Raw genomic sequence first — 57,671 nt, 5'->3', positions numbered from 1 at the left:
GCTTTTCAGTACGGTCTGACCGAAGGCATCCCGGGGCTACGTGAAGAAATTAAGCTCATCTGTGAAGGCCGTGGGATCTCCTGCAAGGCCGATGACGTGGTCATTACGTCCGGTTCGCAACAATCTCTCGACGTGCTGGCGCGGGCGTTAATTAACCCGGGCGATACCGTCGTCGTCGAACGTCCAACGTATCTCGCGGCACTGCAGGTATTTGGTCTGGCACAGGCCAAATTTGAATCCGTGGGCACCGATGGCGACGGAATGAAAGTGGATGAACTTGAAGCACTGGTGGCGAATAAAACCATCAAGGCGGTTTATATTGTTCCGACATTTGGTAACCCGGGTGGGGTAACGCTTTCTGAGGTGCGTCGTAAACAGCTGGTGGAATTATCGAAGCGCTATGACTTCGTTATTATCGAAGACGATCCGTACAGTGAAATTAATTATACCGATGAAGTGTTCCGCCCGTTAATTGCCCATGCCAAAGATATCGGCAATGAAGAGAACGTCGTCTATACCTCGACCTTCTCCAAAATCCTCGCCCCGGGCACTCGTGTGGGCTGGGTGCTGGTACCGGAGTGGCTGAAACGCGCGGTGGTTAATCTCAAGCAAACCACCGATCTGCACACCAGCACGCTGTCACAGCTGATGACCTACGAGTACCTGAAAACCGGTCGTCTGGCCGATCAGATTAAAATGATCCGTGAAGCATACCGCCAGAAATACCAGACCTTTGCAAATGAACTGGAGGCGGAACTGGGTGATGTCATGTCGTTCCATAAGCCGAAGGGTGGAATGTTCCTGTGGGCCAAAATGAACAATGGCATCAACACCACGCGCTGGCTGGAAAAAACGTTAAGCACCGGCGTGGTTTTTGTGCCGGGTGAGTTCTTCTATTGCAATGAGCCAGACCATACGACGCTGCGCATGTCGTTTGTCACGCCAACCGATGAAGAGCTGAAAGAGGCGGTTCGTCGCCTGAAAAAATCGCTGTAACAGACCTGCGCATAATGGCCCCTGTGCTGTTATGCGCATTACTTGTGCAGTGCGGCCAGCGCCGCAAGCGTTCATGGTGAATCCCATGTTTGAATTTCTGATCGGTATCCTCACGCACACCCCCGTCTGGGTGTGGGTTCTGTTTATCTTTCTTATCTCACGCGGCCTCAATGCCCGTAAGCCTGCCACCGTTACGCTGGAAAGGCTGGCCATCATTCCTGCCATCTTTCTTATCTGGGATATCTACGATCTGGTGGTCTATCGCGATCTTACTCTCGCGACGGTGGCCCTTTGGGTTGCGGGGATTGTGGCGGGCGCGGCGCTGGGGTATGTGCTGATTAAGCAGACGGTCATCACCCGCACCGACGCGCCGCGCACCCTTTATCGCCAGCCTGACTACACGGCACTGCCGTTTATGATGCTGGCATTTGGGGTGAAATACGTGCAGGGGGTGATGAACGCCCTCTCTCCCCAGGCGTTGCAACAGCCCGCCATGAGCGCGCTGGCGATAGTCTCCGGCGGGGTATTTGCCGGGGTGTTTATCGGGAAGTTTACGCGCTATGTAGGGGTATATCTCAGCAGCGCACCGCAACCGGCTGAGTAACGTTAGCCCGTTGCATGGGCCAGCGCGCGAGCAGAAGCTTCACCGTTAGCAACTCGCGTGACTTCGTGGATCCGGCAGATTTTTCCTGCGCACAGCGTGGCAAACATATAAACCTCTATTTCAGCCTGATGGCCTTCGGGATACGTGACGGTCACGATATGCCGGTCAGCCAGCAGTGTGTCATGACACCCTATCTGTTCCACGCGGAAGGCGATATCGCGGATCTGCGAACGCACGTGCTCCAGGTGCTGAATAAAGCCAGAATAATCAAGAGAGTGACCGTCCGTGATCTGCTGATACGCTGGCGAAAAAACGTCTTTCGGATCAATCTCACCTTTAAACAGGCCGGTCAGCAAACGGGACATTTCCTCACGCAAAATAGCATTGTCAGACTGGGTAATCAGGCGGGTGATGATGTTCATGGTGACTCCTCGTTGCGTTGAGCCGCCATTATCCTTGACAGACAGAGACGTAGTTTCTGTAATAAGCCAATGAATAACGATTTTCGGCCAAATAACGTGGTCAGCTTCGAGACACTTTTGCATCCAGGTGGATACCATACGCCGTGGCACAGCCATCAGGCCGGTCAGCTCTGGCGGGTTACGACGGGCCTGCTGGTTGTCGAAACAGCGTCTGGGCGTTCGGTTGTACCGGCGCAACATATCGGCTGGATCCCGCCTGGTCAGGAGCATGCTGCCTTTTCCGGAAGTGCGATTGACGGTCATGCGATCTATCTGGATCCCGCATGGTGTGAAGCGCTGCCCGGTGAAACGACGCTTTTCGAACCCGACGAGCTCACCAGCGCGTTGTTTTCACGCTTAAACGCTGAAGGAAGCGGGTACGATACGCGAAAGCTCACCCTGCTGCTGGATGAACTGGCGCGGGGCCGTCAGGTGCGCTATCTGCTGCCCATGCCAGCCGATCCCCGATTAAAGAAGGTAGCCAGCCATCTGATGCTACGTGTGGACGACAACCAGACGGTTGAGCACTATGCCTCCCTTGCGGGAATGAGCGTGCGGACATTCCACCGTCGGTTTAGCGCGGAAACGGGAATGAACGTTGTTAACTGGCGGCAACTTGCCCGCGTAATGCGGGCAATGGAGTGGCTGGCAGCAGGTAAACCGGTTGGCTGGATCGCGCTGTCGTGCGGCTACAACAGTATCAGCGCGTTTATTGAGGTTTTCAGGGCCTTTACCGGCAAAACGCCCGGGCAGTGGGCGCTTAAAGAAGCCCCTTCTGTGCGAAGGTAATGCGCGTGGCTTCGTTCAGATCCAGTGCTTTAAGTGCTTCAGGGCGGACCCAGGCAACCTCCTGAAACTCGTCGTTAAACGTTACCTGCCGATTTGCGCTGATGCAGTCGAAAATCAGGTAAATCATATAAATCTCTTCCGTGGTGCCATCGGCATAGGTTTTCACCCGAATGTCGTCGCGAAACGCCCAGGGTTTGACCTCCGTGATCTCCAGCGCGTCGCCCAGCTCTTCGCGAATTTCACGGCGCAGCGCCTGCTCCATGGTTTCTCCCGGCTCCATCCCGCCGCCCGATAATGCCCACTGGCCGGGAAATACGCCGCGGTCATCGGCCATTTTGCACAGCAGATACGCCCCGTCGTTCTGAATGATGGGGCAGACAATAGTTCGTTGACGCATGGTTTCTTCCTGAAAAATGAGTTTGGGCTATTTTAACAGAAGGCGGAAAGGGAAAAGGTAAACGAGGTCAGACTTTCGCCGCTGGCTTAAGCGGTATTGTTGCGGGTTATGGATGCCATGACTCCGGCCCTCTTCCACGGGCAGAGGGCCGGACAAACAAACCGCCAGTGATTAGCGCTCTCGCAGCGCCTCTTTCGCCCGGTTGAACGGCTTGATCATGTAATCCAGCACCGTTTTCTCACCGGTTTTAATGTCCACCGTCGCAATCATCCCCGGCACGATTGAGAAGTGCCTGCCTGCTTTATTCACCAGGTAATCCTGGCTGGTGCGGATAAATACCCGGTAATAGAACACCTCCGGCTTGGCTTCGTCCTGAATAGTGTCCGGCGAAATGGTTTCAACCACGCCGTGCAGCCCGCCATAAATGGCGTAATCGTAGGCGGTGATTTTTACCAGCGCTTCCTGATTCGGATGGATAAAGGCGATATCGCGCGGGGAGAGGCGGGTTTCGATCAGCAGGTGATCGTCCACCGGTACAATCTCCATCAGCTCCCCGTTAGGCGGGATGACGCCACCGATGGTGGTGACTTTGATGTTTTTCACGATCCCGCGCACCGGAGATTTCACCGTTAAGCGGGTCACTGAATCCTCGCGGCCTTTGAGGATCGCCGAGACCATATCCACTTCAGCGTTGGCCTTGGATAACGCCTCGCGGGCCTGCACATAATACTGGGATCGCACGTCGGTGAGTTTCAGCTCCAGATCGCTTTTCTGCCGCTGCAGGCGCAGTACCTCCACGTGGCTGGCGGCGCCGGTTTTCACCAGACGCTGAGTGATCGCCAGCTCCTTATTCGCAAGATCCAATGCCGCACGCAGCTCCCGCTGGGTATCTTCCAGCTGCGCACGGCGTGAGTTATAGAGCCGGGTTTCGGCGGCGGTCAGATCGGTCCACTTCGCCAGCGAAGGGGGAAATTTCAGCGGCAGATCGTTTACCTCGGCGTACAGTCGCACGCTGGAGGCCAGCGAGGCACGGTAGCGCGCCGCGCTTTCACCAACGTTAGATTCTGAACGCGTGGGATCGAGCCGCGCCAGCACTTGTCCGGCCTGCACCTGGTCACCCTCATGGACGTTCAGCTCGGTAAGGATCCCCCCGTCGAGCGACTGTAAAACCTGCTCGCGCGAACTGGGGATCACTTTGCCCGTGCCGGTTGAGACTTCATCCAGCACGCCAAACCACGCCCAGACGCCAAGTACCACGAACATCAGTAAAGAGAAGATAACAATCCGCCGCGCACCGGTGTAGCTGCTTTCGGAGTCGAGCGCATTGTCCAGGTCGTCCATTGCGGCGACGTCACGCTGACTGATTTTCATTTTTCCACTCCCGTCCGGTTGCTGTCTGCTGCTGTTGCTGCATGCGGCTGTTGTTCAGCGCCTGCGCTTTCGGCGCGTCCATCACCAGCATTCCCTCTTTGAGCACCACGACCCGCTCCACCAGTTCCAGCACCGGCACGCGATGCGTGGCGACAATCAGGGTGCGGTTGCCAAGCCAGGCGCTCAGACGCTGGATAAATTCCCGCTCAGTGTGCTCATCGAGCGACGCAGTCGGTTCATCCATCAGCACAATATTGGGGTCGCGAAGCAGCATGCGCGCCAGCAGAATGGATTGCCGCTGGCCGCCGGATAACCCCACGCCGTTCTCCATAATCGGGTAGTCCAGACCCTTCGGCAGTTTCTGCACAAAGCCCGCAGCGCCGGTTAACTCCAGCACCTCGAAAATCTCCTCATCGGTGGCGCGCGGCATGCCGAGGGTGATGTTTTCGCGCAGGGTGCCGTAAAAGAGCCGGGCGTTCTGGGTCATAAAGCCGACGTTACGCCTGACATCGGCGACATCGAGGTGCGGCAGGCTGAAGTTATCGAGCCGCAATTCACCGCCGGCGAGATCCATTCCGCCCGCCATCGCCTGCAGCAGGGTCGATTTTCCGGCGCCGTTACGCCCGAGGATCGCCACTTTTTCACCTGGCTTAATCTCCAGACGGTTAATGCGCAGGGCCATGCGCGGATCTTCCGGGTGATAGCGGAACTGCGCCTGCTCGAAAAGATAGTGACCGCGCAGTACGTCCTGGCGGATCGGCGTCTCCTCACGCTGGTTTTCTGTGGGGAGCTGCATGATGCTGTCCAGTCCCTCTTTCGCCGCTTTGACCTGCTGCCAGCGCGCCAGCACGCCGCACAGGGTGGCCATCGGAGCGATCATGCGCGAGGCCAACATTGAGGCGGCGACCACCGAACCGGTCGTCAGCGTGCCGTCGATCACCATCGGCGCACCGACCACGATCACCCCGGCATAGACCAGGCTCTGAATCGTCATTCCCCAGCTGATCAGGTTCTGGGTCAGTTCACGGGTGCGCAGGCCAGATTCAGCGGTGATCTGGATGTAGCTGTTCCACTGCTGCAAAAAGCGGTTTTCCGCCTGCATCAGCTTTATGTCCTCCAGCCCCTGCACGCTCTCCACCAGCACGGCGTTGCGCAGGGTGGATTCGTGCGCCGACTGCTTCGCGAGCTCTGCCAGCTTTTTCTGCAGCAGCAGACCGGGCAGGACCATGATCACCGCGGCGACCGGTGCGATCCACGCCAGTTGGGGAGCGATGATCGCCAGCACCACCACGAACAGGAAAAAGAAGGGCAGATCGACAATTGTGGAGATGGTGGAGGAGGTGACCATCTCGCGGATCTGCTCCAGCTCGCGTAGCTGGGAGATAAAGCTGCCGGTCGAGCGAGGGATGGCGCTGTTGCGCAGCCGCAGGGCGTGACCGAAGACCCGATCCGATACGCGCAGATCGGAGCGTTTACCCAGCAGATCCATAATGTGCCCGCGTGCCACGCGCAGCACAAAGCCAAACAGGGTGGCGATCAGCACGCCGATGGTCAGGACATACAGCGTCGGGTAGGACTGCGCGGGGATCACCCGGTCATACACCTGCATGGAAAAGACAATCCCCGACAGGGACAGGACGTTAATGAACAGCGCGGCGAGCATCACCCAGCTGTAGGGGCGTAAGTCGCGCATTACCAGCCGGTAAAGCCAGTCCGGACGGTATTTCGAAATATAGGCATCCACGCGGCTGTCTTTCAGCGCGGCCAGTGGACGCAGGGCAATGACGTGGCGGATGGCGGGCAGCATGGCGGTCATCGAAAGCCGGTTGGTGTAGGTCTGATCGTCGAAAAAGCTGACCTCCAGCGTATCGTCGCCATCGAAATGTTCGATCACGCCGATCCTGCCGTCGTTCATTGCCGCCACGATCGGCAGACGCCAGCTGTTGATCGCCTGCTGATCCGCCGTCAGCAGCTGAAATGACAGCCCTGCTTCGCGGGCCAGTTGAGTCAGTGCAGGCACCATCGGTTTGCCTTTTAGCCACGGCGCGCCCGCGAGCAGCGCACCGGGGGAGCAGGCGACGCGGTAGCGCGTGGCGACAAAACCAAAGGCCTGCGCCCACTGCGCCAGGGCCTCATCCGTCATGGTCTCACCTTGCGGGATATCGCGTTGCTTCATGGCTGGATCTCCACGGTCTGGATGGTGCGGTTATCAAGATCGAACGCGTGACGCAATTGCCCGGTGTTATAGAGGCAGTTGAGCTGCAACTGGTGCAACTGTCCGAGGGTCTGCTGCTGGGTAAAACGCGCCTGATAGACCTCCTGCTCGGCGTTAAGCACATCGAGCAGCGGGCGCGAACCCAGATCGAGATATTGCTGCTGATAGAGTTCACGGGTGCGGGCGCTGAGCGCCTCCTGACGGCCCTGAATCTGCAGTGTGCTCAGCAGGCTTAATACCTGGCTGCGCGACTCCAGCAGCTTCTGGCGTACCTCGAGGCGGGTACGCTGAATGGTGGACTGTGCGGCTTCTACCGCGTGGCCTGCGGCGTTACGCCGGGCGGTGAGGCCGCCACCCTGATAGAGCGGCATCTGCACTTTCACCCATGCGGAGTATTGGGTGCGATCCCGCGTTTCATTACCCGCATAGCGTTCGTTCAGGTAGTGGCGCACCTCCGGCTCCAGCGAGACGGTCGGTGTCATCTGGGCGTCGGCGTAGTCGAGATTGGCCTGGGCGACGTTAGCCTGCGCCCAGGCGGCTAATACTGCCGGGACCAGACGATCGTCCGGCTCGGCAATGTCGCAGCTGCGGGCCAGCTTTTGTGGAAAATCGTTGCTGATCGTGTTGAGGGTGTTCCAGCCAAGAAAGCTCATCAACGTGGCACGGGCGCTGTCGAGGCTGGCCTGGTACTGCATCAGCTGGGCGCGCGCGCCTTCGATACGTGCATCGGTCTGCACCACGTCAGAGAGTGAGGTGGCCCCTTCGTCATTACGCTGGCGGGTGAGGGTACCAATCGAAGAGAGCGCCTCAAGCTGCTCTTTGGCGGTGTCGACCATTTGCTGCCAGGTTTGTACCTGCACCATCGCGATGGCGGTATCGTGAGCGATGGTGTCGATGCTGACCAGCACGTTGGCCTGCTGCTGGGCGACGCCGGCACTTTCTGCACGCACCTGGCTTGCCACCTTGCCAAAGTCGTACAGCATTTGTGAGAGGGAGAGTACCAGCGACGGGGTAAAGCCATTATCGTCGCCGTCATGGGTATAACCGTTATCCATGCCGGCATTAATTTGCGGATAGTATTTCGATTTGGCGACGTCCACCTCTTCGCTTTGTTGGTAGAGTTTCCCCACGGCTTCACTGATGGCCGGGTGCCAGGTGACGGCGCGGTTGACGGCTTCGCCAAGCTGCAGCGTGCCGGGGGCAGCCTTGCCGACGACAGGTGCCACGCGGCCATTCAGAGAGGGGAGTTCCTGCGTTTCACGGAGTTGTCCGGTATTGATCATCGCCGCCGGCGTCGCGGAGAGGGCGGGCACAGATATCAGGCAGCACGAGAGCCACCAGTAAGGCATCTTCATTCCCATGTCTTATCCCTAATAAAAATGTACTGCTTTATTGTTTATGCCCGGGCGCTGTGCGCCCGGGTCATTTGTGCAGGTGCTATCAGGTAACGATGTGTTGCTGGTTCACTAACTCGTCGTAGGTGGTCTGGACGTTATCCAGCGTCATGAGCGTCGTATTAGTGTAGGTGCTCCCTGAACCATCACGGTCGATGGAGATCACGGTATTGCCATTACTATTAGTAACATGCAGATAATTACCGAGCGTTGAACTGCTCCCGTTCCAGCCCACCAGCAGATCGCCGATATCGATTTTGTCCCCCTGCGTGAGCGAGAAGTTGGTCCAGTGATCGCCAGCAGTGCTGCTGACGTTGCCCGCGGTCGCGTTGCCTGCGGTGGCGTTCAGCACCTGGTAAATCAGGGTGTCGCCGTAGGCGGTGCCGGTAATGACGTCGTTATGTTCCGAACTGATGAACTGCGGTGCCATATTGATGGTCAGCGTGGCACTGTCTGTTTTCCCGTCGGCATCGGTCAGGGTGTAGTTGAAGGTCTCCTTCGAGGTGATGGTTGAGAGCGACACCCCGGTGTTGAGGGTGTAGGTGTAGTGGCCGTCCGCAGCAATTGCCAGCGTGCCGTAATGGCCGACGACGTTGACCGTTGCGCTGCCGGTGTACGGATCCAGCGTGGTGGTCACGCCGTTGTAGCCGGTCACGCTGAGGCGGGTATCCACCGAATGCAACTGATCCATCGCCCCGGCAGAGTCGGTGCCATCGAAGATGTTGCCGTCAACGGTGTGGCCGCTGGTAGAGTCGAACTGGGTCAGCGAGTAGGTGGTGCCGTTCACGCTTGGGGTAATGGTAATGTTCCCCACGCTGAGCCCCGGTACGCTACCGGTATAGCTCAGCGTATAGGTTCCGGCATTCAGGTCCAGCCCGGAGAGCGCGATGTCGATATTGCCACCCAACAGCGAACCGCCGCTGAAGGAGCCGCTGCGAACAACATTCGAACCGTCACTGATTGACCAGTTCACCGTCAGGCCGCCCAATGCCAGCAGCGATGCCACGTTAAAGTGCAGCGACACGTTATGCAGTGCGGTGTTCGGATCCACCACGAAGGTTCCGCTCCCGCTGCCCTGGGTTGATGACAGCAGGGCGGTTGTCCAGCTGGCCGTCCCGACGGTGGTATCCGAGTAGGTCGTCGTGTGATGTACCGAGGTGACGTCCATCGCGGTACTGACATCGTTGACCGCATCCATCGCCCGCGCGGTTGGGGTGATGTTGAGCGATGCCGTATCCTTCGCCCCGTTTGGTCCGGTGATGGTATAGACGAACGTATCCGGCGTACTGATCGCGTCAGCACCCACACCGGTTTTCAGGGTGTAGGTGTACTGTCCGGACGCATTGATGCTCAGCGTGCCGTATTCCCCCTGAATGTCGGTCAGGCCGCTGCTGTTCACCGCCACGCCGTTCACTTCTGATACCACCGCGCCGGTTGCGACATCGTTATCCAGCACATCTCCGGTGGTGGTCTCGCCCACGCTCGACACGCTGTAGACATGATCTTCCAGCACGTTCAGCGTGTAGGCGGTCAGGGCGGTGATCCCTGCAGCCGTATTCAGCAGGAAGAGGTACTCCCCGGCAGGCAGGTTCAGCGTCAGCTGAGACGAGGTACCGCCCAGCAACGGCGCACGCAGCCAGCCCGGTTCGACGCGCATCTGCTCGAAGGTCTGCGTCGCGTTATTGAACTTGTAGACATACAGGTCGAATACCGACGCCAGCGCCACACCGCCCACGGAAGCCTGAATGGTCATGGTGCGGGTGGTACCTTCCTCCACGTTGTAGATGATCGGATTGCTCAGATCGTCCAGCAGGTTCAGCCCCAGCGTGTTGCCGAGATTGATCCCCACCACGGTAAAGCCGCCCTGCGACGAGGTGCCGTTATTGATTTCATGGACCGAGGTGTCAAAGGTCAGCGAGGCCGTGTCATCTACCGCCACAATACCGTTAGCGGTAGTACCGGCACCCAGCGACAGAACCAGGTTCGCCGACGCGCTGACGCCGTTATGGGTAATGGTGTAGGTGAAGCTCTCTGTCCGGCCCACGACCGAGGCGCTGGTGTCGGTCAGGTTGTAGGTGTAGCTGCCATCGCGGTTAATGGTCAGCGTACCGTACTGGCCCTGAACAACCGTGCCGTCGGCGTTCACGCTGGTGGTGACACCCAGTGCGTTGGTGACAGCAGAGACAGTAGTGCCTGCCGGGGCGTTGTCGCTGCCCGCGGTCGGGTCGGCGTCGAGAATTACGTTACCGTTCAGGCTGGTGTCGCCCGTCACGGTACCGGCGCTGGTCTCTTTCACCGCCACATCGAGGCTGGTGTAGGAGCCGGTCGCCAGCAGGTTAGTGTTATAGCTCAGCACCCGGTAGTCGCCGTTCGCCAGCCCGGTCAGGTTCAGCGATACGCCGGTAGCCCCGAGGGTCAGCAGATCGGCAAACTGGGGTTGTCCGGTATCCACGACGGTAGTCCAGGTACCGTTGACGCTGTCCCAGCGCTGTACCACCAGCTCAAGGGTATTGAGCAGGGAAAGCACCGCACCCGTGGCATTGGCGTTCACCACAATATCCGCATTGCCGCCGCTGCCCACCGTGAAGTCCACCTGGGCAGTATCATTACCCAACAACGTGAGAACGTTGCCTACGGCACCCACCAGCAGGAAGCCATAATCACTGTACTGGCTGTTAGTGACGGTGGCCGTGGTGCTGATATCCAGCTCTTCGACGTTATTGCTGGCGGAGAGCGGGACGACCGGTGCGAGGGCTGAGCCTGGCTGCGACGTATTACCTGCGGCATCGGTGGCGGTGATCTGCAGCGTCTGACCTTCCGTCTGTTTATTGAGGAAGGTATAGCTGTAGGTGCCGTTGCTGCCCGCGATTGTGGTCACCGTGCTGCCATCGCCAAGACGGATAGAGACGGTGCTGCCTGCCTCCGCGTTACCGGTCAATACGCTACCGTCAGCGTTAAAGGTTCCGGTTGGGGCCGTTGGCGCCGTCAGATCGACAATCACGCTGGTGGCGGAAGAGACCGGGCTGGTGCCCGAACTGTTCGTCGCCGTGGCGGTAAAGGCGTGAGAGCCTTCGCTTAACGCCGGGGTGGTGAAGGTCCAGTTGCCTGAACTATCTGCCACTGCCGTTCCCATCGACACGCCGTTGTTATACAGCGTGACGGTGGTGCCTGGCAGGGCCGTACCACTCAGGGTTGGCGTGGTGTCGTCAGTGGTTTTACCGTTGGTCAGGTTACCGGTGACGGTGCCGACGTTATCGTTGATGGTGGTGATAAGCGGTGCGTTCGGCACCGGCGTCGCAGGGGCAATCACCGATGTGCTGACACCTGCGTTACCCGCCTTATCGGTGGCATAGACCAGCAGTGATTCACCGTTGGTTTGGGCCGGCGTGATTGTCGCGTTAAAGTTTCCGCTGCCGTCAGCCGTCGCGGTACCGAGCACTGTTCCGGTACTGGTGGTGATGGTAACGGTGCTACCCGCTTCGGCGGTCCCGGTGACGTGCGTACCGTTGGTGATCACGGCAAGGCTTGCCGGCACGTTCGGTGCAGTCAGATCCACGGTAATGGTGGTGGTGGCCGATGGCGTACTGGTGTTGCCCGCGGTATCGGTGGCGGTGGCGGTGAAGTTATGCGTGCCTTCCGTCAGTGTGGTGGTGGTTTGCGGTAGCGTCCAGTTGCCGTTCGCATCGGCGGTGACCGTGCCGACAAGCGTCGTGCCGTCATAGATGCGCACCGTCGCGTTGGCTTCGGCGGTCCCGTTCAGCGTTGGACGCGCGTCATTAGTCGGGTTATTGCCGGTTACCGGTCCGGTGATGCTGCCGACATCATCGACAACCGCACTGATGACCGGCGCAGCTGGCGCGGCGGCATCCACGTTGATCACATAGGCGGTGGTCGGGGCGCTGGTATTGCCCGCGGCATCGGTGGCGGTAAAGGTCAGGCTGTGTGACCCGTTGCTCAGCGCCGGAGAAGGGGTAAAGCTCCATGCCCCGCCGGTCGCGACCGCGCTACCAATCTGGACGCCGTTATCGAAAATTTTCACCGTGGCGCCCGCTTCCGCCGTACCCGTGAGGGTAGGCTGCGCGTCGTTAGTCAATCCGCCATTGGCAACCGGCGTAGCCGCATTGCCCACATCATCCACAATGCTGCTCAGCACCGGCAGGGCTGGCGGCGTCGTGTCGATAGTCAGGCTAAAGGCCGCTGACGAAACGCTGGTATTACCCGCTGCATCCGTGGCCTGCGCGGTGAAGCTGTGCGCGCCCGTGGCTAAGGTGGTCGTGAGCAAGATACTCCAGTTGCCACTGGCATCCGCGGTGCCCGTTCCGACAAGCGTTGTGCCTTCGTAGATATTCACAGTCGCAAACGGCTCACTGGTCCCGACAAGCCGCGGCACGGTGTCGTCGGTCGTCTGCCCTGAACTGAGCGGGCCGGTGATGCTGCCCGCATCGTCAACGGCCTGGCTGATAACCGGCGCATTGGGTGCGCTGGTATCAACAACCAGCGTAAAGCCAGGCGAAGCCGGGCTGACGTTCCCCGCCGCGTCGGTCGCGGTCGCGGTCCAGGTATGGCTGCCATTGCTCAGCGCTGATGACGGCGTAAAGCTCCATGCTCCGGTGCCATCCGCCAGCGCGGTGCCGACCGGCTGTCCGTTCTCATAGATGGTCACCGTGGCGTTGGCTGCCGCGGTGCCCGTCAACGTTGGCGTGGTGTCGTCGGTACTTTGCCCGGAAGTCAGCGGCGTCTGTACGCTGCCTGCGTTGTCTCCCGCGGTCGTGATGGCCGGTGCCGCCGGTGGTGCCGTATCCACTGTCAGGTTAAACGGTGCCGTCGTGCTGCCGGTGTTGCCAGCCGCATCGGTGGCATTGAAGGTGATGGCATGAGGCCCGTCACTCAGGGCGGTGTCAGGCGTGTAGGTCCAGTTCCCCTGGGCATTAACCACCGCGGTGCCAATCTCGTTGCCATCCACAATGATATGCACAGTGGCACCCACTTCGCCCGTACCGTTGAAGGTCGGACGCGCGTCGTTGGTGCTGTTGCCGGTAGTGAGCGTACCGGTGACCGGGCCGACGTCGTCAATCACACTGCTGACCAGTGGCGCAGCAGGGCCTGCTGCATCCACGGTAAAGGCAAAGACCGACGAGTTTGCTGACGCATTGCCTGTCGCATCGGTAGCGTAGGCGCGAAGGAGATAGTTGCCGTCGCCCAGCGGCGTGCTCGGGGTAAAGGTCCAGTTACCACTTCCGTCGACGGTCGCAAGGCCAATTTGCGTACCGTTATTCATGATGTGGATTGTACTACCCGGTTGTCCGGTGCCGCCGATCGTCGGGGTGGTGTCGTTGGTGACTTGCCCGCTGGTGAGGTTGCCGGTCACGCCGCCAGGGGCATTGTCGTTAACCGTATCCAGCGTTGGAACCGTTGGCGCCGTCAGGTCAACCACGACGTTCCAGCCGTTAGACACCTGGCTGACGTTGCCCTGTGGGTCGGTGGCGGTAACGGTGAAGGCGTGAGGTCCTTCGCCGAGCGCGGTGTCAGGGGTGAACGTCCAGGCACCGGTGCCGTCAGCCGTGACCACGGCAATCTGGGTACCGCCGTCGAAAATTTTCACCACGCTGTTCGCTTCCGCCGTCCCCGAAAGAGTTGGCGTGGCGTCATTAGTCGGATCGCCGCTCACAATCGTGGTGGCAGCATTGCCCACATTATCCGTTACGTTGGTGATCGCTGGCGTGGTGGAAACCGTATCAACGACGATGGTGAAGCCTGTCGACAGACCACTTTCATTGCCCGCGGGATCGGTCTCGCGGATGGTCAGAACGTTATTGCCCTCCGCCAGCGCAGGCGGTGTGAAGACCCAGGTCCCCGTATTGCCGACCAGTGCGGTGCCCAGCAGGGTTCCGTTGCTGTAAACGGAGATGGTATCGCCCACCGTGCCGGAGCCGGTAAGGGTAGGCTGGTTATCGTTGGTGGTCTGCCCGTTGGTGAGTTGACCAGTGCCAGGGCCGATATCATCAATCACTGAGCCAATGGTCGGCGTGTCCGGTGCGGTGAGGTCAACGGTGACGGTTGCAACCGGCGAGCGGCCGCTGGTCGAGAGCCCGACCGTCGCGGTTACTTCAAAGGTGTGCAGCCCTTCACCCAGCGCAATCAGTGGGGTATAGCTCCAGTTACCGTCCGCATCAGCAATCACGTTGATCAGCGGAACCGCGATACCGTCCTGGTAGATGGTGATAATGCTGCCCGCTTCGGCCGTACCCACGAGTGTCGGGGTGATGTCGTTGGTGGTTTTGTCTTTCACGTCGCCGGTGACAGGCGTTTCATCATCGTTAATCGCCGTAATGATGGGCACATCCGGAAGATTCGGCAGCGTACCGGTGACGGTGTAGGATGCCTCAGGACTGAGGTTGCCCGCGGCATCGGTCGCGGTCACCGTCAGCACAGCGCCATCCGTTTGGGCTGGGCTGAGCGCGATGGAGAAGGTGCCACCGGTGGCTACGCCTGTACCGAGAACATTACCATTGTTATCGGTTACAGTGATGGTAGCTCCCGCTTCGGCGGTGCCGGTCAATGGAGTACCTTGAGCGGCTATGCCAGTAACCGCGGGAGCAGCCGGATCCAGAGTATCGACGTTAACGCTAAGCGGTGCAGAGCTACCGGACGTATTGCCGGCCGGATCGACCGCGGAGACGGTGAAGGTATGCGGGCCTTCCGCCAGCGTGCTGTCGGCGGTCCAGCTCCAGTTGCCGTCCGGCTGTACCGTTACCGGCACCGTGGATGCTGTACCGTCCACAGAGACGATAACGGTGGTACCCGGTTCGCCGGTGCCCGTGAGGGTCGGCGTGCCATCACGGGTATAAAGCACATTGCTTGTGAGCTGGCTGTCAGACACCGTATTAATCAGCGGGATTTCTGGCGCAGTGGTATCAACGGTGACGGTGAAGACCGGGCTGAGGCCGCTGACGTTACCCGCAGCATCGACTGCCGCAACGGTGATGTTGAGTGGGCCATCAGTCTGGGTCGGAAGATCGAGAGACCACTCGCCATTGCTGCCGATTTCGACGCGTCCTAGTTCAACGCCATTGTTATAAACGATGACCGTTTCGCCCGCAGGGCCGGTACCGCCCACACCGGGGGTAGTATCCGTGGTAACACCACCGTCTGGCTTACCGCCAACGGCGCTAATGACAGGCGTATCAGGTGCCACGGTATCAACGGTAATAGTGATCCCCGGTGACGCCGCCGAAACGTTACCGGCTTCGTCGGTGGCGGTGGCGGTAAATTCGTGGCTTCCCTCATCAATGCTGGCGTCAGGGCGCCAGCTCCAGTTGCCGTTGCTGTCTACGGTGACGCGACCCACTTCGGTGGCAGGCTGACCATTAATGCTGTCATAAATAATAACCACATCGTTCGCCGTGCCGGTGCCGCTCAGGACCGGACGCGGATCGTTCGTGGTTTCCCCGTCGGCAACCGGTCCGGTTATCTGGCTGACGCTGTCCGTAATCACCGGTGCTGCTGGCGTAGCTGGCGGGTCGGTGTCAATGGTGATGGTCACCGGCTGGGACGGGGCGCTTTCGTTGCCCGCGCCGTCCTTGTTGGTGACGGTCAGGGTGATGTCGTAGGTACCGTTGGCCAGTGGGGTATCCGGTGTCCATGTCCAGTTACCGTTGCTGTCCACCTCGGCGTCACCAATTTTGTCGGTGCCGTTGTAGATAGTCACGGTATCGCCCGGATTGCCGGTGCCGCTCAGCGTCGGCGTGGTATCGCGGGTGGTCTCTCCCGGGTTCAGCGGGGTTTCTGTTGTGCCGCCGTCAGGGTTCACGGTGATTTCTGGCGTCTCCGGCGTGGCGGGTGCCACGGTATCGACCACCAGCACAAACGGGCTGGAGACGGTCGTATTCCCGGCGGTATCGGTCGCATGAACCGTCAGAGAGTGCGAGCCGTTGGTGAGCGGGGTGGTAGGGGTGAAGCTCCAGCCGCCGGTACCGTCGAGTGTGGCGGTACCGAGCAGGGTATTGCCATCATAAAGCGTAATAACCGTACCCGCTGGCGCGCTGCCCTGCAGCAACGGTTGCGTGTCATCCGTGGTGTCGCCGCTGGTGAGCGGGCCCTGAACGTCACCGACGTCGTCGGTGACGGTTGTGATGGTCGCCGCCGGTGGCGGGGTGATATCGACCGTAAAGGTGAAGCCGCCTGACGGCAGGCTGATGTTACCTGCCGCGTCGGTGGTGACGGCGGTCAGGGTATGCTCACCGTTACCAATCGGTGTGCCTGGCGTAAATGTCCACGCGCCGCCGCTACCGACCAGCGCGGTGCCGATATCAACACCGTCCAGACGAATGGTGACCGTTGAGCCCGGTTCGGCAGTGCCGTTGAGTGTCGGGGTTGGATCGTTCGTAATGGCACCTGCGGTGAGCGCACCTGTGCTTCCCTGAACATCGTCCACCACTTGCGAAATTACCGGTACTTCGGGTGCAGTACCGTCGACAGTGATACTCCAGGCATTTGATGGCCCGCTTGGGTTACCGGCGGCGTCAACTGCCGTTGCCGTCAGCACGTGGCCGCCATCAGCAAGCGGTGAGGATGGCGTGATGCTCCATACGCCAGATGCCGGAACGAGTACCGTGCCGATGACCGTGCCGCCGCTGGAGAGCGTGATGGTTGTGCCAGGTTCGCCCGTTCCGTTTATGGTTGGTGTCCGGTCATTAGTGAGCCCGTTCTGGGCGACAGGGCCCGTAGTGGCAGAGGCATCGTCGTCCACTGAAACGATAACCGGCGTTTGCGCGGCGGTAATATCCGGCGCAATGGCAGGGGTTGTTGGCCCGGTATTGCCGGCGGGATCGGTGGCATCTGCGGTCAGGGTTTCACCGTTGGCTTTTGGTGGAGTCAGCGTGACGGTGAAGCTGCCGTCGTCATTGGCTTTCGCCTCGCCAACCGTGACGCCATTTTCACGGATGGTCACGGTGCTGCCCGGCTCTGCGGTACCTGTCACTTTGGTACCGTCATCTGAGACAACAACGTTATCCGGAGCCAGTGGCGCCGTGGTATCTGGTGCATCGGCTGTAGCGGGCAGGCTGGCGTTACCGCTACCGTCGGTTGCCACGACCGTCAGCACTTCACCGTTGGTCTGTGCAGGACTAATAACCGCCGTAAAGGTGCCATCGCTGTTGGCGGTGGTTTCACCGATGACCGCGCCGTTAGGATCTTTAATGGTGACGGTGCTGCCTGGCTCCGCCGTGCCGCTGACGCTCTGGCCGTTATCTGCCACCTGAAGGTTTCCGGGGGCGACAGGAGGGGTTGTGTCCGTAGCCGTGACGGTCGCAGGTGTGCTCTGGTTACCAGCAGCATCAGACGCCACCACGGAGATCTGCTGGCCGTTAGTTTGCGCCGGCGTTAACGTGGCAACGAAGTTGCCGTTGCCGTCCGTTGTCGTCCGCCCAATTATGGTGCCGTCGCTGCTGGTGATGACAATGCTGCTGTTTGGCTCGGCAGTGCCGGTAATCTGCGTGCCTGCCGGATTAAGCGTGATGTCGGGCGTTTCCGGCGGCGTGGTATCGACAATGAAGTTGATTGGCTGCGACAACCCACTCTGGTTCCCGGCAGCGTCGGTGACCTGCACCGTTATTGAGTGAGCCCCCTCCGAAAGCGGTTTGTCCGGTGTGATGCTCCAGGTGCCGTTGGGCTGAACTTTAACGGTCGCAATGGGCACGCCGTTATCAAAAATCGTAATTGTCCCACCGGGCTCTCCTCTCCCTGCAAGAACAGGTTTAGCGGCATCAGTGAACAGGCCAGAGGTAATTGCGCCTTTGATGGCACCCGTTTCATCGTTCAGCACGATGGCGGTTGGCGCAGTTGGTGCGGTGAGATCGACGGTAACGGTGAACACCGGGGAAGCCGGCCCGGTGTTACCGGCGGCGTCGGTTGCCCGGACGGTGAGCTGATGCGTGCTTTCGCTGAGATTGATCGAAGGGGTAAACGTCCAGGTGCCGTTGCTGGCAACGACAGCGGTGCCAATCGCGATCCCGCCATCATAAATGGTGACCGTAGATCCGGCTTCCGCGGTGCCGGTAAGCTGTGGTCGCTGATCGTTGGTGCTACCACCGTTACTGACCGAGCCGGTGACCGGATTGGTATCGTCTGACACGAGCGTGATGGCTGGCGCTGTGGGGGCGACGGTATCCACCACAAAGGTCACGGCGCCGGAGGCTGGGCTGGTGTTACCTGCCGCGTCGGTCGCGGTGGTGGTAATGGAATGGCTTCCGTTAGCGAGATTTGTACCCGGGGTAAAGGTCCAGTTTCCGCTGGCATCAACCTTGGCCGTGCCAATCGGCTGACCATTATCGTACAGGGTGATGGTACTGCCTGCTTCGCCGATGCCGCTGAAGGTGGGGCGGGCATCATCGGTACGCTGACCGTTAGTCAGCGGTCCGGTTTCTCCGCCAACGTCGTCATTCACAATTACGATATCGGGCGCATCGGGTGCGGTGGTATCCGGTGCTGTAACATGCCCGGCCTGGCTGGTATTGCCTGATGAGTCGGTTGCTGTGGCGGTAAGTTGCTCGCCATTCGTCAGCGGCGTGCCCAGAACAATGGTGAATTTGCCGTCGCTACCGGTTTTACCCGTGCCGACCAGATTGCCGTCCGCGTCTTTCAGCGTAATCGTACTGCCGGGTTCGGCAGTACCTGTGACAGTTTTACCATCTGAGGAGAATTGAAGGTTGGAAGGCGCATTTGGCGGTGTGGTATCCGGATCGGAAGGATTGCCCGGCGTGCCGGGGTTCGTATTGTCATCATCATCGTCGCCACCCCCGCCGCCGCCGCTGCTTGCCGCGACAGCAATCCCGCCTGCGACAGCAAGACCACCGAGTACCCATGGCCAGATGGCTGCGCCACCGGTATCACCGCCTGAGGCCGCCAGTAATACGTCCGTGGAGGCGATAGATTCGTAGGTAGCAGCCCCGGTAGGATCTTCAATCCACCACAGCGCACCGTCACTCTCTTCCAGGACCAGCTGACTCACCCCCTCCGCGTCGGTGACGTAGAAATTCTTCAGGGTAATGACCTCGCCAGAGTGCAGCGTGACCACCAGATCGTTACCACTGCGGGCGAAGTGGGAGACATCGGCTCGCTCTACATGAAGCTCAACGATAGAGGAATGGCTCAGCGTAACCTGTGTGCCTTCCGTGGTAGTTTCCACGCCAGTGAGTTTCGATATAACAGAGATTTGGCTCATTTAGGTATTACTCCAGCAGAGTTGTCGTGAACGGCGTGCAAGATGCGCCATCTCTGCGGAAGGTAAAGCACGCCCCCGGCGGAGTTGCTGTTATTCACGCAGCACTCACCGTTATTTTTTTAGAGCGAACGATGCCCGCCATAATCCAGAGTGGCAACATCAGAGCGAATCTAATTACTCATGAGAGAGAATGTCGTTTATTTGTATTTTTGTGTTGTATAAAACCCTGTAATTAATAGAGGTATTGGTTTTGACGATATAAAAATGATATAGCCAGAAAAGTCTGAATGTGCAAATTAAGCATCTGTAAACACTGTATGAAGCGTTGAAGGGGGCATTAATTCATAGCTGGCTATTATAATTTTAAAAATATAACATGTTGTATTTATTGTTTTTTTATTTGTTTGTAAAATGCGGTGTTTTATCATTTGCCATGAATAAATATTTAGCAGGGGACTTTTTTTAGGATGGCGTTAAACGCTATTGTTTATGCCGGCTTAATGTGCGTTTAAGTTAGGGTAACGTTTTTGATATAACATATATTATGTTAGTAATTAATTAAAAATATATTCTTGTGCGGTGCCGGGATTCTGCTACTGAGAGAAAAATAATAACTAACAGGGAGTAAAGATAAAATATCCCGGTCAACATTTAATGGGGATACGACGTCAACATGATTCTGAGAAAAAAAGAGGGGCCCGGGAATGAATAAAATGCATCGCTCACGCGTTTACTGACGTCATTCCCATTTCACCCTGGAGCCTTTTATGAACACGACCTCTGTGCGTTTGATCCCGGCGCTGATTTTTTCCCTGTTGTCTCCTCTCGCGCTGGCGATGGGCGATAATAGTACCGAGAGTAAAACACCCGACTGTCCGTCCGGACAGGTGTATGACAGTGCAACTCAGAAATGTGTGCCCGATAAGAGCAGCAGCCTTAGCGATCAGGACAAAACCAACTATGCCTATCACCTTGCTAAAAAAGGCGAGTACCAGGCGGCGCTGAACCTTCTTGATTCGCTAAAAAATAACAACACGGCTGAAGCATGGAACTATCGCGGGTATGCCACCCGCAAACTGGGTCGTACGGATGAAGGTATCGGTTACTACCAGCGTGCGCTGGCTATCGCCCCGGATTATGCCAAAGCCCGTGAATACCTGGGCGAGGCGTGGATGGTCAAGGGACGGCCGGATCTGGCCAAAGAGCAACTGAAAGTGATTGCCGGTATTTGCGGCCAGTCCTGTGAAGAGTACCGTGACCTGCAGGCTGCCATTAACGGACATCCGGAATCCTGATTTTCTCGTGGAGGGAAAACACATCGCTACCCGTGAGGTTCGCCAACAGTTAGCCGCACACCTCTCACGTCTCTGGCGTTATGGGCTGGTGTTGTCGCGAAACAGGGATGTCGCCGAAGAGCTGGTTCAGTCCACCTGCGTCCGCGCGCTTGAAAAAAGCAGTCAGTACATGCCCGGTACGCGTATCGACAGGTGGCTGTTTGCGATATTGCACTCCATCTGGATCTCTGAGCTTCGGGCACGCCATGTTCGTCAGGGGCAGGGGTTTGTCGCCAGCGACGAGCTTCTGGCACCGGATACCCGTGAACAGGATGAGACGCACCTGCATTACCTGAAGGTGATGCAGCGTGTCAACATGCTTCCGGAAGCCCAGCGCAACACGGTTTTTTTGGTGTATGTCGAAGGTTTTACCTATCAGGAAGCCGCGAACACCCTGGCGGTGCCGATCGGTACCGTAATGAGCCGACTGGCGACGGCACGGGCAACGCTGGCAGCGTCTGCCGATGCCTTGCCCCCGGTTAAGGAGAAACGCTCTTGAACGCGCACCGTTTTACAGCGCCCTATAACGATGAGGCTATCGTGGCATGGATAGATGGCGAGATGTGTCATGCCGACGCGCAAAAATTTGAAGAAGAGTTGAGACGTGACGAGCGCCTCTCCGGGCGGACCGCCGAGTTAATGAAAAGCAATGCGGATTACCCCGGCGCGTTTGCCGCTATGCTGGATGATGCTCCTCTGGAGAAGATGCAGGCCCGGCTGGCGGAACTGCCCGATCCGAAGCCCGCTACCCCGGTTGGCGTAAGCCGGCGCGCACTCATTGCCGCGTCGGTCAGTTTCCTGGTGGTCGGTTCCGGCGTGGGATATGGGTTGCGACCCGCTTTCGCACCTTCTGATGAAAACGCCCATATTCGTGACCTCGAAGCGCAATACATGTCGCTTTACAGCGTCGAGACATTGCTGGATATGGACAGCGCGCCGCATGTTCTGCAGCGTGGGCTGGAACGGGCAGCGCAGGATATCGGCCTGCAACTTCAGGCGTCACAGCTTATCCTCCATGGAGCAGAGCTTAAAATGGTCCGCATGCTGCGCTATGAAACCACCTCTATCGCGCAAATAGCCTGGATAAATGCCGACTACGGCCCGATGGCGCTGTGCATCTCCCCGACAGAGCAGACAACGACAGCCGCTCAACAGGAACAGCGGCACGACATGAACCTGGTGTGGTGGCAGAAAGCGGGATATCAGTTTGTGCTGATCGGCCGCAACCCGCTCCCACAGTTGGGGGGCAGTGCAGAGCAACTGCAAAGCCTGATTTCAGGATGACGGGATGCCGTTAGCCTGAATCGCAATGGTGATGGCAATCCTGTCATCAACGACCAGCGCAAATTTATCCATGCCGTAGGCCGCGCGCGAAATGGTCGTCGTCGCATCCAGCGTGAGGACCGGCGCGTGCGAATCTTTCACGACGGCGTCCAGAATGACCGGGCGGGCAATGTCGCGTACGGTCAATGTTCCGAACACCCTGAACGTTCCTGAACCCTGAGCGACCACGCGTGAGCTGATAAATTCGATAACAGGATAACGTTCAGATTCAAAAAACATGTCGCTTTTCATTTGCCAGGTGAGCAGGCTGTTTGAGGCAACCAGGGTGGCCACGGGAAGGGTGACATGGATATGGTCATCGATATCCTTATCCGGGTTAAGCGTTACGGAACCCGTGACGCCACTGAATCTGGCCCAGGAGAGGATCCCCCCGAAGGCGTGCCAGGATAACCGTATGGCGGTGTTTTCAGTATCAATGGTATAGCTCTGCGGGGCGGCCTGCGCCAGCGGACAGAGCAACACGAACAGAATAACCAGGCGTCGCAGCATCTCAGGATCTCTTTAGGGGTGGCAAGGCGTTAACGCGCAACCCCGGGGATCTATTCGGCTTTTAGGCGTCAGGACGTCTTAATAATATCCACCGAGATCTCGACGGCGGTTACCGGACCCCGGTTTTCCAGCCAGTGAACCGTGTTGTGATCTTCCGGCCAGCCGACACCGGGACCGTAATCAGTCGCAATACCGTTACGATGATCGGTGATGGTACCTTCAAGGATAAACACGGTGCCCGGTCTGTCGATATGATTATGCACCGGACCAAAGACCGCGCCGGGAGCGAGAGTGACTTTGCGCATGCGAAGCTGGCGCCCGGCCATGCCCGCTATTTCCGGACCCAGATCGACGACGGAGAGTAATTCAACGGTAACGCCCTGGGTTTCAGGTGCGGTGTGTTCGCTGTTCATGATGGAGTCCCCCTGAGTCAAGTTTAGTCTGCAGGGAGCAGGGCAGGAGGGAATAAAAAAGGCCGCGTCTGCGGCCTTTCGAAGGGATTACTCAGTGATTTTCTTTTCCAGCTCGCTGGCACCTTCTTTGGTTTTATTCCAGCCTTTCTCAGCACCTTCTTTGGTGGCATCCCACCCTTTCTCGGTACCTTCTTTGGTTTTATGCCAGGCTTTCTGGGAATCTTCGCTGACCTTGCTGCCTAAGTTTTCGGTTTTACCCTCTGCAGCATGCTTCTGTTTCAGCTTCAGCTCTTCGCCTTTATTCTGCTCTTCGTGCAGTTTTTGCTTCGCGTCGTTGGCGTTTGCCTTCGCCGCAGCGACGGTATCGTCAGTTGCATGTGTGGTCGCAGCAAATACTGGGGAAGCCAGCAGAACGGCAGATAATGCGATAATTGTTTTTTTCATAATATCCTCATTTAACGTTATCGGTTATGAGCGTGATTCAGCATGGCACAGACGAAGCGGCGTGGCTTTAGGAAAAAACTGTAATGTTATTTTGGCGTTATACCGTGAAGCGTATTTAGTTACGCAGAGGAATTAATTATTTTCAGGTTCAATGCCGTGTACCAGGGGCATGCATATCCCTATTACTGGTGGCTTTTGGCCATGAGTAAAGTTAATTAACTCACTGAGCTTCGCAAAATATATTTTGACTCTCCCCGCTTGTTGGGGAGAGTTCGCAGAACAGTTTCACGCTGTCGTTCCTGGAATAGCCTGAAAAAGGCCCGCCAAAGCGTTGGGAGGTGTAAATATCGCGTTTTTGTCCCTGAGGGTCGATTGTTGTCAGTGTCCAGCTACTCAGGCGATCTTGCGGTCCGATGGGTATAAAAATATGCCAGTCTCCCTGCGGTACGAAAGAAAAATACCCGTTATTATCCGTTTGTGTCGTGGCAATGTGTCGGTCGAATTCCACTAACGAAACGGTTACCCGGGGCAGCGGTTTTCCTGCGTTATTCAATGTGCCCTCAATACGAGGGGAGGGATAATCATGGTAAACGCAACCGCTGAGCAATAACGTGAGAGCCACGATAGCCTGGCTTGCGATGCGGTTTGAGGACGCTGTCATGGGTGCGAATCCTTTTGCGTTGAGGTGTTTTTCGGTGGCGTGAATGCAGTATACGCGGGTGGTGTAATTCCGGAACTATAGATTCTGTTAAGGATGTTGATTTACTGAGTTTTTCCAGACTTATGCCTGGATAAATTGAGCGTGTGAATAGACACTGGCACCTCCAGGAGAATGTAGCTTTACGAGCTACATAATAAGAGGTCTTGTCGGTGCCTTTACAATGTTAACGTACAGACGTTGCGCTTTGCAGAAAGTCGCATCAACGAACTTTCTCTGGCGCGGGAGTGGCTGAAATCATTATGTATTTTTAGGCAAGCCTCTCGTTTTACCCCCTTGGGGTCTGAACTAAAAGGAAGCCTTAAGCACGGGGAGTCGACGGTATTGACTGTCCAGAGAAAATTACCAATGAATCTGAAATTGTTACTATCTACTGTAACGGATAATACCTCAAAACTTCCCGTAGAATACTCATTACCCAAACGGACGATTTCTTTAACGCCATCCTTAACATCGATAAGAGCAATTGTCAGTGACTCCTCGAAAATAATGTCATCCGTTAAAAAAAGATATAGCGATGATCATTAACCTGAACAGCTGCTACCAGTATTTGCCCTGGTGCAATAATGTCTGTGCTATTGCCATTGATCACTACGTTAGGCTGCGCCTGGGATAAATCTGTCGCTTCCTGACCCTTTACCAGAGATATTGAATTAACCTGTTGCATAATCAATTCCACACACTACCCATCTCCCATACTGCAAGAGCACCGCTGACAAAACCACCAATAAGTACACAAACAGGTGCATCTGGCCCACACATCAATCCCGCAATTGCGCCGCTTGGCTGCAAGGCAGGGATGAACTGACGCAGGCCGAAAAGGCATACCGCGAACAGCTTGCCAGCAGTGGCCACGGGGGCCGGAGTCAGCAAACGCTGAGCGAAATTAACAACGTGAAAAAGTGGGAAATTGATCATGCTGTCGGTCGCTATATTCGCTCGTATAAGGAGGTGCAGCGCATCAGCATCCGTAACCGCCTGAATGATTTTATGCTGGCGCACGGCGCGGAGCAGGCCGCCGCTCTTGCCTAGAGCGGAAGAATTATTCCGGGCAACATTCCGCCGTTCAGCGCTGCGCCATGAAGCACTCACTCGACTATCTGCGTTAGGCGCTGGTAGAGTGGCTGGCCGTCGGTGAAATAAATAATTATTCGGCACAGGATAAAGACATTTTAGCAGCCATCGGCGTCAGGTCTGATGCGGCTTACTCGATGATAATCCTGAAAAATTCACGCCCACACAGAACCTTAGTTACATCTGACGTCGCACAGAACTGGCCGTGAAGTAATCTGTCCAAAAATACCCGAAAACCCGCCATTCTCTGTAAAAAAAACCATGCATGTACAAGGTGCATGGTTTTGCGTGCGTTTTACCGACACTGAATCTCCTGTACTGGCGTGACCTGAGGTCGCTAATGCATATGCATTAGCGACCTCTTAAGCGGGCAGACTTGGCGGGTAGAGCATTGCGCGAAAATAGCAATAGGTTATATTTTTTGAGTTGGGTAAGCATTCCTTATATTTTGGCTAAAATAAGAACCAATAGAACCAGCATTTATTAATTCCTTGTAAACATGTTCTGGTACATCATAGTATTGATAAACACCACCATGACGAAATTCAATCTCCAGTGTTTGAGATGGTCCGTCATATCCAACCGATGCTAAGTTAGATGAATTAACAGCTGTTCTTTCCATTTATTAATCCTCTTTAATTGGTTTGTTTAAACGCCATGCTTCGATAACTTTGGTGTAATTCTTCTTGAGATCTCTAGGTTTTGACCATGATTTGCTGACATCAGGGTCTTGACTGTCAGGATAAAGCCCATTTGGTGGTAACTTAAATTTACATCGTGAAGGCAGTTTTGCTGCTTCTCCAATAATTATTGCTTCCCCTGTCCTCAATATGGGTAATGAGTCAATAAGAGAACTTAGGCCATCAGACATTGCAGCTTTTACTTTAGACCGATCACTTGCATTAGTTAACCTTAAAGCAAATAATGTTCCACATTGAGACAAAATAGTATCGTCAACTTCGGATGGCCTCTGGCTAATAATCATTAGGCCAACTCCAAACTTCCTTCCTTCTTTAGCGACACGTTGCACAACATTTTTTGTAAGACCATTATCATTGTTAGAAAGGTATCTATGAGCTTCCTCTAGGACGAAAAGGACTGGGTTATGCTTCAATCCAGCATCTAAATTACGTCCCCAAATAGACGCTTCAAATACAATACTCATTATAGATCCTAAAAGCATGTCTAATTGACTCGAAGGCATCCCGGATAAATCTAAAATTGATATCGGTTTATCATGGTTTAACCACTCACTTAGAAGATGATCTAGATCATTAGTAATATTTCCATTTTCGTCAGGAGTATATCCTTCGGGTGAAAGGAAAAAGGAATATTGACTGTCAAGCAATCTGGCTTTCATTAGATTTAATTGCTTAGTTAGAACATGACTGCCTTTCTTAAAGGGAGGGTTGCTTGCCGTTCCTGGCGGGATAAACTTTGGTGGTTCAAGAGTGGATGCGTCACCTTGAATGTTATCTTTATAAGCAGGACGAATAAAATCTTTTTCCTGATAAGTTACAGTATCTTCGAAGATAAATTTAAACCATAAATTTTTTAGATTATAAGGCAGTGGAGTAAAAGAAGTAACCTTGCTTTCTTTAATGTATTTTATATTATTGACTTCAATTGATTCTTTTTTGTTCTCAGTGATGAATTCAATCATTGAGTTTTTACTTGCTTCATTTATATTGCCGCACAAGAAATCAATGAGTTTCTCTGTTGGGAGCGCCCAAAAGGGAATGTTTAACTTACATTCTTCACCTATTGGGTCGACAGAAAATACTTTTGATATATCTTTTAATGCTGAGGAATATTCTCCATGCATATCAACAAGTAGAATTCTTGCCGAGTTATTTTCTATATCTTCTAACTTGCAAATTGAGCGCAATAGACCAGATACACTGGTTGATTTTCCAGAACCTGTTGAGCCAACTACAGCTGAGTGTCTTGTAACAAGTTTATCTATATCTAAATTAACATCTATACTTTCTGAACTGGCTAATTTTCCAACTGTCACCAAATTATCACTTTTTGACCCATAAACTATCTTTAAATCTGAATCCAAAACCATGTGAACATCATCGCCGACCGACGGATACTGACTAATGCCTCTATCAAAAAAACCACACGAACTTTCCCCTATTAACTCGACAACAATAGTTCTGCTATCGGAAGATACCATTTCATCATTATCGATAATTGCATTTTCATTACTGGACCCAACCACGCCGTATAAGTCATTATAACCTTGAGGAATTCTAACAAAACTCCCAACCTGGCCGACTTTATGTGTCCTTCCCTCAAGTACTAATAACCCAGAATTTACTTTTCTTGAAAGTCTAATCGTGACTGATGAACTAGAGATTGAGATTATGATGCCAATTGACGTGGATGTCATAGCCATTTTATTCATCATTTTTATCCTCAGACTTGCTTTCAAAAAATATTGGTGAAGAAGAAACTTCTCCTCCGGCAATTGCTAGGAATCTTGCAAGTCCTTTAAAATCTCCTAATATAAACTCTTGGTTATCATTCAAATATTCTTTTCTAATATAACTCCAGTTTTTACTAGGCAGTTCACCTGTTTTCCAGGGGGCACTTATTGTATTGATTACTGCGCCATCCCTACAATAGACACTAAGATTTGGCGTTCGCTTTGCTAAGTCTATAGCATAAAATTCTTCTTCAATATTTTTATATTGGAAAGCTATAACCGCGCTAGTAGGGTTTGCTGAAAGACACTCACTTATTTTTGATGATATATGAGCATCTGCAAATGAAAATCCTGTTGTAATTAATAAAGTGTCTGGTTCCATAATGAAGTTTTTAAGTCTTTCAAACAGGGCTGAAAATGGAGCCGCTTGAGTTTGAGAATACTTTATATGCGAAGGGTACACCATATTAGAAACTTCACATTCCGGAACCCTAGTAACTTGCCCATTAGGCCGCATTGTCCAACCTATCGAACCGTGTAATTTCCACAGCCTTACCCATCTCGGTGGCAGGTCATTTGTTGAAATACTAGCGGGATCAAAAAAGGAGAATCTGGAACCAGTGAATCCATCAAAGAAAGGTGTTTGAGAACGTTCTAAAGCATCTTCACAAAGTAAATCATAATTAGTGGTAAATATCTCAACACCATAACTTCTATTAATTCCGTTTATCCAAGATATCAATTCACTATAAGGGTTTTGGCTATCAGGGAGAGGTTTGCTGACTACATCTTTAATTTTCGAACAAATATCTAACTCTAATTTTTTATATGTTTCAGCATTGCCTCCATGAACACTATGTTGCCCGATGATATCAGCAAGAGTCCTTACATCGGATAATATTTTTTCTAGGTTATTTTTGCCACTAGATCCCTCAAGGATTTCAAATATATCTAATAATTCTTTTGTAAGAGAATCCTTTACATGCTTTGTTAAGCCTTCAATGTTAGGTATTAAAGGTTCATACTTTTCATCTTTTCCAATGTTAATACTTACCGGTGCTCCTGCTCCGATAAGAATACCTATTTTTTTTCTTCCATTTGTTACTAGTTGTCGAAAATCAAACATGTATGTATCGGGATTATGAACAGAAGCACTCATTTTTATTCCATTAGATTGATTACTAGAAGGTGGAGATTTAGTCCCCCACAACCTCATCAGTTCTACTCGTTGTTCAAAGTAAGTAGAACGATTCTATGCTCTTCTGGTTTCATTCTTGTCTGCCTGTGTTAAGGCTGATTCAATGACATCGGGATTCAAACCCGCTTCATTCATCACTGTGCTATCTCTAGAACGAAGTCCAAGAGCAACTAACTTACCACCATATCCAATTCGCTTTAAAGCGGCATTTGCTGTTTGGCTATTCATTGATTGCTTTGGATCATTTCTACTAGGGAAAATATGCTCACGACGCGCACTTACCGGTTTCATCACTTCAAGAATTCCTAACGCCTGCGGTGATAGAGAAACTATATGTTTATTCTTGCATTCGTTCGCTCAGCCGGGATTGTCCAGAGCTTTGCGTCAAGGTCGATCTCTGCCCACCGAGCAGCGGAAGCCTCAGAGGGACCTACAAGGGTCAGGAGTTGCAACACAATAAGACAGCGAGTCGTAACAGAAAGATCAGACATAGCAGAAAATGCCTCAGCTTCGGTAATTCTTCTGGCCGAAGCGTCGGCATGTTCTATTTTTTAGGTTTCTCAAATGCCATACCGACCGCTGATGACGGGTTTGCATCACTCAAGGCAGTGTTGACAGTGTAGATCATGATTTCATTAATACGTTGTATTAGGCGGCGAACCGTCTCTAGTGCACCTCGCGCTTTGATTGTCTCCACTGCTTCAACTATCGGTCTAGCCTTAATCTCCTTAACAGGTACTGTGCCTATTGCAGGGAACATGTGCTTATCTTAAGAACGCCAAACATCTTTCGCGTAGTCATCTGTAACGCTTTTGCTCTTCATTTTGAAACAGTTGGCGGCCACAGTTGAGAAAATGCTATTCAGCTCAATCTGACGCTTGCTCTTGTTTTTGTTGTGGATCCATCCCTTACCCAAGTATGGCTATATGTTAGTCGCATATCTGGCGAGCTGCTGTGAGCGTAAGGGAAGGGTACGCGCCAAGGCTCAGATTTGTACGGTTGGCAGTGTTTGGTCGCTGGTAGCAAAAACGCCAAAGTTTTTTACCAGAGGTTTTAACGAGTAAGACAGGCCGTCACCATCGTGCAGAGTAAAGCCTTTTTCTCGTGGGGTTTCGCTTTGAAGATTTCGTTGTTAGTGAGGGGGGATGCGCGCCATGTCTGGATCCTTCCATAATTGGTACACGATTAATGGACCACAGTATAGTGTGTACCTAAACGTGTACCAATTTTTACTTTATTCAGGCGACTCGTCTCGGACAATTACAGACACAAAAAAGCCCGCAGGGCTTGCGCCGTGCGGGCTCTTAGGACTTCATCGGATGACTCTGGTAATCACCGATGGAGAATTTTGGTGGAGCTGGCGGGAGTTGAACCCGCGTCCGAAATTTCTACATCCTCGGTACTACATGCTTAGTTTGTCTTTACATTCGCACGCCAGCTGCGAACAAACACGCCACTAACGTACTAGCCTGATTAGTTTTAACGCTTCAACCCCAGGCAGGGCTTCCACGCGATCTCTTTTGGGTTTGACCTCTCTTGAATCCCCGTCTTAAGAGCGGAAGCTAGGGAGAGAGGGCTCAGAGCAGGTTATTAAGCTGCTAAAGCGTAGTTTTCGTCGTTTGCGACTATTTTTTTGCGGCTTTTTACGAGGCAAACCGCCCCTCGGCATGCACCTTGGGTTTCGCAAATCCCGTCGAATCCAGAATCAGCCCCAATAGTGTTGAACTGAGTATACCAGATTTTACATCCTGGATACCAGCCCGGAACGCTAACTTATTGAATAGTACAATAAGTGCGCAGAATCAACGTCCTGCGTTTTTCATAATACGTGCTTTGTCGAGCTGCCATTCGCGCTCTTTCAGATCGGTACGTTTGTCGTGCTGTTTTTTACCCTTCGCGACGCCAACTTTCACTTTGCACCAGGCATTTTTCCAGTACAGCGACAGGGCAACCACGGTGAAGCCTTCACGGTTAATGCGCCCATAAAGGGACTCCAGTTCACGCTTGTTCAACAGCAGCTTACGGGTACGCGTTGGGTCACACACGTAGTGTGACGAGGCGACGGTCAGCGGCGTGAAGTTGGCACCGAACAGGAAGGCTTCGCCATCTTTCAGGATCACGTAGCTATCACCGATATTGGCTTTCCCGGCGCGCAGCGATTTTACTTCCCAGCCCTGCAATGCAAGGCCAGCTTCGAATTCTTCTTCAATAAAATACTCGTGGCGAGCACGCTTGTTGAGCGCAATGGTCGCCGAGCCTGGTTTATGTGCTTTTTTCTTCGTCATAAGTATCGTAAAGCCATCGGTAATCTGATTTCAAAAAGTCACCTCATTGCGTCCTGTGAGGTCTAACGCGCTATATTAGCACGAGATGAGGCTTAGCGTTTTTTTAACAGGTGATAAATGTTATTATTTGTCGGTTGTGTGACCATGGGAAATGCTATGCCTCAGATTAGCCGTACTGCGCTTGTTCCATACAGCGCGGAACAAATGTATCAGTTAGTGAACGACGTTCAGTCTTATCCAGAGTTTATTCCGGGATGTACCGGGAGCCGAGTGCTGGAGTCTGGCCCGACGCAGATGACGGCGGCGGTCGATGTCTCCAAAGCGGGGATCAGCAAGACGTTCACCACCCGCAATACGCTGACGAGCAATCAGAGTATTTTGATGCATCTGGTAGATGGTCCGTTTAAAACCCTGATGGGTGGCTGGAAGTTTACCCCCCTCAGCGCTGATGCCTGTCGCATCGAGTTCCAGCTGGACTTTGAGTTTACCAATAAACTGATTGAGCTGGCGTTTGGCCGCATCTTTAAAGAGCTGGCCTCGAATATGGTTCAGGCGTTCACGACCCGCGCCAAAGAGGTTTACAGTGTCGCATAAGATAGCTGTCGAGGTGGTGTATGCGCTGCCGGAGAAGCAATATCTGCAGCGTGTGATGCTGGAAGAAGGTGCGACCGTTGAGGCGGCTATTCGCGCTTCTGGCATCCTTGAGCTTCGTCGTGACATCGACCTGGCGAAAAATAAAGTCGGCATTTACAGCCGTCCGGTCAAACTGGCTGATGTGGTGAATGAGGGGGACAGGGTCGAAATTTATCGCCCGCTGATTGCCGACCCGAAAGAGCTGCGTCGCCAGCGTGCGGAGAAATCGGGTAAGTAGTTCGCTCCTCACCTTAAGCCTGTTCTCAAAGGGGCGAGGGGGATGAAGGAAAACAAAAAAGGTGCTCATTGAGCACCTTTTTGCATCTCTGACACCTGATTATTTGGTCAGGGCAGGCTTGTTGTCGATGTTGGTCAACACACCGGCGCTGCTGAAGGTCAGCGTCAGGGTCTGCTGGGACGCGTCTTCATGGCCCGGCTGCTGACGGAATACATAGAACCAGGTGTTTGTGCCGAACGGATCGGACATCATTGGGGTTCCAAGTGCATAAGCGACCTGCTGTTGTGTCATCCCCACACGGATTTTGGACACATCGTTAGGGGTAAGGTAGTTCCCCTGGTTGATATCAGGACGGTAAACCACTTTCTCCAGAGTGGAACAGCCTGCGGTCAACATCAGAAGAACCGCTGCGGCAGCGGTCAGCATTTTACAACGCATAGTGATTTGATTCCTTTTCGGGCCCGAGCAGAACGCGGCTCATATGTTATATGCCGATGATAATAGACCTTGCCCCACTTTGAAACCGGTCTGGCGGCGTTTTTGTTGTTCTCTATGACCCTGAGATCCCGAAAAAGTTTATGCCGCCAGCAGTTCTTTCGCGTTCGCGAGCGTATTTCGCGTGACTTCACTGCCGCCCAGCAGGCGTGCCAGCTCCTGCAGACGTGCGCGTTTATCCAGTGGCTTCATGTGCGTTTCCGTCATTTCACCGTCAGTTTCTTTGCTGACAATAAAGTGATGATGACCACACCCGGCCACCTGCGGCAGGTGGGTAACACACATGACCTGCGTTGATTCACCCAACTGGCGCAATAGTTTGCCGACGACTGCCGCTGTTGGGCCGCTGATCCCCACATCCACTTCATCGAAAATCAGCGCCGGGGTTTCCATTTTACGTGCGGTAATCACCTGAATCGCCAGCGCGATACGCGACAGTTCACCGCCGGAAGCCACTTTAGAGATGGGCTGCAACGGCTGCCCCGGGTTGGTGGTGACGCGGAATTCGATACGGTCCGCACCTTCCGCCGTCAGATGGTTCTCTTCGAAACGGACATCAATGGTGAATACGCCGTGCGGCATCGCCAGCGTGTGCATGCTGTCGGTGATGTGCTGGCTCAGTTCCTGGGCGTAATGTTGACGGATCTCATGCAACTGTTTCGCCGTCGTCAGCGCCTGTTCATGGTGCAGGTTCACCGCCAGTGACAGGGTTTCCAGCGAGTCAGCCTGATCGTCAAGCTGCTGTTGTTCATCAAGCAGGGACTGATAATAGCCAGGCAGCTCTTCTGGCGTAACGTGGTGCTTACGCGCCAGCGAGATCTGACGGGAGATGCGTTGCTCCAGCTCAAACAGACGGTTCGGGTCGAGATCCAGACGTTCAGAGTAGTGGCGCAGTTCGTCACTGGCTTCTGAAATCTGAATCGCGGCCTCTTCCAGCATATCCAGTACGCCAGAGAGTTTGCTGTCCATGCCGGCCAGCTCGGTGATGAGCTGACGAACATTATACAGCTGGCTCTGCAGGTTCACGTCTTCACCGTCAGCCAGCATGTTAAGGGCATTCTGGCTGGTTGAGAGCAGGTGACCGCTATTAGCCAGGCGCTTGTACTCTTCGTCGATAAGCTCAAATTCACCCGCCTGCGGGCTAAATTCGTTGAGTTCTTTAAGCTGGTATTCCAGAAGCTCAGCGCGGGCGGCACGCTCCTGGCTTTGCTGCTGGTGCTGGGCAAGCTCACGACAGCTTTGATGCCACTGGCGATAGTGCTCCGCCATGCGCTGAGTAAGTGCGTACTCACCGGCATAGCCATCAAGCAGCGCTTTCTGCTGCTCCGGTTTAATGAGTTGCTGGTGCGCGTGCTGGCCGTGGATCTGAATGAGTAACTGGCCGAGCTCGCGAAGCTGGGAAAGCGGGACTGCAGTGCCGTTGATAAAGCCGCGGGAACGACCATCGCTGCTGATAACGCGACGAAGTAAACACTCACGTCCGTCTTCGAGCTGGTTCTCTTCGAGCCAGCGCAGGGCGGCAGGGGTATCTTTCAGGGAGAAGCGAGCGCAGAGATCGGCACGGTTTGCGCCCCTGCGCACCATGTCACCTTCTGCACGGCCGCCGAGGCACAAGCCGAGGGCATCTATGGCAATGGATTTACCCGCACCGGTTTCCCCGGTGATCGCCGTCATGCCGCTGTGGAAATCGATCTCAAGCTCACGAACTATGGCAAAGTTGCTGATGGTCAGTTGTGCCAGCATAATTGTTTTCCTGTATGAAAAACCATGACTGTGTTTTCATACAGTATAAACTGGTTTTATATACAGTAAAGTACTGGATGCAAAATCAGAACAATTTTTTTGACCAGCCAAGCTTCGAGCTTAATGTATTGAAATAGCTGTAATCTTTCGGGTGAATAAGATTCAGGTGGTAATCACACCGACGAATGAGAACATCTTCACCTTCCTGAATAGGCAGCGCAATCTGGCTGTCGCAGCTGATCTCCAGATCGTTACGGCGGTGCGAGAAACGCAGACGAATGGTGCTGCTGCTGTTGATCACCAGCGGACGCGCGGAGAGCGTGTGCGGGAACATCGGCACCAGAGTGATGGCATCCAGTGAAGGGGTGAGGATCGGGCCACCCGCAGAGAGCGAGTAGGCAGTCGACCCTGTCGGCGTGGAGATAATCAGCCCGTCAGAACGCTGCGAGAAGGCGAAGATTTCGTCGATATAGACTTCGAACTCAATCATGTGCGCCACTTTGCCGGGATGGAGCACTACTTCGTTAATCGCGGTGCTGATGCGCTTCTGGCAGTCCTGCTGACACACCTGCGCTTCCAGCAAAAAGCGTTTTTCGCTGATATAATGACCTTCCAGCACGTCGGCCAGCTGCTGCTGGGCGTTGTCCGGATCGAGGTCGGTCAGAAAGCCGAGATTGCCGCGGTTGATACCGATGACCTTGATGTCATAACGCGCGAGCGTTCGGGCCGCGCCGAGCATATTGCCGTCGCCACCGACCACCACGGCGAGATCCGCCTGCTGGCCAATTTCCGCCAGCGTGCCGGTTTTGACGCTCTTCAGCTGCAGCTCCTGGGCAATCTGCTGCTCGACCATCACTTCATAGCCTTTGCTACACAGCCAGCGATACAACATTTCATGTGTCGTCAATGCGGTAGGGTGACGCGGATGCCCGACGATCCCAATACACCTGAAATGATTATTCATTTTCTGGAGGTCCTTGTGCCTGATGAATGATGACAATCTGTCTTGTTCCCTTGAATCCCGGAAACTGATCCCCATAATAAGCGAAGTTAGCGATATGAATGCAGAAAAACGCGGAGAAATTCATGAGTAGTAAAGAACAGAAAACGCCTGAGGGGCAAGCCCCTGAAGAAATTATCACGGAACAGCACGATGATGTTGAGGCTGTAGAGCCGGACGCATCTGCTGAGCAGGTGGACCCGCGCGATGAAAGAATTGCGAATCTGGAAGCTCAGCTGGTAGAAGCACAGAATCGCGAACGCGACAGTGTTCTGCGCATCAAGGCGGAAATGGAAAACCTGCGCCGTCGTACCGAGCAGGACGTTGAGAAGGCGCATAAATTTGCGCTGGAGAAATTCATCAACGAACTGCTGCCGGTGATTGATAGCCTGGATCGCGCACTGGAAGTGGCTGATAAAGCTAACCCGGACAACACCGCGATGATCGAAGGTATCGAACTGACGCTGAAATCCATGCTGGATGTGGTACGTAAGTTTGGCGTGGAAGTGGTTGGCGATACCAACGTTCCGCTGGATCCAAACGTGCACCAGGCGATTGCGATGGTGGAATCAGAAGACGTTGAAGCCGGTAAAGTGCTTGGCGTGATGCAGAAAGGTTATACCCTGAACGGTCGTACCATTCGTGCTGCAATGGTTACCGTGGCGAAAGCGAAAGCGTAATTTGCCATCTGTAGTGCCGGGTGGCGGCTTGCGCCGTACCCGGCCTACTCTCTACTCAGCAATACTTTCCCGAATCGGTTTTACCGGCAGGACTTTCACCTGCTTAATCATATTGTCCTGCACGTCCAGGATATCAATATCGTATTGCTCAATGCGCACCCGCGTGCCCGCCGCCGGGATCTCTTCCAGTGCTTCCAGAATCATCCCGTTTATGGTGCGTGCTTCATCTTCCGGTAAATGCCAGTTAAAGGCTTTATTGAGCTCGCGAATGTTCGCGCTGCCGTCGATCAGCACCGAGCCGTCGTTTTGCGGGGTGACTTCTTCCGCAAGGGAAGGGGACATTGAGGTGGTAAAGTCCCCGACAATCTCTTCCAGAATATCTTCAACCGTCACCAGCCCCTGAATATCCCCGTACTCATTGACCACCAGGCCGACCTTCTTCTTGTTACGCTGGAACTTCACCAGCTGGGTGCTGAGCGGCGTTCCTTCCGGCACGTAATAAATTTCGTCAGCGGCGCGGAGCATCACCTCTTTGGTGAACTCTTTTTTCTCGGTCATCAGACGATAAGCTTCGCGCACGCGCAGCATGCTGATGGCATCGTCCAGAGAGTCGCGGTACAGCACGATACGCCCGTGCGGGGAGTGGGTCAGCTGGCGGACGATGGCTTTCCAGTCGTCATTGATATCAATGCCGACGATCTCATTACGCGGCACCATGATGTCGTTAACGCTGACCTTTTCCAGATCCAGTACCGACAGCAGCATGTCCTGATTACGCCGGGAGATCTGCGAGCGCGATTCATGCACGATGGTGCGCAGCTCTTCTTTGCTGAGCGCGCTGCTGATGGTGACGTCTGCTTTGATACCGATCATCCGCATCAGAATACGCGTCACCATGTTCAGTAACCAGACCAGCGGCATCATCAGGATCAGCAGCGGTGCCAGCAGGAAGCTGCTGGGGTAGGCCACTTTTTCCGGGTAGAGTGCGGCGATGGTTTTAGGCAGCACTTCTGCAAACACCAGCACCACAAATGTCAGCACACCGGTGGCAATGGCGACGCCGGCGTTGCCGTACAGGCGCATCCCGACGATGGTACCGAGTGCAGAGGCAAGAATGTTGACGAGGTTGTTACCGATAAGCACCAGACTGATCAGACGATCCGGTTGACGCAGCAGTTTTTCGACGCGACGGGCGGCACGGTTACCCTGTTTAGCACGATGACGTAACCGGTAGCGGTTTAAGGTCATCATGCCGGTTTCCGAGCCGGAGAAATAGGCGGAGATGACCACCATGACGATCAGCGTAATGATCAGCGTGGTGGTAGAGATGTGTTCCAGGGGGAACTCCTTTGTTACTTAGCCAGCAAATTGCTGTATGAAGCGGCTGCCAAAATAGGCAAGGGTGAGAATGCCCGCGCCCGCGACGTTGAACCAGACCACGCGACGACCGCGCCAGCCTTCATGATAATGGCCCCATAACAGGACAATATAGACAAACCACGCGATGATGGAGAGGACCGCTTTATCGATATTCTCCACGCTGAACAGGTTCTTCATATAAAACAGGCCCGTGCACAGCGTTAACGTCAGCAGCACGACACCGACCTGCGTGATGTGGAACATCTTACGCTCAATCACCATCAGCGGCGGCATCTCATGGTTAAAGGCCAGCTTTTTGTTTTTTAGTTGGTAGTCAATCCAGGCGAGCTGCATGGCATAGAGCGCGGCGATAATGAGCGTTGCATAAGCGAAGAGTGACAGGCCGATATGCACCAGCATTCCCGGCGTCGCTTCCAGATGCGTAATAAACTCATTGGGCATAAACGTGGCTAAGGCCAGGTTGATCAGCGCGAAGGCATACACAATCGGCAGTAGCAGCCAGCCACGGTTTTTAGAGGCGACAATGGTCATCACCGTGCAGATCATCAGGCTGACCAGCGAGCCGACGTTGAGCACGCTCAGGTTCTGTACGCTGCCATCGCCGGGGATAATGCGCGATTCCAGCGCGAATGCATGGCTTATCAGTGCGATCACCGCCGAAAGAATAGCCATGCGTCGCCAGCCGCTGTTTTTTTGCAGCAGTCCAGGAATGATCAGCGCGAGGCTGACGGAGTAGGCAACAAGGGCGATCAGTGCGAAAACAGGCATATAGGCATCGACAGTTGTCTTAATAAGAAAGAGAAGCAGTATAACGTTACGTGACGCCTGCTCCAACCGTTGCATAACAACAAAGCCGCCTTCATGTTATACTCCGGCAAAATTCTGTGTATGTGTCGCTGCCAGCGACCCAACGTTTCTACTCAGGCGAGAGACAATGTTTGATAATTTAACCGATCGTTTGTCGCGCACGCTGCGCAACATCAGCGGCCGCGGACGCCTTACCGAAGACAACATCAAGGAAACGCTGCGCGAAGTGCGCATGGCGCTGCTGGAAGCAGACGTCGCGTTGCCGGTTGTTCGTGATTTTATCAACCGCGTTAAAGAGAAGGCGGTTGGTCATGAAGTTAACAAGAGCCTGACCCCGGGTCAGGAGTTCGTCAAAATCGTCCGTAACGAACTGGTTTCGGCGATGGGCGAAGAGAACCAGGTGCTTAACCTGGCGGCACAGCCACCGGCCGTCGTGCTGATGGCGGGCCTGCAGGGTGCGGGTAAAACCACCAGCGTGGGTAAGCTGGGTAAATTCCTGCGAGAAAAGCACAAGAAAAAAGTGCTGGTCGTTTCTGCGGACGTCTATCGCCCGGCGGCGATTAAACAGCTGGAAACCCTGGCGCAGCAGGTCAGCGTGGATTTCTTCCCGTCTGACGTTGCCCAGAAGCCTGTCGACATCGTTAACGCGGCGCTGAAAGAGGCGAAGCTGAAATTCTACGACGTGCTGCTGGTGGATACCGCCGGTCGTCTGCACGTTGACGAAGCGATGATGGATGAGATCAAACAGGTGCATGCCGCTATCAATCCGGTAGAGACCCTGTTTGTTGTTGACGCCATGACCGGTCAGGATGCGGCGAACACCGCGAAAGCGTTTAACGAAGCGCTGCCGTTAACCGGCGTAGTGCTGACCAAAGTGGACGGTGACGCCCGCGGCGGTGCGGCGCTTTCGATTCGTCATATCACTGGCAAGCCGATTAAATTCCTCGGTGTGGGTGAGAAAACCGAAGCGCTGGAGCCGTTCCACCCGGACCGTATCGCCTCCCGTATCCTCGGCATGGGCGACGTGCTGTCCCTTATCGAAGATATCGAGAGCAAGGTTGACCGCGCCCAGGCTGAGAAGCTGGCCAGCAAGCTGAAAAAAGGCGACGGCTTTGACCTGACCGATTTCCTTGAGCAGCTGCGTCAGATGAAAAACATGGGCGGCATGGCAAGCCTGATGGGCAAACTGCCGGGCATGGGCCAGATCCCTGACAACGTAAAAGCGCAGATGGATGACAAGGTGCTGGTGCGTATGGAGGCGATCATCAACTCGATGACCCTCAAGGAACGTGCTAACCCGGACATCATCAAAGGGTCCCGCAAACGCCGTATCGCAGCTGGTTGCGGCATGCAGGTGCAGGACGTAAACCGCCTTCTGAAACAGTTCGACGACATGCAGCGCATGATGAAGAAAATGAAGAAAGGCGGCATGGCGAAGATGATGCGTGGCATGAAGGGCATGATGCCGCCAGGATTCCCTGGCCGTTAATCGCCTGGCTGCTGGCTATTTTGATGCCAGGGTGTGCCCGAAAAGCACACCCTGGCCGTGTTTTGCAGCAGAGTTTTAACTGCTGATTGCATTTTCCCCAGAAATCAGTAAAATTTTCGGGCTTTTAATATGACACCCGGGCTCCGTTCCTCGATGGGGCCCGGTTGTTTTATTCACACAAGAGGATGTTATGGTAACTATTCGTTTAGCACGTCACGGCGCTAAAAAGCGTCCGTTCTACCAGGTTGTTGTTACTGACAGCCGTAATGCACGCAACGGTCGCTTCATTGAGCGCGTTGGTTTCTTCAACCCGATCGCTTCTGGTTCTGAAGAAGAAACCCGTCTGGATCTGGATCGTATCGCTCACTGGGTTGGCCAGGGCGCTACTGTTTCCGATCGCGTTGCTACGCTGATCAAAGCAGCAAACAAAGCAGCTTAATCTGTCACGGTGGTCATGATGAGCAATAAAGCACCTGTTGAACCGATTGTATTGGGCAAAATGGGTTCTTGCTACGGTATTCGTGGTTGGCTCAGAGTGTTTTCCTCCACTGAAGACGCTGATAGCATTTTTAATTACCAGCCCTGGTTTATCCAGAAAGCCGGTAAGTGGGAAGAGGTCGAGCTGGAAAGCTGGCGTCACCACAATCAGGACATCATCATCAAGCTGAAAGGCATTGACGATCGTGATGCCGCGAATGCACTGACTAATTGTGAAATTATCGTGGATTCGTCGCAGTTGCCGCAGCTGGAAGAGGGCGACTACTACTGGAAAGACCTTATGGGTTGCCAGGTGGTCACCACTGAAGGTTATAGCCTGGGGAAAGTCATCGACATGATGGAAACCGGGTCAAATGACGTTCTCGTCATTAGGGCAAACCTGAAAGATGCATTTGGCATCAAGGAGCGGTTGGTTCCGTTCCTCGATGGACAGGTTATCAAGAAAGTCGATCTCGCTACTCAAACGATTGAAGTAGATTGGGATCCTGGTTTTTAAATTCTCCGGATAAACGGTAAAAGACGGCGCTATGTGGATTGGCATAATTAGCCTGTTTCCTGAAATGTTCCGCGCGATTACCGATTACGGGGTAACTGGCCGGGCAGTAAAGAATGGCCTGCTGAACATCCAGAGCTGGAGTCCTCGTGACTTTACGCATGACCGGCACCGTACCGTGGACGATCGTCCTTACGGCGGCGGACCGGGGATGTTAATGATGGTGCAACCCTTACGGGACGCCATTCACACAGCAAAAGCCGCGGCAGGTGAAGGCGCGAAGGTGATTTATCTGTCACCTCAGGGACGCAAGCTTGATCAAGCGGGCGTCAGCGAACTGGCGACGAATCAAAAATTGATTCTGGTCTGTGGTCGCTACGAAGGGATAGATGAGCGCGTAATTCAAACCGAGATTGACGAAGAATGGTCTATCGGCGATTACGTACTCAGCGGTGGTGAGTTACCAGCGATGACGCTGATTGACTCCGTTGCCCGGTTCATTCCGGGTGTACTGGGCCATGAAGCTTCGGCAACGGAAGATTCCTTTGCTGATGGGTTGCTGGACTGTCCACACTATACTCGTCCTGAAGTGTTAGAAGGGATGGAAGTACCGGCGGTGTTACTGTCAGGAAACCATGCTGAGATACGTCGCTGGCGTTTGAAGCAGTCGCTGGGCCGAACCTGGCTTAGAAGACCTGAACTTCTGGAAAACCTGGCTCTGACTGAAGAGCAAGCAAAGTTGCTGGCCGAGTTCAAAAAAGAACACGCGCAACAGCAGCATGAACATGATGGGAATGCGTAATACGCTCCCGAATATCAGTTTACCCAGGATAAGAGATTAAATTATGAGCAACATTATTAAGCAACTTGAACAAGAGCAGATGAAGCAGGACGTACCTTCCTTCCGTCCAGGTGACACCGTGGAAGTGAAAGTATGGGTTGTTGAAGGTTCCAAAAAACGTCTGCAGGCATTCGAGGGCGTGGTTATCGCTATTCGTAACCGCGGTCTGCACTCTGCATTCACTGTTCGTAAAATTTCCAACGGCGAAGGCGTTGAGCGTGTCTTCCAGACTCACTCTCCGGTAGTTGACAGCATTGCTGTTAAACGTCGTGGTGCTGTACGTAAAGCTAAACTGTACTACCTGCGTGAGCGTACTGGTAAGTCTGCTCGTATTAAAGAGCGTCTGAACTAAGATTCGCTTAAGCGACATCCTGTTAAAAAGGGCTGGCCGAAAGGCTGGCCCTTTTTTATTCCATCGCACCTCTCGTATTAACCCTTTCGTCATAAATCATTTACAATGCTGGCCTCTTAACGGGAGGGAAAGTGGATAACGTACTGCATCGGCATAACTGGAAACGCGCAGCGGCTTTGACCGCGCTGTTTGCGATCCTGCTGATCGTGGTTGCGCCGCTTATCTCCATCTCGCTGCAAAAAGATCCCATGAGCGCCATGCCGGGAATGCATCATGACATGAGCATGATGTCGATGGATGAGCACCATGGCGATATGCCGCACTCGATGCCCGTCGACCATGCGGAAGCGTGTGGCTACTGTGTACTGTTAGCGCATGTGCCGGGCGTGATGCTGGCGCTGATTGTACTGCTCAGTGTCGTACTGCAAAGGAGCCGCGTTACACCGCCGCAACCGCCGGTCAGCCACTGGCACTTTTTCCCCTGGCTCTTTCCTGATACCCGCGCGCCGCCGCGGCAGTCTGCTTTTTCCCTTTAAAAAAAATCGATAACTTTTTGCCTTAAAAAGGAAAAGTATGACTACCTGCACTCCGCGCGCGGCATGGGGAAACCTGCTGCGTCGACTCCATTTCTATGTCGGGCTGTTTGTTGGCCCGTTTATCTTCTTCGCCGCGCTGACCGGTACGCTGTATGTGGCGACGCCGCAGCTGGAAAACACGCTCTACCGGCACGCGTTGCACACGGATTCGGTGGGAGAGGCACGGCCTCTGGCCGAGCAGATTGCCGTGGCGGAAAACGCCGTGGGTTCAGATCTGCGCCTGCATGCCGTTCGTCCGGGGCTGGTTGACGGTGATACTACCCGCGTGATGTTCGCTGACCCTGCGCTTGGCCCGTCGGAGAACCGCGCTATCTTTGTGGATCCCGTGAGCCTTGAGGTGAGGGGCGATATGACGGTGTACGGCACGAGTGGCATTCTGCCGTTGCGCCAGACCATCGATTATCTGCACACCTCGTTGATGCTTGGCGATGTCGGGCGTCTCTATAGCGAGCTGGCCGCCTCCTGGATGTGGGTTGCCGCGCTGGGTGGAATCGCCCTGTGGTTTTACACCCGACCAAAACGTCGGATGAACAACCGTTTCCAGAACCGCCGTCGTGTGCATGTGGCACTGGGCTGGGTGTTGCTGGGGGGAATGTTATTGTTCTCAGCGACAGGCCTGACGTGGTCTCAGTGGGCGGGCGGTAACGTGGATACACTGCGTGCCCGGATGAACTGGCTTACGCCGCAGGTCAATACTACGCTCTCCGGTGTGCCTGCCATCATGGACGAGCACGCTGAGCACCGGGGGCATCATAGCGGGATGATGATGCCCGCGATGGTGATGGATCCGACGCTTTTTGATGACGTCCTGCATGCCGCCCGTACGGCGGGTATAGATGCCAGCAAGCTCGAAATCCGCCCGGCGAAAACGGTTGAACAGGCCTGGACCGTGACGGAAATCGATCGCAGCTGGCCGACTCAGGTCGACGCGGTGTCGGTCGATCCGCACTCCCTGCACATTCTGGACAGAACCCGGTTTGAAGATTTCCCGTTAATGGCAAAACTGACCCGCTGGGGTGTGGATTTCCACATGGGGATTTTGTTTGGGCTGGCCAATCAGCTGTTGCTGATCGCCTTCGGTATTGCCCTGTGCGTGCTGATCGTCTGGGGATACCGGATGTGGTGGATGCGTCGTCCGGCGCAATCGGTCGTGAACCCGGTTCAGACGCTCTGTCAGAGCTGGCTGGCGCTATCGGGATGGGGAAGAGCCGTCACGGCGATAGTGAGTGTCCTGCTGGGGCTGGCTATGCCGGTGATGGGGGTGAGTCTGGCCCTGTTTGTGCTGGTCGACTGGCTGCGCTGGCGAGCGGCAACAGGCGTGTCGCTCGCAGAATCATCGGTTAAATAACCTTATGGCGTGCTGATAACCACCGCAACCCGGCGGTTTTCAGCGCGCCCTTTTGCAGTACTGTTGCTCGCAACAGGGTATTTTTTGCCTAACCCCTGCGTGGTGAGGTTGCTGCGCGGGATATTGGCTCCCTTCGCCCAGGCGTCGGCTACCGCATTTGCACGTTTCAATGACAGCGCTTCGTTGTAGCGCTCTTCGCCGTAGTTGTCCGTGTGACCGTCCATACGCGCGTGGTTCAGGCCGGTTGCCGCGAGGCGAGAGGCCATGGTCTTGATCTGCGTTTCACTTTCCGCACGCAACCGGGCGTCATTTTTATCAAACAGGATGGTATCTGACAGGCCAAGAGACCAGTCGCCGTTCAGTTCGTTAAAACCGTAAGACTTCATCGCCGCAATCTGCTCAGGAGTGAACTTGCCTTGCGGCGGTGACTGGCAACCGGCCAGCACGACTGAGGCTAATAACAACGGCGCGAAGTATCGCTTTAACATATCGTTTCCCTTCTAATTTATCGTTTTTGTACGCTGGTTTTTAACCTGGTACATATTGCGGTCGGCTTTCTCCAGTAATGCTTCCACAGAACCATTTTCCCACGCCAGAGCAAAGCCAATACTGAGTGACATTGATGCTTTTTGCCCGTTATGCAATTCGAACGGGCGGATAAACTGCTGCGATAAGGCAGCACAAAGATGTTGAACCTCAGGCTCTGAATGGACGCCGTACAGCACCATGGCAAACTCGTCGCCGCCAAGGCGGTATGACTGATGGCGCTTATCACCGAACTCGACCATTCTTCTGGCGACTTCAATCAGCACACAGTCTCCTGCCGCGTGTCCCCAGGTGTCATTAATAAACTTAAAATTATCACCGTCGAGGAAGAGCAGGGCCGAGTTTGTTTTTGCTGAGGGGTCATTCATTAATGCCGCGATGCTGTTACGAAACGCCGCACGGTTGGCAAGACCCGTCAGCGGGTCGTGCATGGCGGTGCGTAATAGCTGGGCGTTTTTCGCCTGCAGTTTAAGCTGCCACTCCTCCATTTCATCCAGAAGGCTGTTGAAGTCCTCGCCAAACTGGTGAAATTCTTCAATGCGCCCGTCTTTCACCCGTCGGGAGAAGTTACGGTTAGTGCGTACGTCATGAACGACGTCAGTAATGTTTTGCAGCGCTGTAACCATGCCGTGATGCAAGGATTGCGTAATGGTCAGTGCGACCACCGTCGCAAACAGAATACAGCCGGTGAGAACGGCAAACGACATCCAGATGAAGTGGCTTATCAGGCTGTCACGCGCGGTAAGGCGTATTTCGCCAATCGTTGAGCCGTTATGGAATACGGGCTGGGAAATCGGCTCGGGGAAAAGCCAGCGGCTGACCAGTGCGCCCAGAGTGTCGTTGTTATCCGCCGGGTTCCACGACCAGTACGCAAAGCGTTTTTTGTGCACGTTGAGGACTTCAGCCACGGCAAACTGGCCCTGTTTGCCAAGGGCGGCAAGCGTTTCATTGGCTGCCACTGAATCGTTGAACACCAGGGAGGCTTCAAGGCTGTGGCTCATGGTGGCGCCGGTTAATTCGAGATTCTTTTGTGCGTATTGCTTTAATGTCACGACGGAGGCAAAACAGAGGAGCAGCCATATTAATGTCATCGTGATGATGACGCTTATCATGCTGATTCGTCTGAGTGTTCTTTTAAACGTCGGACGTGGCGCTGAAGTGAAATCTTTATCCATGCTGCTTATTCCGTGCGAGCATTAATACATCCGGATTGACTCTCACGCCACTGCGAGTCAGCGCATCCAGATTGACGGAAAACCGGACATGGTTGCGATCAATTATCAGGCAAAAGGCGCTGCCAATAATACATTCCGGATTTTGCTCTGAGATTAATAGCAATGCTCTGCCCTGATACTGACTTATTAATTCACGTTGTTTTACGGGGGATTCCGCCCCGAAATAAATAGCATCACACGTCGCGGACAGGGCTTCCTGATCGTTACGCACAATAACGGGGGTATAAGGTAATTCGCTTTGCCCGTCCTTGCTGGTGAGTGCATGCGTGTAGTGAGAAGAAGCATAAACACAGAGTTTTGGCTGGCCGGAAAGTGACGGCCATCGGGTGTAGCTCACAATACCTGAAACGATCGAACGTACCGATTTATCGGTTTCGGTGAACGTGCCTGCCGCCGCTGCGCCCACCATAAGGAACAGCATTAGCACCAGAGTGAGTCGGAAAAAAGAGATCAAGGATAAATTTCTCACCAGAATCCGCCACTTCGCTCCGGAAATAGATGTCCTTAAGAGTTGTGGGCAGAATACCATTGTTTACCAAAGCCGTCATTATGTCAGAATTTTCCCTGCCTCGACCTAAGCTAAATCCTACACTTTGTTATATTCCGGTGAATAAAAAGAGGCTTAATTAAGTCTGCTGGAGCGCATGCTTTCATCCATGCCTTTTTGCCATGACTCGTGCAGTTTTGCTGCATTTTCAGCAGTATCGCAGCTGGCAGGAAAAGATTTGCCCGCTAATCCCCAGGCGTGGAGAAAACCTTCTTCACACACTTTCTTCTGTCCGTCTGCATATCCCCGGAGATATTCACTACGATCAACTTGTGGATCATTAAAATTATCGGCCAGCGTCTGGTTATCTTTAACCGGCAGACCATTCATGGCGTCTTCTTTACCTGCATCAAACCAGCTGGGGCTGGTCCAGTCCGGGTGGAAGGTATAAGGATTGATTTGGCAACCCGATAAAATGAGCGACAACAGCACCAGAGCAATTGAACGCATAGCCATTCTCCTTTTTTCTTCAGCATAGCCTGGTAACGGAAAGTAAGTGGTGTAATTTAAAGTTTACGGATCTGGCGGCTGATTTTTGCAATAAATTGGTATTCGTAAAGAAAAGTGTACGTATTTTGGATTGAAATCTTTACTTGTTATGGTATCGTTGTTTCACCTCTTCGAGGAAAACAACTATCGCAAACGAGCTTTACAGGATCGCAATCATGCAAAAAGACGCGCTGAACAACGTACACATCACTGACGAACAGATTTTGATTACTCCGGATCAACTGAAAGCGGAATTCCCGCTGAGCGTCGCGCAGGAGGCTCAAATTGAGCACTCGCGTCAGACCATTTCAGACATTATCGCTGGCCGCGATCCGCGCCTGCTGGTGGTATGTGGTCCTTGTTCTATTCACGATCCTGAAGCCGCCATTGAGTACGCTCGTCGATTTAAAACATTAGCGGAGGAGGTCAGCGATAGCCTCTATCTGGTAATGCGCGTCTATTTTGAGAAGCCACGTACCACCGTTGGCTGGAAAGGGTTGATTAACGATCCGCACATGGATGGCTCGTTTGATGTGGAAGCAGGGCTGAAAATTGCGCGTCGCCTGCTGGTGGAGTTGGTCAGCATGGGGCTGCCGCTGGCCACTGAAGCGCTGGATCCGAACAGCCCGCAGTACCTGGGCGACCTGTTTAGCTGGTCTGCCATTGGGGCACGCACCACAGAATCACAAACCCACCGCGAGATGGCGTCTGGTCTGTCGATGCCGGTTGGTTTTAAAAACGGTACCGATGGCAGCCTGGCCACTGCAATTAACGCCATGCGTGCCGCGGCAATGCCGCACCGTTTTGTTGGCATTAACCAGGCGGGGCAGGTTTGCCTCCTGCAAACGCAGGGTAACCCGGATGGTCACGTGATCCTGCGCGGTGGTAAAGCACCGAACTACAGCCCGGCAGATGTGGCACAGTGTGAAAAAGAGATGGAGCAGGCGGGACTGCGCCCGGCACTGATGGTAGATTGCAGTCATGGTAATTCGAATAAAGATTACCGTCGTCAGCCTGCGGTTGCGGAATCTGTGGTGGCACAGATAAAAGACGGCAACCGTTCTATTATCGGTCTGATGATTGAGAGCAATATTCATGAAGGCAATCAGTCATCTGAACAACCGCGCAGCGCAATGAAGCACGGCGTATCCGTCACGGATGCCTGCATCAGCTGGGAAACCACCGACGCGCTGCTGCGTGAGATCCATAAAGATGTAAGTGGCCAGCTGGCGACGCGTCTGGCTTAAGAGGGTAGTTATGGTTGCTGAATTGACCGCGTTACGCGATCAAATTGATGAAGTGGATAAGGCGTTGCTGGACCTGCTGGCGCGCCGTATGGCTCTGGTTGCCGAAGTGGGTGAGGTAAAAAGCAAATACGGCCTGCCGATTTATGTCCCGGAGCGTGAGGCATCCATGCTGGCCTCGCGGCGCAAAGAGGCCCAGGCGCTTGGCGTCTCGCCGGATCTGATTGAAGATGTCTTGCGTCGCGTAATGCGGGAATCCTATTCCAGCGAAAACGATAAGGGCTTCAAAACCCTCTGTCCGTCCCTGCGCCCGGTGGTTATTGTGGGTGGTGCGGGCCAGATGGGGCGTCTGTTTGAAAAAATGCTGACGCTTTCTGGTTATCAGGTTCGCATTCTGGAAAAAGAGGACTGGGAACACGCTCCAGCGCTGATGGCCGATGCGGGGATGGTTATCGTCAGCGTGCCTATCCACGTGACGGAGCAGATCATCGGCAAGCTTCCACCGTTGCCGAAAGATTGCATCCTGGTTGACCTTGCATCGGTCAAAAATGGCCCCCTGCAGGCGATGCTGGCGGCGCATACTGGCCCGGTGCTTGGCCTGCACCCGATGTTTGGTCCGGACAGTGGCAGCCTGGCGAAGCAGGTTGTGGTGTACTGTGATGGTCGTCAGCCGGAGGCCTATCAGTGGTTCCTGGAACAGATTCAGGTATGGGGTGCCAGGTTGCACCGGATCAGCGCGGTAGAGCACGATCAGAACATGGCGTTCATTCAGGCGCTGCGCCACTTTGCGACCTTTGCCTACGGTTTGCATCTGGCGGAAGAGAATGTGCAGCTTGAACAGCTGCTGGCACTCTCTTCACCGATCTATCGCCTGGAGTTGGCGATGGTCGGGCGTTTGTTCGCTCAGGATCCACAGCTTTACGCCGACATTATTATGTCCTCTGAGAACAACCTGGCGCTTATCAAACGTTATTACCAGCGGTTTGGTGAAGCGATCACCTTGCTGGAGCATGGCGATAAACAGGCGTTTATCGACAGCTTCCGTAAAGTCGAGCACTGGTTTGGCGATTATGCGCAACGTTTTCAGAGTGAGAGCCGCACGCTTTTGCGTCAGGCAAATGACAGTCGCCAGTAATGCGATGATGTATATACTAAAAGCCAGCAATGCTGGCTTTTTTCATTTTGGGGAACTGTTATGGCCGAACCGCAGCCGCTGTTGAATTACACCGGGCATCTGCCCGAATGTCCGACGTGGAGTGCCGAAGAGCATGCGCTCTACTGGGCAGATATTCTGGAGGGGGAGATCCACCGTTATCATCTGCCCACCGCGGAACACACGGTACTCTCTTTCCATGAAGAAGTAGGCTGTTTCGCTCTGCGTGAGCGTGGCGGCTTTATCGTCGCGATGCGCAATGGCATCTGGCTTGCTGACAAGCACGGCCTGCTTCAGCGCAAGGTGTGTGATAACCCCTCTAACCCGCAACTGGCGCGTTTTAATGATGGAGGTACCGATCATCATGGACGGTTCTATGCGGGAACCTTCTGGGGGCCGGGGGATTACAACGGCGCCATGCTGATGCGTATCGATAATGACCTGACGCCGAAAGTGATCCAGTGTGATATTCACGGGCACAACGGTCTGGCATTCAGCCCGGACAAACAGTGGATGTTCACCTCTGACACGCCAAATGGCGTTATCTACCGCACGCCGCTTGATGAGCAAGGTGAGCCGGGGAAACGCGAGATATTCCGCCGCTTTAAAGAGGGGGAGGGCATACCCGACGGTGCTGCGATGGATGAAGAAGGCTGCTACTGGAGCGCAATGTTTCATGGCTGGCGTATCGCGCGCTTTTCACCGCAGGGGGAACAACTGGAAGAGCATCGCATGCCGGTTCGTTGTCCGACGATGGTCTGCTTTGGCGGCGAGGATATGAAAACCCTGTTTATCACGACCACGCGGGAAAATATGGATGCGGATGAAGTGGCGCAGTATCCGCTCTCCGGCGCCATCTTCACCCTGCCCGTCAGCGTGGCAGGGATGAAGAAAAGCCGCTTTATCGAACGTTAAGCGGGGTCAACCGGCACGACGTTTTCGCTCGGATAGCAGCCAAGCACTTTCATTGAGCGGGTGATTTCACCCAGTTCACGCAGGGCTTTCTGCATGGATGCAGATTCCAGGTTGGCCTGGATATCCAGATAGAACATCTCTTCCCACGGATTACCATGAATCGGGCGAGATTCCAGCTTCGTCATGATCAGGTTGTGGTTACGCAGTACCAGCAGGGCCTCAACCAGCGCACCCGCCTGCTGCCCGGTCGCCATCAGCAGTGTCGTTTTAGCCGGAACCTGCTCAGAGACATTGATGGCTTTACGGGCCAGTACCACGAAGCGGGTGATATTTTGCGTCTGGTTCGCCAGGTTGCGTTCCAGTACCTGCAGGCCATACAGCGCTCCGCCCGCCTCGCTGCCAAGCGCGGCCACCGTCGGGGAATTTGCCTGCATCACTTTTTCCATCGCCGCAGAAGTGCTTTCGGTGTACTCAATTTTCCAGTTCGGATAACGGTTGAGGAATTGACTGCACTGCTGGAACGGTTGTGGGTGACTGTACACCGTCTCGATTTGGCTCAGGTCGGTTGAGCCAGAGACCAGTACGCAGTGATCGATAGGGATGGTCATCTCGCCAACCAGCGACAGCGTAGTGTGCTGCAGAAGATCGTACACGTCGTTAATGGCGCCTGAGCTGGTGTTTTCAATCGGTACGACGGCGTAATCCGCCTGTCCGGTTTCGACCTGATTGAAAATATCAGCAAATTTTGCGCAGCCGCTTTCAATAAACTCTTCGAAATGACGCGCTGCGTACTGGCGTGCGGCAAGGTGAGAGTAAGAGCCTTTTGGGCCGAGGAAGGCGACACGTGCAGAGTGCGGGTTCGTTTTATTCAGATGCTGCTGGAGTAGCGCTTGCTGGGTCAGAACGGAGTCTTCGATGATGAGCTGGAACAAACGGGTGATGTAATGGGCGTCGAGGTGGTGCGCTTTACCAAGCTGAATCAGGCGTTCCAGCAGGTCGCGTTCACGGTCGATATCACGGACCGGCCGATGGGAGTCCAGCTTGGCTTTTCCCACTTCGATGGCGAGTGTGCGACGTTCTGCCAGCAGGGCCAGTAATTTTTCGTCCAGTGCGCTGATTTTCACTCGCAGGTCCAGTAACGGGTTTTCCGGTGTCATAGTGTTGCCTGTCTCGTTTATCGTTATTAATAAAAAAGGCCTCCCGGTGTGGGAGGCCTTGTTGTTCGTCTTCGCATTCTTTATCACACGACGAAACGCCTCCCAATCAGGGGAAGGTAAAAAAGAATGCGAAGAAAAACGGTGTGTGTTTCATGAAATCATCCTGTCGTTGATACCGTTAAAGTACCCGTACTGTTTTCACGCTGTCAATAAAAAACGCGCCCGAAGGCGCGTTGGCGGTAAACTCAATTTAAAGGATTACTCTTCTTCAACTTCTTCCGCGAAGCTGGCGTCTTTCACCGACGTTGCGGCGCGACGGGCTTCACCTTTGTGTTGCACTTTATTGAGCTGCCGTTCCAGCTTGTTGATCAAATCGTTAATAGCGGTGTACATATCCTCGTGTTTTGCGCTGGCGACCAGATGGCCGTTTGGAGTATTGATAGTTGCGTCAGCGATGAAACCTTGCGGCTCCTTGGACAGGATGATATGTGGGTTAATCAAATGTGTTTGCCATTTATCCAGTTTGGCGAGACGGTCTGCGACGTGTTGGCGGATTGCCGGAGTAATTTCCATTTGTTTACTGGTAATGTTCATTGTCATAAATTTTACCTCTTGTCTTTCCGTCTTGGTGATTCCAGCATACCTGTCCTAATGTCAAAATGTGTGATTTAGATCACGTTATTTTGTCGGTTTTTGTCAGGGAATGTTTTTTGTGAGGCAGGGCAGGAAGAGGTGATATTTACCTTGTGGAAGGCCCGATTTGCGGTCATAGTTGATAGGATGTGTTGAGGCTAAACCGCTTCAGCTGATCTCTGAACGCATAAAAAAACGGCAGCCCGAAGGCTGCCGTTTTGCTTTGAGGCAATATCAGGTGTTGCTGCTGTTCGCGGCGATGATTTTCGCCACTTTGTCAGCCTGTGCGGTCATCTGCATCTGACGGTAAGCATTTTCCATCAGCTTCAGGCCATCACGCGTTGCCTGTGTATCCGGGTAATCACGCAACATACCTTCTACACGATTAACCACGGCAACCCATGCGCCACGGCGGGTATAGTATTCCGCAACGGAGTATTCGTATTTCGCCAGACGATCTTTCAGGAACACCAGACGTTTGGTCGCGTCAGTGACGTACTGGCTGTTCGGGTAGCCGCGCACCAGTTTGGAGAAGTCGTTGAAAGCATCACGCGCATGCTGCGGGTCACGGTCAGAACGATCCACACCGAAGAAACCTTGCAGGGCACTGTCGTCCAGCGCCATGTTGGTAAGACCGCGCATGTACATGACGTAATCGATGTTAGGATGAGTCGGGTTCAGACGCATGAAACGATCGATGGTTGCCTGAGCCAGCGGCAGATCGGCATTTTTATAGTAGGCATAGATGAGATCTAACTGTACCTGCTGCGAATACGGACCAAATGGATAGCGATTATCCAACGCTTCCAGTTGCGTTATCGCCTGTTTCCAGTTACCGTCCTGCAACTTTTGTTGTGCAGTCGCATAGATTTCATTCGGCGGATTGTCAGGGACCTGTTCATTTGAACCGGAGCAGCCCACCAAAGCCAGGCTCAACGTGGCCGCTGCCACCAGATATTTCATGCGCGTCATGACGTTTTGACTTTCCTCAAATGTTTGTCCGGGAGAAACTCTGTTCCTGATCCCGATTAAGACCAGCTACAATAGCACACTATATTAAACGGCAAAGCCGTAAAACCCAACGTTAAACGAAGAAGCAGTTTATGGCACAACGAGTAGAACTCACCGCAACAGTCTCCGAAAATCAGCTCGGTCAACGCTTAGATCAGGCTTTGGCCGAATTGTTCCCTGATTATTCGCGTTCACGCATAAAAGAATGGATCCTTGACCAGCGCGTGCTGGTAAACGGCAAGATCTGGGACAAACCAAAAGAGAAAGTGTTAGGTGGGGAAGCCGTCGCCATCAATGCTGAAATCGAAGAGGACATCCGCTTCGAGCCGCAGGACATCCCGCTGAACATCGTCTATGAAGATGATGACATCCTGGTGATCAACAAGCCACGTGACCTGGTTGTTCATCCGGGCGCGGGTAACCCTGATGGCACAGTGCTTAACGCACTTCTCCATTATTACCCGCCTATCGTGGATGTTCCGCGCGCCGGCATCGTTCACCGTCTGGATAAAGACACCACGGGTCTGATGGTGGTGGCAAAGACCGTTCCAGCTCAGACACGTCTGGTGGAATCTCTGCAGCTGCGTGAAATCACCCGTGAATATGAAGCGGTGGCCATTGGTCATATGACCGCTGGCGGCACGGTGGAAGAACCTATCAGCCGTCACCCAACCAAACGTACCCATATGTCGGTGCACCCGATGGGTAAGCCTGCGGTGACGCACTACCGTATTATGGAACACTTCCGCATCCATACGCGTCTGCGTCTGCGTCTGGAAACCGGTCGTACTCACCAGATCCGTGTTCATATGGCGCACATTACCCATCCGCTGGTGGGCGATCAGGTCTACGGTGGTCGTCCGCGTCCGCCAAAAGGTGCATCGGATGAGTTCATTAGCGTACTGCGTAAGTTTGATCGCCAGGCGCTGCACGCAACGATGCTGCGTCTTTACCATCCTATCACCGGTATTCAGATGGAATGGCACGCGCCGATCCCACAGGATATGGTCGACCTTATTGACGCCATGCGTGTTGATTTTGAAGAACATAAAGATCAAGTGGACTGGTTATGACCAAACTGATTGTCCCGGAGTGGCCACTGCCTGAGGGCGTGGCTGCCTGCAGTTCAACCCGTATCGGCGGTGTGAGCCAGGGCGCGTGGGAATCTTTGAATCTCGGCGCACACTGTGGTGACAACCTGGAGCACGTTGAAGAAAACCGCAAACGCCTGTTTGCTGCCGGGAATTTACCGTCGAAACCGGTCTGGCTGGAACAGGTTCACGGTAAAACGGTACTGCCATTAACGGGCGAACCCTATGCGTCTAAACGGGCCGATGCGTCTTACAGTGATACCCCGGGAACGGTATGTGCGGTAATGACTGCCGATTGCCTGCCGGTTCTGTTCTGTAACCGTGCCGGTACCGAGGTGGCAGCAGCGCATGCGGGCTGGCGTGGTCTGTGTGAAGGTGTGCTCGAAGAGACCGTCGCCTGCTTTAAAGATGACCCTGCGAATATCATGGCCTGGCTCGGCCCGGCCATTGGTCCTCGTGCGTTTGAAGTGGGACCCGAGGTCCGAGAAGCCTTTATAGAGAAAGATCTGCAGGCCGCGGATGCTTTCCTTCCTGTCGGTGAAAAATATCTGGCCGATATTTACCTGTTGGCCCGCCAGCGCCTGAATAATGTCGGCGTGACGCAGATCTTCGGCGGCGATCGCTGTACCTTCACCGAAAAGGGTGATTTTTTCTCTTATCGCCGCGACAAGACGACAGGTCGTATGGCAAGTTTTATTTGGCTGATATAACCTAAAGAATCAAGACGATCCGGAACGTGCCGTTTTCTTTTCACATAATTCAGGTCATTAACCTTGAATAATTGAGGGATGACCTCATTTAATCTCCAGTAGCAAATTTGACCTGTTATGGGAGGAGTTATGCGTCTGGATCGTCTTACTAATAAATTCCAGCTTGCTCTCGCCGATGCCCAGTCCCTTGCACTGGGGCACGACAACCAATTCATCGAACCTCTTCATTTAATGAGCGCCTTGCTGAATCAGGAAGGGGGATCGGTACGTCCGTTATTAACGTCTGCCGGCATTAATGCTGGCCAGTTACGCACCGCCATCGATCAGGCTCTGAGCCGTTTACCCCAGGTAGAAGGTACCGGTGGCGACGTTCAGCCGTCTCAGGATCTGGTGCGTGTGCTGAATCTTTGCGACAAGCTGGCGCAAAAACGTGGGGACAACTTTATTTCGTCAGAACTTTTCGTTCTGGCGGCGCTTGAATCACGCGGTACCTTGACCGACCTGCTGAAATCTGCCGGCGCAACCACCGCCAATGTGACTCAGGCGATTGAGAAAATGCGCGGAGGTGAAAGCGTGAACGATCAGGGAGCCGAAGACCAACGTCAGGCTTTGAAAAAATTTACGGTCGACCTGACCGAGCGTGCCGAGCAGGGCAAGCTTGACCCGGTGATCGGCCGTGATGAAGAGATTCGCCGTACTATCCAGGTACTGCAGCGTCGTACCAAAAACAACCCGGTGCTGATTGGTGAGCCGGGGGTCGGTAAAACCGCCATCGTCGAAGGTCTGGCGCAGCGCATTGTGAACGGTGAAGTGCCGGAAGGGCTGAAAGGTCGTCGTGTACTGGCGCTCGACATGGGTGCGCTGGTGGCCGGGGCGAAATACCGCGGTGAGTTCGAAGAGCGTCTGAAAGGCGTGCTTAACGACCTGGCGAAACAGGAAGGCAACGTCATTCTGTTTATTGACGAACTGCACACCATGGTCGGCGCAGGTAAAGCGGACGGCGCGATGGATGCCGGTAACATGCTGAAACCAGCCCTGGCACGTGGGGAACTTCACTGCGTAGGGGCTACCACGCTGGATGAGTACCGTCAGTACATCGAAAAAGATGCTGCGCTGGAGCGTCGTTTCCAGAAAGTGTTTGTTGCTGAGCCAAGCGTTGAAGATACCATCGCGATTTTGCGTGGGCTGAAAGAACGTTATGAACTGCACCACCATGTGCAGATTACTGACCCGGCGATTGTTGCAGCGGCCACGCTTTCGCATCGTTATATCGCTGACCGTCAGTTGCCCGATAAAGCAATCGACCTTATTGATGAAGCGGCCTCGAGCATTCGTATGCAGATTGACTCGAAACCGGAAGAGCTGGACAGGCTCGACCGTCGCATCATCCAGCTCAAACTGGAACAGCAGGCACTGAAGAAAGAGTCTGATGAAGCCAGTAAGAAACGGCTGGATATGCTCAACGAAGAACTGGACGATAAAGAGCGTCAGTACTCTGAGCTGGAAGAAGAGTGGAAAGCGGAGAAAGCTTCACTCTCGGGTACTCAGACAATTAAAGCTGAACTGGAACAGGCGAAAATTGCCATCGAGCAAGCGCGTCGTGTGGGTGACCTGGCGCGAATGTCTGAACTGCAGTACGGCAAAATTCCTGAGCTTGAGAAACAGCTTGAGATCGCCACACAGTCGGAAGGCAAAACGATGCGTCTGTTACGAAACAAAGTAACGGATGAGGAGATCGCTGAAGTGCTGGCTCGCTGGACCGGTATTCCGGTTGCGCGCATGATGGAAAGCGAACGCGACAAACTGCTGCGCATGGAGCAGGATCTGCATCAGCGCGTGATTGGTCAGAACGAGGCGGTTGAAGCGGTCTCTAATGCGATTCGCCGTAGCCGTGCAGGGTTGTCTGACCCTAATCGTCCGATCGGTTCGTTCCTGTTCCTGGGGCCTACGGGTGTCGGTAAAACCGAACTGTGTAAGGCACTGGCTAACTTCATGTTTGACAGCGATGACGCGATGGTCCGTATCGATATGTCCGAGTTTATGGAGAAACACTCCGTTTCGCGACTGGTCGGTGCGCCTCCAGGATATGTGGGTTATGAAGAAGGTGGCTACCTGACAGAAGCGGTGCGCCGTCGTCCTTATTCCGTCATCCTGCTGGATGAAGTGGAAAAAGCGCATCCGGATGTGTTCAACATTCTGCTGCAGGTTCTTGACGATGGACGGCTGACTGACGGCCAGGGGAGAACGGTCGACTTCCGTAACACGGTAGTGATCATGACCTCGAACCTGGGTTCCGATTTGATTCAGGAACGTTTCGGTGAACTGGACTACGGCCATATGAAGGATCTGGTGATGGGCGTGGTAAGCCATAGCTTCCGTCCAGAGTTCATTAACCGTATTGATGAAGTGGTAGTGTTCCATCCTCTGGGTGAGAAACATATTGCGTCGATTGCGCAGATTCAGCTGCAGCGTCTGTATAAACGTCTTGAAGAGCGTGGATATGAAATTCACATCTCCGATGATGCGCTGAGGCTCTTGAGCGCAAATGGGTACGATCCGGTTTATGGGGCGCGTCCGCTGAAACGCGCAATCCAGCAACAGATCGAAAACCCACTGGCGCAGCAGATACTCTCCGGGGAGCTGATTCCGGGCAAAGTTATCCGTCTGGAAGCCAACGACGACAAAATTGTGGCAGTGCAGTAAGTCACAAAACGCAAAAACGGGCCGCTTGCGGCTCGTTTTTGTTTAAAAACCAGGCCAGAATTGAGGTCTGGGATGCAAATTGCCTGGAAAGTGAGCAGTCAGTAAATAATTTTCACTTTATCCTTGCAGCTTCAGAATTACCCCCTATAATGCGCCTCCACTGACACGGAACAACGGCACACACGCCGCCGGGTCAGCAGAGATAAGCGAAAATAAATGCTTGACTCTGAAGCGGGAAAGCGTAATATGCACACCCCGCGCCGCAGCGAAAACGAAGCGGCACTGCTCTTTAACAATTTATCAGACAATCTGTGTGGGCACTCAAAGTGACATGGGTTCTTAACGTCCTCGGACGAAAAATGAATACCAAGTCTCTGAGTGAACATACGTAATTCATTACGAAGTTTAATTCACGAGCATCAAACTTAAATTGAAGAGTTTGATCATGGCTCAGATTGAACGC

At 54.0% G+C, this 57,671-nt stretch carries 50 protein-coding genes, 1 other RNA gene, 2 pseudogenes and 1 other annotated feature (1 of these 54 running past the window's edge); of the genes and pseudogenes, 23 read left to right on the top strand and 30 right to left on the bottom strand.

Annotation, left to right across the window (positions count from 1 at the left end; all coding sequences use genetic code 11):
• Positions 1-996, top strand: partial view of a PLP-dependent aminotransferase family protein gene (locus BJ887_RS08580; RefSeq protein ID WP_121339762.1) — the 3' portion only. Its footprint begins 186 nt before the window's first position; the window shows 996 of its 1,182 coding nt (coding positions 187-1,182); the start codon falls outside the window, past its left edge; the stop codon is at positions 994-996.
• Positions 997-1,081: 85 nt separating this feature from the next.
• Positions 1,082-1,600: a DUF6622 family protein gene (locus tag BJ887_RS08575; protein WP_229216834.1), complete on the top strand. Its 519-nt coding sequence runs from the start codon at positions 1,082-1,084 to the stop codon at positions 1,598-1,600.
• Positions 1,601-1,602: 2 nt separating this feature from the next.
• Here the strand turns inward: BJ887_RS08575 and BJ887_RS08570 are convergent, their stop codons facing one another.
• Entirely contained in the window at positions 1,603-2,022 is a 420-nt protein-coding gene (locus BJ887_RS08570; RefSeq protein WP_047956002.1) for a hypothetical protein, read from the bottom strand.
• A gap of 69 nt (positions 2,023-2,091) precedes the next feature.
• On the opposite strand from BJ887_RS08570, the gene BJ887_RS08565 reads away from it, so the two are divergent.
• Positions 2,092-2,850, top strand: a complete 759-nt coding sequence (locus tag BJ887_RS08565; RefSeq protein WP_229216833.1) for a helix-turn-helix domain-containing protein — start codon at positions 2,092-2,094, stop codon at positions 2,848-2,850.
• Here BJ887_RS08565 and nudI read toward each other — a convergent pair.
• From nudI to BJ887_RS08540, 5 genes are all read right to left on the bottom strand, one after another.
• Positions 2,822-3,247 carry a nucleoside triphosphatase NudI gene (gene nudI, locus BJ887_RS08560; RefSeq protein WP_044868767.1) on the bottom strand — a complete coding sequence of 142 codons (426 nt, stop codon included), beginning with the start codon at positions 3,245-3,247 and terminating at the stop codon, positions 2,822-2,824. The genes BJ887_RS08565 and nudI overlap by 29 nt on opposite strands.
• A gap of 171 nt (positions 3,248-3,418) precedes the next feature.
• On the bottom strand, positions 3,419-4,588 hold the full coding sequence (locus BJ887_RS08555) for an HlyD family efflux transporter periplasmic adaptor subunit (protein ID WP_121339894.1): 1,170 nt from the start codon (positions 4,586-4,588) through the stop codon (positions 3,419-3,421).
• 10 nt (positions 4,589-4,598) lie between these two features.
• Positions 4,599-6,794, bottom strand: a complete 2,196-nt coding sequence (locus BJ887_RS08550) for a type I secretion system permease/ATPase (protein ID WP_121339760.1) — start codon at positions 6,792-6,794, stop codon at positions 4,599-4,601.
• A complete protein-coding gene (locus BJ887_RS08545; RefSeq protein ID WP_014171284.1) occupies positions 6,791-8,194 on the bottom strand; it encodes a TolC family outer membrane protein in 1,404 nt (467 codons plus the stop codon). The genes BJ887_RS08550 and BJ887_RS08545 overlap by 4 nt, the downstream gene beginning before the upstream one ends.
• Before the next feature lie 79 nt (positions 8,195-8,273).
• Complete coding sequence (locus BJ887_RS08540) at positions 8,274-19,448, bottom strand: BapA/Bap/LapF family large adhesin (RefSeq protein ID WP_121339759.1); 11,175 nt, start codon at positions 19,446-19,448, stop codon at positions 8,274-8,276.
• 767 nt (positions 19,449-20,215) lie between these two features.
• Between BJ887_RS08540 and BJ887_RS08535 the strand changes: the two genes are divergently transcribed.
• The 3 genes from BJ887_RS08535 to BJ887_RS08525 are packed head-to-tail and all read left to right on the top strand — an operon-like array spanning position 20,216 to position 22,066.
• Positions 20,216-20,743 (top strand): tetratricopeptide repeat protein, encoded by a 528-nt coding sequence (locus BJ887_RS08535; protein ID WP_025203418.1) that lies wholly within the window; start codon positions 20,216-20,218, stop codon positions 20,741-20,743.
• Between the two features lie 7 nt (positions 20,744-20,750).
• Positions 20,751-21,281, top strand: a complete 531-nt coding sequence (locus BJ887_RS08530; protein WP_025203419.1) for a sigma-70 family RNA polymerase sigma factor — start codon at positions 20,751-20,753, stop codon at positions 21,279-21,281.
• Positions 21,278-22,066, top strand: coding sequence for a hypothetical protein (locus BJ887_RS08525; protein WP_121339758.1), 789 nt, complete (start codon positions 21,278-21,280; stop codon positions 22,064-22,066). The genes BJ887_RS08530 and BJ887_RS08525 overlap by 4 nt, the downstream gene beginning before the upstream one ends.
• On the opposite strand, the gene BJ887_RS08520 is transcribed toward BJ887_RS08525, so the two are convergent.
• From BJ887_RS08520 to BJ887_RS23140, 5 genes are all read right to left on the bottom strand, one after another.
• The gene (locus BJ887_RS08520; protein WP_121339757.1) at positions 22,058-22,615 is read right to left on the bottom strand and encodes a YceI family protein; all 558 of its coding nucleotides are present in this window, start codon (positions 22,613-22,615) and stop codon (positions 22,058-22,060) included. The genes BJ887_RS08525 and BJ887_RS08520 overlap by 9 nt on opposite strands.
• 68 nt (positions 22,616-22,683) lie before the next feature.
• The gene (locus BJ887_RS08515; RefSeq protein ID WP_121339756.1) at positions 22,684-23,028 is read right to left on the bottom strand and encodes a cupin domain-containing protein; all 345 of its coding nucleotides are present in this window, start codon (positions 23,026-23,028) and stop codon (positions 22,684-22,686) included.
• A gap of 87 nt (positions 23,029-23,115) precedes the next feature.
• Entirely contained in the window at positions 23,116-23,472 is a 357-nt protein-coding gene (locus BJ887_RS08510; RefSeq protein ID WP_121339755.1) for a hypothetical protein, read from the bottom strand.
• A gap of 220 nt (positions 23,473-23,692) precedes the next feature.
• Complete coding sequence (locus BJ887_RS08505; RefSeq protein WP_121339754.1) at positions 23,693-24,133, bottom strand: carboxypeptidase regulatory-like domain-containing protein; 441 nt, start codon at positions 24,131-24,133, stop codon at positions 23,693-23,695.
• Between the two features lie 556 nt (positions 24,134-24,689).
• Positions 24,690-24,857 carry a hypothetical protein gene (locus BJ887_RS23140; protein ID WP_229216832.1) on the bottom strand — a complete coding sequence of 56 codons (168 nt, stop codon included), beginning with the start codon at positions 24,855-24,857 and terminating at the stop codon, positions 24,690-24,692.
• Between the two features lie 80 nt (positions 24,858-24,937).
• On the opposite strand from BJ887_RS23140, the pseudogene BJ887_RS08495 reads away from it, so the two are divergent.
• Positions 24,938-25,451, top strand: a pseudogene (locus BJ887_RS08495) (phage polarity suppression protein).
• Positions 25,452-25,676: 225 nt separating this feature from the next.
• Here the strand turns inward: BJ887_RS08495 and BJ887_RS08485 are convergent.
• The 6 genes and pseudogenes from BJ887_RS08485 to smpB form a co-directional block, all read right to left on the bottom strand.
• Positions 25,677-25,886, bottom strand: coding sequence for a KTSC domain-containing protein (locus BJ887_RS08485; RefSeq protein ID WP_121339753.1), 210 nt, complete (start codon positions 25,884-25,886; stop codon positions 25,677-25,679).
• Between the two features lie 3 nt (positions 25,887-25,889).
• Complete coding sequence (locus BJ887_RS08480) at positions 25,890-27,680, bottom strand: ATP-binding protein (protein WP_229216831.1); 1,791 nt, start codon at positions 27,678-27,680, stop codon at positions 25,890-25,892.
• Positions 27,670-28,857, bottom strand: a complete 1,188-nt coding sequence (locus BJ887_RS08475; RefSeq protein WP_121339752.1) for an SIR2 family protein — start codon at positions 28,855-28,857, stop codon at positions 27,670-27,672. Before BJ887_RS08475 ends, BJ887_RS08480 begins: the two co-directional genes overlap by 11 nt.
• Positions 28,858-28,953: 96 nt before the next feature.
• Positions 28,954-30,060, bottom strand: a pseudogene (locus BJ887_RS08470) (integrase domain-containing protein); the annotation flags it as partial.
• A gap of 185 nt (positions 30,061-30,245) precedes the next feature.
• Positions 30,246-30,609, bottom strand: a transfer-messenger RNA (tmRNA) gene (ssrA, locus tag BJ887_RS08465).
• A gap of 89 nt (positions 30,610-30,698) precedes the next feature.
• Positions 30,699-31,181 carry an SsrA-binding protein SmpB gene (gene smpB / locus BJ887_RS08460; protein WP_008502505.1) on the bottom strand — a complete coding sequence of 161 codons (483 nt, stop codon included), beginning with the start codon at positions 31,179-31,181 and terminating at the stop codon, positions 30,699-30,701.
• 156 nt (positions 31,182-31,337) lie between these two features.
• On the opposite strand from smpB, the gene BJ887_RS08455 reads away from it, so the two are divergent.
• The gene (locus tag BJ887_RS08455) at positions 31,338-31,775 is read left to right on the top strand and encodes a type II toxin-antitoxin system RatA family toxin (protein ID WP_024908332.1); all 438 of its coding nucleotides are present in this window, start codon (positions 31,338-31,340) and stop codon (positions 31,773-31,775) included.
• A complete protein-coding gene (locus BJ887_RS08450) occupies positions 31,765-32,052 on the top strand; it encodes an RnfH family protein (RefSeq protein WP_032680464.1) in 288 nt (95 codons plus the stop codon). Before BJ887_RS08455 ends, BJ887_RS08450 begins: the two co-directional genes overlap by 11 nt.
• Positions 32,053-32,151: 99 nt before the next feature.
• On the opposite strand, the gene bamE is transcribed toward BJ887_RS08450, so the two are convergent.
• From bamE to nadK, 3 genes are all read right to left on the bottom strand, one after another.
• Complete coding sequence (gene bamE / locus BJ887_RS08445; protein WP_014171256.1) at positions 32,152-32,490, bottom strand: outer membrane protein assembly factor BamE; 339 nt, start codon at positions 32,488-32,490, stop codon at positions 32,152-32,154.
• Between the two features lie 138 nt (positions 32,491-32,628).
• Positions 32,629-34,290 carry a DNA repair protein RecN gene (gene recN / locus BJ887_RS08435; RefSeq protein ID WP_121339751.1) on the bottom strand — a complete coding sequence of 554 codons (1,662 nt, stop codon included), beginning with the start codon at positions 34,288-34,290 and terminating at the stop codon, positions 32,629-32,631.
• Between the two features lie 85 nt (positions 34,291-34,375).
• The gene (gene nadK / locus BJ887_RS08430) at positions 34,376-35,254 is read right to left on the bottom strand and encodes an NAD(+) kinase (RefSeq protein ID WP_020883909.1); all 879 of its coding nucleotides are present in this window, start codon (positions 35,252-35,254) and stop codon (positions 34,376-34,378) included.
• Positions 35,255-35,376: 122 nt separating this feature from the next.
• On the opposite strand from nadK, the gene grpE reads away from it, so the two are divergent.
• Positions 35,377-35,970, top strand: a complete 594-nt coding sequence (grpE, locus tag BJ887_RS08425) for a nucleotide exchange factor GrpE (RefSeq protein ID WP_229216830.1) — start codon at positions 35,377-35,379, stop codon at positions 35,968-35,970.
• Positions 35,971-36,021: 51 nt separating this feature from the next.
• On the opposite strand, the gene BJ887_RS08420 is transcribed toward grpE, so the two are convergent.
• Together BJ887_RS08420 and BJ887_RS08415 are read right to left on the bottom strand one after the other, a co-directional pair.
• Complete coding sequence (locus BJ887_RS08420; protein WP_040018985.1) at positions 36,022-37,308, bottom strand: HlyC/CorC family transporter; 1,287 nt, start codon at positions 37,306-37,308, stop codon at positions 36,022-36,024.
• 18 nt (positions 37,309-37,326) lie between these two features.
• The gene (locus BJ887_RS08415) at positions 37,327-38,118 is read right to left on the bottom strand and encodes an inner membrane protein YpjD (RefSeq protein WP_003863130.1); all 792 of its coding nucleotides are present in this window, start codon (positions 38,116-38,118) and stop codon (positions 37,327-37,329) included.
• Between the two features lie 166 nt (positions 38,119-38,284).
• Between BJ887_RS08415 and ffh the strand changes: the two genes are divergently transcribed.
• The 7 genes from ffh to BJ887_RS08380 all read left to right on the top strand — a co-directional run bounded on the left by ffh (position 38,285) and on the right by BJ887_RS08380 (position 43,774).
• A complete protein-coding gene (gene ffh / locus BJ887_RS08410; protein WP_014171250.1) occupies positions 38,285-39,646 on the top strand; it encodes a signal recognition particle protein in 1,362 nt (453 codons plus the stop codon).
• A gap of 190 nt (positions 39,647-39,836) precedes the next feature.
• A complete protein-coding gene (gene rpsP, locus BJ887_RS08405) occupies positions 39,837-40,085 on the top strand; it encodes a 30S ribosomal protein S16 (protein WP_014171249.1) in 249 nt (82 codons plus the stop codon).
• A 15-nt stretch (positions 40,086-40,100) separates the two neighbouring features.
• A complete protein-coding gene (rimM, locus tag BJ887_RS08400) occupies positions 40,101-40,640 on the top strand; it encodes a ribosome maturation factor RimM (protein WP_032670210.1) in 540 nt (179 codons plus the stop codon).
• A gap of 31 nt (positions 40,641-40,671) precedes the next feature.
• On the top strand, positions 40,672-41,439 hold the full coding sequence (gene trmD, locus BJ887_RS08395) for a tRNA (guanosine(37)-N1)-methyltransferase TrmD (RefSeq protein ID WP_014171247.1): 768 nt from the start codon (positions 40,672-40,674) through the stop codon (positions 41,437-41,439).
• A gap of 43 nt (positions 41,440-41,482) precedes the next feature.
• Positions 41,483-41,830, top strand: coding sequence for a 50S ribosomal protein L19 (rplS, locus tag BJ887_RS08390; protein WP_002914145.1), 348 nt, complete (start codon positions 41,483-41,485; stop codon positions 41,828-41,830).
• 131 nt (positions 41,831-41,961) lie between these two features.
• Positions 41,962-42,366 (top strand): DUF2946 domain-containing protein, encoded by a 405-nt coding sequence (locus BJ887_RS08385; RefSeq protein WP_025203431.1) that lies wholly within the window; start codon positions 41,962-41,964, stop codon positions 42,364-42,366.
• Positions 42,367-42,403: 37 nt separating this feature from the next.
• On the top strand, positions 42,404-43,774 hold the full coding sequence (locus tag BJ887_RS08380; RefSeq protein ID WP_121339749.1) for a PepSY domain-containing protein: 1,371 nt from the start codon (positions 42,404-42,406) through the stop codon (positions 43,772-43,774).
• A 2-nt stretch (positions 43,775-43,776) separates the two neighbouring features.
• Here the strand turns inward: BJ887_RS08380 and BJ887_RS08375 are convergent, their stop codons facing one another.
• From BJ887_RS08375 to BJ887_RS08360, 4 genes are all read right to left on the bottom strand, one after another.
• A complete protein-coding gene (locus tag BJ887_RS08375) occupies positions 43,777-44,262 on the bottom strand; it encodes an OmpA family protein (protein WP_014171244.1) in 486 nt (161 codons plus the stop codon).
• A gap of 12 nt (positions 44,263-44,274) precedes the next feature.
• Positions 44,275-45,495, bottom strand: coding sequence for a diguanylate cyclase DgcN (gene dgcN / locus BJ887_RS08370; RefSeq protein ID WP_020883917.1), 1,221 nt, complete (start codon positions 45,493-45,495; stop codon positions 44,275-44,277).
• Positions 45,488-45,976, bottom strand: coding sequence for a YfiR family protein (locus BJ887_RS08365; protein ID WP_020883918.1), 489 nt, complete (start codon positions 45,974-45,976; stop codon positions 45,488-45,490). The genes dgcN and BJ887_RS08365 overlap by 8 nt, the downstream gene beginning before the upstream one ends.
• Positions 45,977-46,177: 201 nt before the next feature.
• On the bottom strand, positions 46,178-46,552 hold the full coding sequence (locus tag BJ887_RS08360; protein WP_032680468.1) for a DUF2799 domain-containing protein: 375 nt from the start codon (positions 46,550-46,552) through the stop codon (positions 46,178-46,180).
• A gap of 215 nt (positions 46,553-46,767) precedes the next feature.
• Between BJ887_RS08360 and aroF the strand changes: the two genes are divergently transcribed.
• From aroF to BJ887_RS08345, 3 genes are read left to right on the top strand one after another with little or no spacing between them, the layout of a single operon-like run.
• Positions 46,768-47,838, top strand: coding sequence for a 3-deoxy-7-phosphoheptulonate synthase AroF (aroF, locus tag BJ887_RS08355; RefSeq protein WP_032680469.1), 1,071 nt, complete (start codon positions 46,768-46,770; stop codon positions 47,836-47,838).
• 10 nt (positions 47,839-47,848) lie between these two features.
• On the top strand, positions 47,849-48,970 hold the full coding sequence (tyrA, locus tag BJ887_RS08350; protein ID WP_014171239.1) for a bifunctional chorismate mutase/prephenate dehydrogenase: 1,122 nt from the start codon (positions 47,849-47,851) through the stop codon (positions 48,968-48,970).
• A gap of 60 nt (positions 48,971-49,030) precedes the next feature.
• The gene (locus BJ887_RS08345; RefSeq protein WP_121339748.1) at positions 49,031-49,903 is read left to right on the top strand and encodes an SMP-30/gluconolactonase/LRE family protein; all 873 of its coding nucleotides are present in this window, start codon (positions 49,031-49,033) and stop codon (positions 49,901-49,903) included.
• Here BJ887_RS08345 and pheA read toward each other — a convergent pair.
• From pheA to bamD, 4 genes are all read right to left on the bottom strand, one after another.
• Positions 49,900-51,060, bottom strand: a complete 1,161-nt coding sequence (pheA, locus tag BJ887_RS08340; protein WP_020883922.1) for a bifunctional chorismate mutase/prephenate dehydratase — start codon at positions 51,058-51,060, stop codon at positions 49,900-49,902. The two genes, BJ887_RS08345 and pheA, sit on opposite strands and share 4 nt — an antisense overlap.
• A gap of 29 nt (positions 51,061-51,089) precedes the next feature.
• Positions 51,090-51,215: a sequence feature (Phe leader region), on the bottom strand.
• Entirely contained in the window at positions 51,167-51,214 is a 48-nt protein-coding gene (gene pheL / locus BJ887_RS08335; protein ID WP_001386991.1) for a pheA operon leader peptide PheL, read from the bottom strand. It overlaps the preceding feature by 48 nt.
• Before the next feature lie 103 nt (positions 51,216-51,318).
• Positions 51,319-51,660, bottom strand: a complete 342-nt coding sequence (raiA, locus tag BJ887_RS08330; RefSeq protein ID WP_003863162.1) for a ribosome-associated translation inhibitor RaiA — start codon at positions 51,658-51,660, stop codon at positions 51,319-51,321.
• A gap of 267 nt (positions 51,661-51,927) precedes the next feature.
• Entirely contained in the window at positions 51,928-52,665 is a 738-nt protein-coding gene (bamD, locus tag BJ887_RS08325) for an outer membrane protein assembly factor BamD (RefSeq protein ID WP_013098339.1), read from the bottom strand.
• A gap of 131 nt (positions 52,666-52,796) precedes the next feature.
• On the opposite strand from bamD, the gene rluD reads away from it, so the two are divergent.
• The 3 genes from rluD (at position 52,797) to clpB (ending at position 57,208) form a co-directional block, all read left to right on the top strand.
• Positions 52,797-53,777, top strand: a complete 981-nt coding sequence (rluD, locus tag BJ887_RS08320; RefSeq protein ID WP_014171235.1) for a 23S rRNA pseudouridine(1911/1915/1917) synthase RluD — start codon at positions 52,797-52,799, stop codon at positions 53,775-53,777.
• Complete coding sequence (gene yfiH, locus BJ887_RS08315) at positions 53,774-54,505, top strand: purine nucleoside phosphorylase YfiH (RefSeq protein WP_121339747.1); 732 nt, start codon at positions 53,774-53,776, stop codon at positions 54,503-54,505. The genes rluD and yfiH overlap by 4 nt, the downstream gene beginning before the upstream one ends.
• Before the next feature lie 129 nt (positions 54,506-54,634).
• The gene (clpB, locus tag BJ887_RS08310; RefSeq protein WP_020883924.1) at positions 54,635-57,208 is read left to right on the top strand and encodes an ATP-dependent chaperone ClpB; all 2,574 of its coding nucleotides are present in this window, start codon (positions 54,635-54,637) and stop codon (positions 57,206-57,208) included.
• Positions 57,209-57,671 lie beyond the last annotated feature (463 nt).

The organism is Enterobacter sp. WPR_3_1 (assembly GCF_003635055.1).
Classification (GTDB): domain Bacteria; phylum Pseudomonadota; class Gammaproteobacteria; order Enterobacterales; family Enterobacteriaceae; genus Enterobacter; species Enterobacter ludwigii.
This window is presented reverse-complemented; position numbering and strand designations above follow the sequence as displayed.

What these genes read in the sequence shown, in the direction of transcription:
- BJ887_RS08575 (WP_229216834.1), top strand. Translation starts at nt 1,082, where the DNA reads ATGTTTGAATTTCTGATCGGTATCCTCACGCACACCCCCGTCTGGGTG.
- BJ887_RS08570 (WP_047956002.1), bottom strand. Translation starts at nt 2,022, where the DNA reads ATGAACATCATCACCCGCCTGATTACCCAGTCTGACAATGCTATTTTG.
- BJ887_RS08565 (WP_229216833.1), top strand. Translation starts at nt 2,092, where the DNA reads ATGAATAACGATTTTCGGCCAAATAACGTGGTCAGCTTCGAGACACTT.
- nudI (WP_044868767.1), bottom strand. Translation starts at nt 3,247, where the DNA reads ATGCGTCAACGAACTATTGTCTGCCCCATCATTCAGAACGACGGGGCG.
- BJ887_RS08555 (WP_121339894.1), bottom strand. Translation starts at nt 4,588, where the DNA reads ATGGACGACCTGGACAATGCGCTCGACTCCGAAAGCAGCTACACCGGT.
- BJ887_RS08550 (WP_121339760.1), bottom strand. Translation starts at nt 6,794, where the DNA reads ATGAAGCAACGCGATATCCCGCAAGGTGAGACCATGACGGATGAGGCC.
- BJ887_RS08545 (WP_014171284.1), bottom strand. Translation starts at nt 8,194, where the DNA reads ATGGGAATGAAGATGCCTTACTGGTGGCTCTCGTGCTGCCTGATATCT.
- BJ887_RS08540 (WP_121339759.1), bottom strand. Translation starts at nt 19,448, where the DNA reads ATGAGCCAAATCTCTGTTATATCGAAACTCACTGGCGTGGAAACTACC.
- BJ887_RS08535 (WP_025203418.1), top strand. Translation starts at nt 20,216, where the DNA reads ATGAACACGACCTCTGTGCGTTTGATCCCGGCGCTGATTTTTTCCCTG.
- BJ887_RS08520 (WP_121339757.1), bottom strand. Translation starts at nt 22,615, where the DNA reads ATGCTGCGACGCCTGGTTATTCTGTTCGTGTTGCTCTGTCCGCTGGCG.
- BJ887_RS08515 (WP_121339756.1), bottom strand. Translation starts at nt 23,028, where the DNA reads ATGAACAGCGAACACACCGCACCTGAAACCCAGGGCGTTACCGTTGAA.
- BJ887_RS08510 (WP_121339755.1), bottom strand. Translation starts at nt 23,472, where the DNA reads ATGAAAAAAACAATTATCGCATTATCTGCCGTTCTGCTGGCTTCCCCA.
- BJ887_RS08505 (WP_121339754.1), bottom strand. Translation starts at nt 24,133, where the DNA reads ATGACAGCGTCCTCAAACCGCATCGCAAGCCAGGCTATCGTGGCTCTC.
- BJ887_RS23140 (WP_229216832.1), bottom strand. Translation starts at nt 24,857, where the DNA reads ATGCAACAGGTTAATTCAATATCTCTGGTAAAGGGTCAGGAAGCGACA.
- BJ887_RS08485 (WP_121339753.1), bottom strand. Translation starts at nt 25,886, where the DNA reads ATGGAAAGAACAGCTGTTAATTCATCTAACTTAGCATCGGTTGGATAT.
- BJ887_RS08480 (WP_229216831.1), bottom strand. Translation starts at nt 27,680, where the DNA reads ATGATGAATAAAATGGCTATGACATCCACGTCAATTGGCATCATAATC.
- BJ887_RS08475 (WP_121339752.1), bottom strand. Translation starts at nt 28,857, where the DNA reads ATGAGTGCTTCTGTTCATAATCCCGATACATACATGTTTGATTTTCGA.
- smpB (WP_008502505.1), bottom strand. Translation starts at nt 31,181, where the DNA reads ATGACGAAGAAAAAAGCACATAAACCAGGCTCGGCGACCATTGCGCTC.
- BJ887_RS08455 (WP_024908332.1), top strand. Translation starts at nt 31,338, where the DNA reads ATGCCTCAGATTAGCCGTACTGCGCTTGTTCCATACAGCGCGGAACAA.
- bamE (WP_014171256.1), bottom strand. Translation starts at nt 32,490, where the DNA reads ATGCGTTGTAAAATGCTGACCGCTGCCGCAGCGGTTCTTCTGATGTTG.
- recN (WP_121339751.1), bottom strand. Translation starts at nt 34,290, where the DNA reads ATGCTGGCACAACTGACCATCAGCAACTTTGCCATAGTTCGTGAGCTT.
- nadK (WP_020883909.1), bottom strand. Translation starts at nt 35,254, where the DNA reads ATGAATAATCATTTCAGGTGTATTGGGATCGTCGGGCATCCGCGTCAC.
- grpE (WP_229216830.1), top strand. Translation starts at nt 35,377, where the DNA reads ATGAGTAGTAAAGAACAGAAAACGCCTGAGGGGCAAGCCCCTGAAGAA.
- BJ887_RS08415 (WP_003863130.1), bottom strand. Translation starts at nt 38,118, where the DNA reads ATGCCTGTTTTCGCACTGATCGCCCTTGTTGCCTACTCCGTCAGCCTC.
- ffh (WP_014171250.1), top strand. Translation starts at nt 38,285, where the DNA reads ATGTTTGATAATTTAACCGATCGTTTGTCGCGCACGCTGCGCAACATC.
- rpsP (WP_014171249.1), top strand. Translation starts at nt 39,837, where the DNA reads ATGGTAACTATTCGTTTAGCACGTCACGGCGCTAAAAAGCGTCCGTTC.
- rimM (WP_032670210.1), top strand. Translation starts at nt 40,101, where the DNA reads ATGATGAGCAATAAAGCACCTGTTGAACCGATTGTATTGGGCAAAATG.
- trmD (WP_014171247.1), top strand. Translation starts at nt 40,672, where the DNA reads ATGTGGATTGGCATAATTAGCCTGTTTCCTGAAATGTTCCGCGCGATT.
- rplS (WP_002914145.1), top strand. Translation starts at nt 41,483, where the DNA reads ATGAGCAACATTATTAAGCAACTTGAACAAGAGCAGATGAAGCAGGAC.
- BJ887_RS08380 (WP_121339749.1), top strand. Translation starts at nt 42,404, where the DNA reads ATGACTACCTGCACTCCGCGCGCGGCATGGGGAAACCTGCTGCGTCGA.
- BJ887_RS08375 (WP_014171244.1), bottom strand. Translation starts at nt 44,262, where the DNA reads ATGTTAAAGCGATACTTCGCGCCGTTGTTATTAGCCTCAGTCGTGCTG.
- dgcN (WP_020883917.1), bottom strand. Translation starts at nt 45,495, where the DNA reads ATGGATAAAGATTTCACTTCAGCGCCACGTCCGACGTTTAAAAGAACA.
- BJ887_RS08365 (WP_020883918.1), bottom strand. Translation starts at nt 45,976, where the DNA reads ATGCTGTTCCTTATGGTGGGCGCAGCGGCGGCAGGCACGTTCACCGAA.
- BJ887_RS08360 (WP_032680468.1), bottom strand. Translation starts at nt 46,552, where the DNA reads ATGCGTTCAATTGCTCTGGTGCTGTTGTCGCTCATTTTATCGGGTTGC.
- aroF (WP_032680469.1), top strand. Translation starts at nt 46,768, where the DNA reads ATGCAAAAAGACGCGCTGAACAACGTACACATCACTGACGAACAGATT.
- tyrA (WP_014171239.1), top strand. Translation starts at nt 47,849, where the DNA reads ATGGTTGCTGAATTGACCGCGTTACGCGATCAAATTGATGAAGTGGAT.
- BJ887_RS08345 (WP_121339748.1), top strand. Translation starts at nt 49,031, where the DNA reads ATGGCCGAACCGCAGCCGCTGTTGAATTACACCGGGCATCTGCCCGAA.
- pheA (WP_020883922.1), bottom strand. Translation starts at nt 51,060, where the DNA reads ATGACACCGGAAAACCCGTTACTGGACCTGCGAGTGAAAATCAGCGCA.
- raiA (WP_003863162.1), bottom strand. Translation starts at nt 51,660, where the DNA reads ATGACAATGAACATTACCAGTAAACAAATGGAAATTACTCCGGCAATC.
- bamD (WP_013098339.1), bottom strand. Translation starts at nt 52,665, where the DNA reads ATGACGCGCATGAAATATCTGGTGGCAGCGGCCACGTTGAGCCTGGCT.
- rluD (WP_014171235.1), top strand. Translation starts at nt 52,797, where the DNA reads ATGGCACAACGAGTAGAACTCACCGCAACAGTCTCCGAAAATCAGCTC.
- yfiH (WP_121339747.1), top strand. Translation starts at nt 53,774, where the DNA reads ATGACCAAACTGATTGTCCCGGAGTGGCCACTGCCTGAGGGCGTGGCT.
- clpB (WP_020883924.1), top strand. Translation starts at nt 54,635, where the DNA reads ATGCGTCTGGATCGTCTTACTAATAAATTCCAGCTTGCTCTCGCCGAT.